We start from the raw sequence: 57,671 nt of genomic DNA on the forward strand, positions 1-57,671 counted from the left end.
AAAATCCGTCCTCCATTTTTTGATTTATCATTTCTCTGGTTTTTTTATAGTTATCTTATGGTTTTTTTATGGTTATCTTACAACTGGCATTATCGCAATCAATCTCAGAGGTATATGTATACCCCAGCCCCTCGGCAATGGGTTTATACAGTGCCGGGCAATGGTCGCAATAAGAATGATAGGGGGTCATATGTTTTAGCTCCAGAAGCATCCCTTTGGAAGGGCACTTGTGCAAATCAATACTGAATTCCCCTTTGTCTTCATCCAGTATCATGGTAAAATCGGCTGCTTCTTCATTCAGCGAATGGGACCAGTAATCATAACATCCGGCCAGCCCTTTTTCCTGCATCAGCCGTTGAAGCGAATCCGTTAAATACAAATCGGATAACTCGCTCCAGAATTTTTCCAGCTCTTTTCTTCCCCCCAGGTTTTCAATAAATTTAAAGCCCTCGCTGTAGGCCGGGATAAACTCCGTGCATGAAATCATTTCTTTTTCCTTTTGATTTGGTGAATACTTTTACTTCCTCCTGAATACCTGTTTGCAGGCCCCTGTTTCTTCATCGAAATATTCCAGCTCGTATTTAAACGGGGTATTCCTGCACACCCTTTCATAGATGGTACGATACGTTTCAACGTAATGCGGACAGGGCGTATCCCCTTTCTCCTTAATCCGGGTGATTCCGGGACAGGCATCCTGCTCTATCTCCAGGATGTTCTCGCCGCAGTGCATTTTTACCGGCCACTCTTCTTTGGCATAGATATCCGTAAAGTAGTTGCTAAGCGCACGGATGCTGCCCAACATCAATTCATCGTTGACAGGCTTATAGTAAGCATCAGCATACTGGGTTAAGTAGTTGACCATCTCCTCCCTGCCAAAATTGTTGTAAATGTATTTTAACAATATATTCATTGACACGTGAAAGTCCTTGTGCAAATACTTGTTATCCGAGGCTTTGCGTGTCATCACCTTTCTGCCTTGTGAATTCATATTTTTATTGTCTTGTTAAAAGAGCACGAATATATAATTATCTTTTCTTGATAAATGTATTTTCAAACCCTGTTTATTTAGTGTTCTCCTTCATAATAGGGTGCGCCACATTAACCCGGCATCATCCGGATAGGAAAACAAGCCCAACACTCTTTTCCCCATATTTCTGTCATTCTGATTATTTATTATGCTCTGCAGATTTATCCGCGGCAAAAATCAATTCATGGGTCCGAAGCGCATCTTCCAGACCGGTTAAAGGCATCTCTTTCCCTTCTTCAATGGATTTAAAAAACGCCTCGAACTGAACATGGTAAGGATGATCCGAAACATCTCCGGAATCAAGCATCTTCATGGAAAGTTCGCTCCATCTGCTTTTGTCCAGGCTACCGTATTGGGTTGAATAAAACTTATTATCTAAAAGTGTCCCTTCACTTCCCACTAAATGAAAGTGGAAATAATAAGGTTGCAAACAATCTATAACCGAGGCGACTTTTCCAACAGAACCATTTTTAAACTTAACAATGGAAACCGAACTTGTGGGATATTCATACTTGTCAAAATCTTTGTTTGAAGAATAGGTCGAATACCCCTGCACTGACTCAAATTCACTGCCCATACATAACAACAAAGCGTCCATTGCATGACAACCCGCCGACAAAAGGCTACTCCCTCCTGATTCCTTTTTGGTATTCCACCGGTATTGACCATACCATGGGCCTATTCCATGATAATAGTCGACTTCTCCATAATGTATCCTGCCCAGTAAGCCCTGGTCAATTATTGCCTTTATAGTAAGCAGCTGGCTGGAAAAACGGCATTCAAAGCAGACACATACTGTCACCCCGGCTGCTTTTACTGCTTTTTCTACAGCAAGGCAGTCTTCCCAATTCATGGCTAAAGGCTTTTCTATAATTATATGTTTCCCTGCACCTGCCGCCATAATGGCCTGTTGGGCATGGAGGGCAGGATAGCTGCAAATAGATACGGCATCCAGCTCAGGGTCAGCCAGCATTTCTTCCAGTTCAGTATAACAACGAATTATCCCGCCATGCTTCGCACTGACTTCGGAAGAACTCAGCTTACGGGAAGAGAAAACCGAAGTAACCTGCCCAAGTGAAGTACTGTTTATCGCATCAATGTGAGCCTCGGAAGCCCAGCCGTAACCGATGATTCCAACATTGTATTTTTTCATCATATTTCAACTCTAAAAATTTCAAACACTGAATATTAATCATTTGCCAGTTTGGAATCAAACCATACTTTGAAAACAACTGTTGCCCAGCCAAAAACAAGACCTAAAACAGCAGCAATCAGCAAGGGGACTGCAACCTGAAAATACCAGGGGTAAACGCCAATGGAATCCGGACGCCGGACATAGGTAATAATTGCAAAATACGCACCTGAACCAATAAAGTAAGAAGGGAGAAAATTAATACTGGGCACCCTGTCTGTTGAGATAATAAGAAAGGCAACAAAAAAAACTGCCAAAACCGTTCCCCACGGAACGGTTGAGCCATTCAAGCCTCCGAATACTCCGCCCAACTCAATCAATATGACGGAAGCAATAATTCCACCAACATAACCTGCGAAGGTTTTAAATGCCATATTAATTGTCGCTCCCCCCAAAAAATACATTGCCCATGCCTGGAAAGCAGCCCACACAAGCAATCCCTTTCCCATGACCTCGGGAGTAAATGGGATAAAAGGTGTTATTACTAACAAAATCATAGCCTGAAGGCCTACAAAAGCAGGAAATCCCATAAATTTATGAAATGGGACGGTGTTCGATTTCTTATTCATAATAGTTTTATTTGATTAATTTATTTCTGAGATTTAGGCATTATGTATTTACCTCACATATAATATGCCTGATGAGGTTAGTAAACAGGTGGATACCACATTATCATAGGATCAGGCCCCAAACCTGTCTTAATAACAGTTTCCACCTCAAGTGTTTCCAGGTTAACAACATGAACCCCATCTGATTCTTTTTCTGATACGGTAATAAGTTCTTCCCCATCTTTATTTGTCTCCACTTTCCCGGCATCTTCGCATCCTACAAATGCATACTTTTCATCTGGTGAAAGTTCTGTACCAATGGCATAATCACCAACCCTTATCCGCTTTATCTCTTTTCGGGTTGCCACATCAATTACCGTTAATGTACCTTCTTTTGTCCAGCCGGGGATCAACGCCCTTTTCCCATCTGCGGTAAACCGAATGCGGACCGGCATGCCCGGGCAATCAAAAGTCTCAACTGGTTCCAGCGTTTGCATATCTATAATGGTGATACTCCCTCCAGATTGATTTAAAGCCCATAAATGCTTCCTGTCCGGGGTAAAGGCCATACCTTCAACTCCCTTGCCTGCCGGAATTTTTTTATATAACTCCCCGGTAAACCGATTAATGACCGAAATATCTTCTGAAACGATATTCGATGTTAGTAAATATTTACCGTCCGGGGAAACATAAACCATATGGGATATCTTTCCATGCGTTGGAATTGTCCGGCGAACTTCATGGGTTTGCGTGTCTATTTCAATCACATAACCTGATTGGCCTGCGGTAAAATATGCATACCTCCCATCCGGTGACATTGCCGTTCCATGTATCCGGCCATATTCTCCGGTGTGAATTTGTTTTATATGCTTGCGGGCAACCAGATCTATCACCGAAATGGTATTACCGGGAGGCGCATAATTAGATAAATAGGCATACCGATGATCCGGTGTAACTATGATTTCGTGGGGGTTTGGCCCTGTCGGAATAGTAGTTTCTACCTCAAATGTCTTTGGGTTTATATAAGACAATGTGTTGGAATGTTTATTGGCAACCAACAATACAGTATCCTTCGCTATCACAGGATAACCCATCTCTCTTATTGACTTGTAAGGAGGTGTCTTCCCCCCCTCTCTGCTTGTAAAAAAATTAAACAAATAAATTCCGGAAACATTTTTCTGCCACAGCGGATAGGCAATATTGCGGTACTGTTCAATCGTAGGCTCCACCTCAACCGAAGCATATACCGGAACATCTCCGGGCAGAAGCTGACGGTATTCATCTACCGGTAACTGAAAATTATTGTGAAGATAATGAGCCGCAATGACAACATCCAAAATTCCATCACGGGCCCAGGATACCGGGTCTAAACCAATCGCCCTGTTTTGTTCCGGCAATGCCAGTATCCGTGCCGCCAGTAAAAGAGACCTTCCCCGTTTTTTTCCGACCTCCTCAACCATCGACCGCACTTCCCGCATCCAACCTGTCATTATCCCAATGCCCTGCTTTTCTTCGCCTGGCTTAAAATACATGGGGAAACGCTGAAAGTCAAGCTCCAATCCTTCAATATCGTAACGTTCGCAAACCTCCCTCAACTGTGCCAGACGGTATTCCCGAACTTCCGGAGCCGCAAAATTGAGCCCTCCCGGTAACCATCCATTCACAACAGGGTTTGTGCGTGGCCCCAATATATCAATATATATCTGACTCAAAGGATCACCTGGTTTCCCGATACGCCATTCGGGATGCTCCCTCCAAAACCGGTCAAATATTACATTATCTTCCTGTTCTACCGCATGTACCTCATTCAAACGGAACGAAACAAAGGTTTCCATCCGGTGGGCCCGGGCCCTGTCAAGAATAAGCCCCAAGGGGTCGTGTCCTTCAGCTACTAAAGTCCGCACGTTTAAAATTGGCTGCGATAATTTCTCTTCCAGCTCCTCACTGATGTACTCTCCTATCATATCCCCAACTTTCGTAGGATAATTCATAGGCATACCCCAATTCGGGCTCATAAAAAAACTGGTTACACCGGCCGCTGCCACTTCATCTACATAAGGATAAAAATCTTCGGGGCTGTCTGCAGAAGGTACAAACATATTATTCGCATCTGAATTATAGGAAAACCGGAAATCACGCGGAAGGGAGACTAAATCTATTCGCCTGAAAAACATCTCAGCCCCTTCCGACTGAAGCTGTATGCGTCCTTTACTTGGCGTAGAATTCCAAACATGGTTGACCATCCGGTTATTCAAAAAAACCTTGATGTCTCCTCCGTTGGCAATTATTTCCAGGGTATTCCATTCCCCTAAAGCATGCTCCACATCTTCAACACCCCGGAATCCCAGAACGTCTTTCCAGGACGGATCACGTCCGGGCCAGTCTATCCTCCCCCCGGTTATGGTTATTGGATTACTTCCTGCCGGTTCAAAAACTTTTGGGCCCTTGCCGGATTTAATGGTGCTTGTAACAGAGAAGTTATCGGACCCATCGCCTACTACCAAAATATCACCCGTGCCCCCTTCTATAATCTGACATTCGATGGAATGCATCCATTTCCCATCATAAGCGCCGTCAGCACCCTGACTGTGAATTAAAACGCCCCCGTCACGCGCATTATCCTTCCGGGGGGCAAAGGTCTTATCCCCCCACTTAAATTCCAGCGTCAGGTGATAATTGGCATATTCCTTCCCGGTGGTGAGGCTGCCCCACTCTTCTCCCGATATCCGGATTATGCCATCAGATACCGTAAATACCCCTTTCGGATCTGAATCCCGGCCACGGCCCTCTAAATATGTATACCAGCCCGATAAATCCTTGCCGTTGAAAAGTGGGGTAAGGGAAGCCTGAGGAGTTCGATCTGCTCCATTTGCATTCCACTGATGCCCTAGCGAATAACCAAAAACAGAATAAAATATACCTGCTAGTCCAATTAGAATTATTTTCATTTCTCTTGTCATTTTTAAAGTTTCATTCATCGTTTATTCCTGATCCATTTTTTAACCTCCAATACATGTTGTTCAGAATAACAATAACCCCTTTTATTATCCGAAAACAGGAAAGTCTTCTACAGAGCATTTTAATTTTTACCCGGATATTCGAAAGATCTATCGTTCGAAAAAAAGTACTCCAACATCATTTTAAAATTATGGATGGGTCAGCTTACGTTATACTGTTCCTTAACCAAATCCAGGAAGCCTGCATTCTCAAGGTTTTTTAATGGTGCAAGGAATGTAACCTGCACTACTCCCGGTAGACGCCCAATTTCGATGGCACCATTAATTGTTGCGCGATTTCTTACCTCAGCGATGCTCATATCCAGAAGTCTGGCAGCCCGACCCAACCCGTTTTCTGTGGCTATATTCAAATTAGCTCCTGTTCCAACGATTGAAATTGGAGCTGAGTTTTCGATCTCATTCACTCCCCATTGTTTTGCCAGTGCCCGGGCTTTTGTTTTTTCTTCCTCTGTAAGGGGCTTAGCCAAAAACGGGAGGTCTTCAACCAAAGGGAATATTACAGGTCCCTCCAGCTTTCTGCCCTTCATCAATTGTATCTGCAATTCAACTGTTCCTGCTACATCCATAGTGTGCCCTGCAATTTCCCCGTCTCCCTGCAACGCATGCATATCTCCCACATATACACCTCCTCCAGGCACCTTGACCGGCGCGACGACAATCGCTCCCGGCCTGACAATATCAATATCCATGTGACCATCCGTTCTAAATTCAAGCTGATCTTCAGTTAAAGCATATTGGTGGGGTGCACCAACGAGAAAAGTTCCAAAATCACCGGCATTGTGGGAGTCTGGTATCTTAATAGCCGGCATCGTACCAAGCTGACCAAGAAATGGTCTCAGCCTTGAAACTGTTCCCACAAGATTATGGGGTGCAAACAAAAGAATTGAATGCTGCGTACTGTGTTCCGGAATCATGGAATACTGTCTGGATTTTCGGGCTATTTCTTCTGCCTGTTTTTTATCCATTGTTACACCAATGCTCTTGTCTTTTTCAAATACCACAGTGTAACCATGCTCCATTTTAAATGGCACAATAGGGGTTCCGCAATGAATACATCTCACTGAATCCTGACCTATACCTTCTTCTCTGGTTTTTGGATTAAGAATGTTGCATTTGGGACAATGCTTTGCCACATAGGGGTCTCCGTTAAAACACCCCTGATTAAAACTATCGTGCCCCGAGGCAGTTGCTACTGATGTAACTTCCAATGTATTAATCCTGATAACAACAGCATCCCCGGGTTCCGAATTTTCGATATAAACCGGCCGCGTAACTTCATGCCCTCCTTTTAAAGATGGCGTAATCATTGGCCCCCAGCATCCGGGGGCTGTATCCGCTTTAATAATCCCTCCGTCCTTGAGTGGCCCCAGCATAGGAGCTTCCGGATCAAGTATCCCATTGGTAAACGTATTTACAACAATACTTTCCTTCCCTGTAACGCTATTTTTTATTATTTCTTCCATATAAATTGATTGTTTAATTACTAACTGGATACCACATTATCATAGACTCAGGTCCTAAGCCTGTCTTAATAACAGCTTCCACCTCAAATGTTTCCAGGTTAACTACGTGAACCCCATCTGATTCTTTTTCTGATACGGTAATAGGTTCTTCTCCATCTTCCTTTACCTCTGCTTTCCCGGCATCTTCGCATCCTACAAATGCATACTTTTCATCTGGGGAAAGCGCTATACCCATGGCATAATCACCAACCCTTACCCGCTTTATCTCTTTTCGGGTTGCCACATCAATTACCGCTAATGTACCTTCTTTTGTCCGGCCGGAAATCAATGCCCTTTTCCCATCTGCTGTAAACCGAATGCGGACCGGCATGCCCGGGCAATCAAAAGTCTCAACTGGCTCCAACGTTTGCATATTTATAATGGTGATACTTCCTCCGGTTTCATTTAAAACCCATAAATACTTTCTGTCCGGGGTAAAGGCCATCCCTTCAACTCCCTTACCCACCGGAATCTTTTTATATAAACAACCTGTTGAGCGCTTAACTACTGATATATCATCTGTGGCTTTATTTGATGTCAATAAATATTTACCGTCCGGAGAAATATAAACCTTTTGGGATGTTCTACCATGTGTTGGAATTGTCCGGCTAATCTTATTGGTTTGCGTATCTATTTCGATTATATAACCTAAATATTCCGAAGTAAAATAGGCCTTCCTCCCATCCGGAGACATTGCAGCTCCATGGATGCGCCCATAGTATCCGGTAGAAATCTCACTGATTTTTTTTCTGGTCAATAAATCGATCACTGAAATACTATTTCCTGGTGGAGCATTAACAATATTATAATTACTCAAATAAGCTATTCTTTGATCATGTGTGACCGTTATATCATAGGGGTTCTTACCTGTAGGAATAGATTCAATCACCTCAAATGATTTTGGATTTACAAACGACAATTTATTCGAATGTTTGTTTACAACCAGCAATACAGTATCCTCTGCTATCATAGGATAACCAATCTCTCGTAACCAACCATACGGAGATTTGAATTGGTTAAAAAGATAAACCCCATTAACATTTTTCTGCCACAGCGGATAGGCAATATTGCGGTACTGTTCAATCGTAGGCTCCACCTCAACCGAAGCATATACCGGGACATCTCCGGGCAGAAGCTGACGGTATTCATCTACCGGTAACTGAAAATTATTGTGAAGATAATGAGCCGCAATGACAACATCCAAAATTCCATCACGGGCCCAGGATACCGGGTCTAAACCAATAGCCCTGTTTTGTTCCGGCAATGCCAGTATCCGTGCCGCCAGTAAAAGAGACCTTCCCCGTTTTTTTCCGACCTCCTCAACCATCGACCGCACTTCCTGCATCCAACCTGTCATTATCTCAATGCCCTGCTTTTCTTCGCCTGGCTTAAAATACATGGGGAAACGCTGAAAGTCAAGCTCCAATCCATCAATATCGTAACGTTCGCAAACCTCCCTCAACTGTGCCAGACGGTATTCCCGAACTTCCGGAATCGCAAAATTGAGCCCTCCCGGCAACCATCCGTAAACTACGGGATGACAACGTGGCCCCATTATATCCATATAGACTTCGCTCATAGGGTCACCAGCCTTCCCGATACGCCATTCGGGATGCTCCCTCCAAAACCGGTCAAATATTACATTATCTTCCTGTTCCACCGCATGTACCTCATTCAAACGGAACGAAACAAAGGTTTCCATCCGGTGGGCCCGGGCCCTGTCAAGAATAAGCCCCAGGGGGTCATGTCCTTCAGCTACTAAAGTCCGCACGTTTAAAATTGGCTGCGATAATTTCTCTTCCAGCTCCTCACTGATGTACTCTCCTATCATATCCCCAACTTTCGTAGGATAATTCATAGGCATACCCCAATTCGGGCTCATAAAAAAACTGGTTACACCGGCCGCTGCCACCTCATCTACATAAGGATAAAAATCTTCGGGGCTGTCTGCAGAAGGTACAAACATATTATTCGCATCTGAATTATAGCAAAACCGAAAATTTCGGGGAAGCGATACCAAATCTATCCGCCTGAAAAACATCTCAGCCCCTTCCGACTGAAGCTGTATGCGTCCTTTGCTTGGGGTAGAATTCCAAACATGGTTGACCATCTGGTTATTCAAAAAAACCTTGATGTCTCCTCCGTTGGCAATTATTTCCAGGGTATTCCATTCCCCTAAAGCATGCTCCACATCTTCAACACCGCGGAACCCCAGAACGTCTTTCCAGGACGGATCACGTCCGGGCCAGTCTATCCTCCCCCCGGTTATGGTTATTGGATTACTTCCTGCCGGTTCAAAAACTTTTGGGCCCTTGCCGGATTTAATGGTGCTTGTAACAGAGAAGTTATCGGACCCATCGCCTACTACCAAAATATCACCCGTGCCCCCTTCTATAATCTGACATTCGATGGAATGCATCCATTTCCCATCATAAGCGCCGTCAGCACCCTGACTGTGAATTAAAACGCCCCCGTCACGCGCATTATCCTTCCGGGGGGCAAAGGTCTTCTCCCCCCACTTAAATTCCAGCGTCAGGTGATAATTGGCATATTCCTTCCCGGTGGTGAGGCTGCCCCACTCTTCTCCCGATATCCGGATTATGCCATCAGATACAGTAAATACCCCTTTCGGATCTGAATCCCGGCCACGGCCCTCTAAATAGGTGTACCAGCCCGATAAATCCTTGCCGTTGAAAAGTGAAATAATCTCTTGTCTGGCCTCCTCTTCTTCATCCGTATTAAATGGGAACAAATTTCCTGCAGTAACTTTTAGATAAAAACCAAACACAAAAACACAACCCACCAACGAATAACCAATTAACTTACTCATTACTATTTCTTTTAATTAAAAACGACCAACCTGAACTGGAATTTCAATGCACTGAACAAATCATACCTCCCACACTAAAAAAAAACAATATTCCTTATATCTTTCCTTTATATTCGATACTCCCACACACGAACCAAAAAGGTTCTTTAATTTGTGTGCTATCATTTTTTTGAGTTATATAACATGCTAACCCAGTCAACTAAATTAGTTTAAGTTACAATCAGTAAAGTATATTATTAAGCTTTGCTACAAAACATAGTACTATCCTTAAATCTTTTTAATGGGATACCCTCATATTCTCCAATAGGAGAACTCTGGATATCCCATTTATTTTTTATTCTAATTTAATTTTCAGACGAGTCTCACATTAAAATCCAGGATTATTATCACTAGCACTAATGCCATCATTAAAATTTATTTCTGCATTCGGAATAGGCCACAACAAATGCCTTTCTTGTACATCTATGTCGTATGATTCTTTTATTATCTCCTGAAATTTTCCTGATCTCAGTAAATCAAACCAACGTTTCCCTTCAGCATAGGTTTCTTTCCCTCTTTCGTATAAAACCAAGTCAAGAAATTGTTCTTTATCGTAATCAGTCAATAGAAAATCAACCGGAGATGCACTTTGTGTTTCATAGCCATAAGCTCTCCTGCGCACCATATTCAAAGCTTCCATTCCTTCTGCTGTTGGACCATTCTGCACTAAACAATCTGCCTCAGCAAAAAGCAATAAAATGTCAGCATAACGATACAACGGATAATCCATTCTACCATTCGAATATTCCAGATCTCTAAATTTAGAAACTAGAACCTGAGTTCCCCTTGCAGGAATATCAACAACCCTTGTGTTCCATGCCTTACGCAAATCATTTTCATCCCAGTTGGTATAAAAAGGCATCCATGGTCTTCCTGCTGCAATCCAATATCCTCCATCCTTCAGGGATCCCCCTTCTTCAGCTTTATTACGCACTAAATATCGTGGCCAGCTCCAGCTACCTTGCTGAGAATACTTGATATAGAAAATTTCTTCCTGCGTTTTACCACTTGCATCCTTACCAAAAACATTATAAAAATCCATAGAATCACGTACCTCAACCAAAGCGAATTCTCCGGATTGAATAATCTCTTCTGCTTTATTTCTCGCTGACGTATTATCATGTAACATGAAATAAACATCAGCCAATACTGCTTTTGCTGTCCATTTAGATCCTCTTCCGGCAACCGGGGGAGAGTCAGGTAAATTATTTTCTGCAAAAAGTAAATCATCTATAATCAACTGATACACATCCTGAGCAGAACTTCTTGGTATATGAATAGCATCCATATTATCTTCAACTCTCAGGGGCACTCCTCCCCAACACCGAACAAGATGAAAATAAGCAAATGCACGTAAAAACCTTGCTTCTGCAATATATCGGTTTTTTTCATCTTCACTTAATCCACTTGCCTCGGGCAAAGAATGAATCATAATATTTGCATTGCGAATACTTCTGTAAAAATGCTTCCAAAAGCCTTCGGTTGCACTTCGGTTTCCACCATCTAAACCCTCAAACAAACTAATTTGTCCCCAGGAATCTCTGGCTATAAATACATCTGTCGATGCTTCAGTTGTTAATAAATACACATTGCTAAAAGCACTTCTCAAATTTGGAAAGATGGCCGCAATACCTGCCTCAGCCTCAATCTTTGTATTATAAAAATTCTCTTGGGTAATAATATAAGGTTTTTCAAGTAATTCATCCTTACAAGAGACAAGACTTATCATTACTAAAATAAAACAAACAATATAAGCTTTCATAATATTTTATTTTAAAGAATAATTAAAATGACAATCTAACACCTATGGTATAAGATTTTGCCAATGGATATGTATTATGATCTACTCCCTGGACAATATCATCTCCACCTCTTGAATTGACCTCAGGATCCCACCATGAATAATTTGTTAATGTGAAAATATTTTGTCCACTAACAAAGAAATAAGCACTTCTTTTAGTATCCTGTAGGGTATACCCCAGTTCGAGATGCTGAAGTCTCAAGTAAGAACCATCCTCAATAAATCTATCAGAAAACTTCATCTCAAGATTTGTTTGTTCAGGCGCAGGATATTTAGCATTTGGATTTTCAGGTGTGGCATAATTAGTTAACCAATCTTTACGGGTATTAACCTGGTAGGGCAACTCATATATACCTATACTACTAACATTTGCGATTTCATTGCCATAGGCCCCTTGAAAATAAGCACTTAAAGAGAACGATTTATATTCTATAAACGTGTTAAATCCGAATATAAAATCAGGATTTGGATCCCCTACCACCACCTTGTCGTCAACATTAATAAGGCCGTCATTATTCAAGTCCTTATACTTAATTGTTGAAAGGGCTCCCGATGCACCTGGGTTATACCCATCTTCTACGTATCCAAAGAAGGTACCTAATGGTTCTCCTTCCCTTAATATAACTATATCGTCTTTAAATTGCGCACTAAAATTATAGTTACCCGTTATAATATCTTCTCCTTTATAAAGCTCTACTACTTCATTTTTGTTAAATGCGATATTTCCGGAAAAGGTCCAACTAAACATATTTCTTTTTAGTATATCCGCATCCACAGAAAGCTCTAATCCCTGGTTTCGGACAGATCCAATATTTTGCATCGAAGAAGTAAAGCCCGTAGACGATGGAAGAGATACTATACTCAGCAGATCTTTGGTATCCTTTTTATAATAATCAGCCATAAATCTGAACTTCCCATTTCCAAACATTGCATCAAAACCAAAGTCCAGCTGATCCGTAGTTTCCCATTTTAAGTTGTAGGGTAATGTAGTGCCGGGTGCAAGGGTTACTGTACGAATATCGCCACCAAATATGGTATACCCAGGATTAAGTACATTTAACGTAGAGTACTCGTCAATCGCTTGGCTTCCTGTCCTTCCCCAGCTAGCTCTCACCTTTAAATCAGAAATAAAATCCACATCCTTTAGTGTCTTTTCTTTCATTCTCCAGGCAATAGCTCCCGAGGGGAAATACCCCCATTTATTTCCAGGACTGTATTTCGATGCCCCATCAGCCCTAAAACTAGCCGTTAACAATAGTATATTATCATAATTATAATTAATCCTTCCCAGGTAGGACATAATGACTGACTTTCTGTAACTGGATGATGGAATACCAGGAGTTCCGGAAGTTCCCAAGTTATAGGTACTGGTAATATCACTCAGCATATCCTTGCCACCTCCACCTAAACCTTTATTGATAAAATTTTGATAGGTCTGTCCTATCAGAAAATCAAAAGTATGTTTTTCACCAAACTTCCGATTATAATTAAGTGTATTTTCATTAAGGACACTGGTATAATTCACTACTGAAACAGATGCACTTCCCCCGTCGGTATATTCAATCGACTGATACGTATCGGTTCTGCTATCCCGGGAAATGAAACCGCCGTGAACTTTTAGGACTAGACCATCAATAAATTCGTATGATAAAATACCGCTGGTATTAATATCATTTTTTACCGTTCCCCCTTGCGTCAGTTTTGTATAAAGCAACGGGTTTCCCATAGCCGGACTATTTATTGGGTATACTTCATAAAATATAGTTGGTTCGCCATTCTCATCATAAGGTTTGATAAATGGTGGGGCTGTAACAATTGCCGCAATTAATGACCCACCTAAGCGACCACCTCCCGAACTTTGTAATGTCTGATCAGTTCTTGAGAGTATCGTTGAAAAATCGACATTAAATCGCTCATTTATTTTATGATGAAAATTTATACGGGTTGAATACCGTGAATATGAACTATATTCAATAATCCCTTGCTGATCAAATATGCTACCCGATAAACTAAACTGAGTTTTTTCGTTTCCTCCATTAAATGATAAAGTATGGTTTTGCATGGGGGCAGTTCTAAACATTAAGTCTTGCCAGTCTGTCCCCTCGCCGTAACTTGCAATCATTTCATCTGTGAAACGCCAATCAGAATTCGGAGAATTATCAACCAATACATTATATAGCTGAGCATATTCTTTAACATTAAGTAAATCTATCTTCTTCCGAAGTTGCTGAAAGGAATACCTTGATTCTATATTTACTTTTGTACGTCCTGCCTGGCCACTCTTTGTTTTAATCAATATTACTCCATTTGCTCCCCGAGAACCGTAAATTGCAGTGGATGACGCATCTTTTAGTATTTCCATACTCTCAATATCAGAATTGTTTAATAGGTATGGGTCAGATGGGACACCATCAATAACATACAAAGGTTCATTACTTCCCCGTATTGAATTGGATCCCCTAATTCTAACATGTACATTTTCACCCGGATGCCCGGTACTTTGCTTAACATAAACACCAGCAGCCCTTCCGGATAAAGTGAGCATCGGATTAGATGCCACAAAAGCATCTAATTCAGTTCCTTTAATTTGAGTTACTGAACCTGTAAGGTCTGACTTTCTTACACTCCCATACCCCACAGCAACCACCTCTTCAATTCCAATTGACCCTTCTTCCATCACAACTGTAATCGTATTTCTTCCCTCAGTAGCAACCTCCTGCGTCTCCATTCCCACAAAAGAAAACACCAGGGTTGCATTATCCGGGATGTTGGTCAGGGAGTATTCTCCGTCGGCATTGGTTACCGTTCCCTGGGTGGTGCCTTTTACAAGCACCGTTACACCAGGAAGAGCTAATCCACCTTCATCCACAACCTGGCCTTTAACTATTGAACCGGGTTGTTGTGCATTCACTTTCAGAACAATTAAATTGCCTCCAAGTATTTCATACGAAATATTTGAATCGACAAATAATCTGTCCAACACCGATTCGATGTTTGAATTTTTTGTAGAGAAATCAATGGTTCTGTTGACATCTTTAAGATCGGTATTATAAAAAAACCGGAATCTACTGTTGACTTCTATTAGCTCAAAAGCATCACGAATTGTTTTGCCTTTAAGTTCAAGTTCCAGTTTCAACTGTGTATCCTGAGAATAAACTGAGGCATTTAAGCCCATTATAAAAGAAAAACATAAAAAGACAGTTAATCTCATAACCAATAAAATTTTTCTCAACCCTCCGTGTACAGGCAAGGCATCATTAATTAATTTTTTTTTCATAAATTTGAACTGTTAATGGTTTGACATTTAATGCCATAATTTTTTGACAGACTGGCATTAATAAAGTTGAATCACATCACAGGGGAAACAGACCGGCAGATTTGTTTCCCTTTTTTGTTTTTTTACATAGGCTTCAATTTTTTAGTTAGACTTTTACTCTCATTTTCGTAATTGTTTTTCGTATTCTTTCATTCTTTCCACATTGACGGAAAGTGTCACCTCGGTTCCTTTAAAACTGTAATCAAAAGGGGCAGATATTTTTATGGCATCCAATACCTGTTGCAGCGTTTCATCCTCCAGTGTTCCGGTAAATTTGTAATTCCGAATCTTAGTTGATTCACAATGAAACCTTACATTATACTTTCGTTCTAATTTTATCAATATTTCTGAAAGTTCTTCTGCAACAAAAACCAACTTGTTATTCTTCCATGAAATATCAGGCAACGGATCAATTTTTTCCTGTATTATTAATTTGGCAGAGGGGGTTATCTCTTCTTTCTTTTTATTATCCACCATAGGTTTATCAGAAGTATCTTCCACCCTCAGTTCTTTTCCTCCCTTAATCAGCACGGCCTTTTGATTGGGGGTCAGATAAATATTTTCAGAATATTTATACCTACTGGCTTCGCTTTCCAACATCACTTTTCCCTCGACCAAAGTGGTTTCTATCGTTTCATCATCTTCGTAAGCTTTCACATTAAACTGTGTCCCCAAGGCCGTTATTTTCATGTCCAGGGCATTTACCACAAAAGGCATTTTCACATTCTTACTTACATCAAAGAAACCTTCGCCGGAAAGAGTCAGGTCTCGGTTTGAAACATTAAAATCAGTCGAATAGCGTAACTTACTGCCCGCGTTTAACCAAACTTTGGTCCCATCAGGTAAAACAATCTCCGATCGGGCACCATACGGAGCTACCACCTCACAATATTGTTTTATGGGTTCTTTTTCCGGGGGCTGTCTGAAAATAAAAAAAGAGGCCAATCCTCCGAATAAGAAAACAACAACCAATACCGCAGCAACCCGTAACAATTTTCTAAAAGGCATTATACTTTGTGGTGAGTTGCTACTACTTCGGGTGTTGATCTTATTTCGGATCTTATCATACAATTCTTCATATTGAATATTCAGGGAGTCGCTATCAGATAAACCGTTTAATTCCCCGGTCATCCATTCTGTCACCTGCTTCTTATCTTTTAACTTCCCATCCAGTTTCCTTAAATCAGACAGGGTGTATTGATTTTTTTCAATCTTTTCTACTAAATATTTAAACTCCTGAAATGTCATATATCATTTCTTTATAGTGGTAATACAACAAACCCGGACAAACTACTCACAAAAAATATAAAAAAATTCGCCTCTCACTATCAAAACACTCACTCACAATACTTTAACCAAGGGAATAGATTGTAAAGAATACGTCATTTCAGATATGACATGCATGAAGAATAAAATGGATCTTTATTGTTTAACAGTCGTATAAACGATAAAAAAAAGGATAAGAGAATCACCGTTCAGTTTACTCTTCACAAATTTACCAGCCCTGTATATTTGATTTTCTACTGTCCGCACAGAAATGTTGAACTTTTTTGCAATTTCGTCATGCGACATGCCTTCCAACCTACTCAAACGAAAAATTCTACGCTGCTGCACAGGAAGCTGGCCAAGGATTTGATCGATTGTTTCTTTCAGTTCACTAAAATAGATTTTATCCTCAATATTGTTTTCAGAAGTATGTTCATTATTCGAGAGGTAATACTGATACTTACGCTCAACCACTCTCCTTTTCAGATGGTTATAAACTTTATTTACCGCTATCCGGAAAAGATAACTTTTTACCGATTTATCCACTTGCAGACTTTTACGGCTTTCCCAAACGCTCAAAAAAACATCCTGAAGAATCTCTTCGGCCTCACCTGTCTCTTTCAGGTATTGTAATATAAAATTCAAAAGTTGCCGGCTATATAAATCATAAAGACTTTTAAAAGCACCGATATCATCTGATTTTATCCGTTCAGTTAATTGATTATTATCGTATTTTGATTGTTCTGCCAAGGTAAATTAAACGGTTTTAGCGTAAACAAAAGTAGAATTTTTATATTATACTTGTCTAAAGTTGAACTTAAATTTAGATTTCGCAAAGTCTGACATTTTGGAGAAATTTTGTGTAAGTTTGAAAAAAATTAGTCATGAAAATAAAAGTTAAGAAACTTGTTCACGGAGTTTTCATCATCTTGTTAATACTTGGTTTTTCGTCTTGCCACAATCTTTTTAATGACGACGACGACCAGCCCGAAACGATATATCTTACTGACTATGAACTTGTCAAAACATATACCCCTATTGTAATAGAGGCAAGTTTAAACGCTTTTATTTCAAAATATCCGGATTTGGAATTCCTGAAGGAGAGAGCAAAATATGGATTCAAGGTTTATAAAATACAGTATAAAACGTCTTTTAAGGGGGAGCCGGTTTTAGCTTCCGGTATTGTTTCTGTTCCTATCGGGGAAGAATTCTTTCCCAGTATCAGTTATCAAAATGGCACCAATACCCTGCATGCAAATGCCCCATCTGTAAATCCAAACAATAATGAATTGTACCTGTTACTTGAATTTGTCGCCTCCACCGGCTTTGTTGTTTCCATGCCCGATTATCTGGGGTTTGGCTCGTCCGACAACATGTTTCATCCTTACCTTCACAAAGAATCAACCGTTCAGGTAGTACTCGATATGTTAAGGGCTGTAGAGGAACTGGCCACACTGAAGGGTTTTTCACTGAACGAAGAGCTGTATCTTACCGGCTACTCACAGGGTGGATGGGCTACCATGCAGGTGCAAAAAGCCATTGAGAATGAATTTTCAGGAGAATTTAACCTGAAGGCAAGCGCCCCCGCCGGAGGCCCTTACGATTTAAATTTTATAAACGAATACATCCTGAACAGGGAAACCTACCCGATGCCTTACTTCTTTGGTTATATGTTTGATAGTTACACCAACCTGGAAGCCATAACCACGCCCATTGATGAGGTTTTTAACTCACCCTACAATACTTTAATCCCGGTTTTATACGATGGCACAAAAAGTGGTGAAGAGATAAATGCAGAACTCACCACCAGCGTTAGTGAACTTTTCACCGCAAATTACCGTCAGAATTATAAAACCGATACGTCTTACTCCTCCATTCTGTCTACTCTCTCAGACAATAGTATAGAAGCCTGGAATACAAGCATCCCAACGCGTATTATACATGGTACTGCCGATAGTTTTGTACCGATGGATGTGGCGACTAATATTTACCAGAGCTTTTTAACAAAAGGAGTTAGTACGGACCGGGTACAACTGGTACCGATTCCTGAAACGGATCATATTGATGGAATTATTCCCGCAGGGTTGTTTTCAATCCAGTGGTTTTTGGAGCTAACTCAGTCTTCTGAATAACTATTCATTTGCTTCCTCGAAATCATCTACAATCTTTCGCAGACGTTTATTCTTCAAGGCTTTGGGATACACGTCAAACAAATATTTTATTTGGGTAAACTCTTGCTCCATGGCAACTTCCAGCATTGCAAAGGCTTCTTTTTCACGCTTACTTTCCAACAGAAGACTCACCATACGGTATTTAAGAAGGGAATCGTCACTTTTTTCCAGCCCTGATTCCAATACCCTGAGGGCATTCTCCAGTTCTCCAAACTTCAGAAAAATATCTACCCAGGTTAGCCATACTTCAGTATTCCCTGCTTCCAAATCAGCGGCTTTTACCAATGCCTTTTCCGCTTCTATCGGTCGGTTATTGTCATTGTAAACTTTAGCCAGCGTGATCCAGTATTCAGTATTGGAGTCATCAATATCCAGGGCTTTTTTTATAAAACCAATACTTTCTTTCCATTTCTTTTCCACCCACTTAATCAATCCCACACCAAACCAGGCAGTATCGTTTTCTTCGTTCAGCTTTATTGCTTTCTGATAATAGTGTTCTGCCTGATCATGGTCATCCAGGTTGAGATAACACTCTCCAATGTAACACCAGGCATCATCATTTTCAGGATCGAATTCCAGGTACTCTGTATATTTTTTTATCGCCTCCTCATACTTTCCTGCATTGGCATAGGCATTCCCAATGTTAAAAAGCGACTGGTCAAAATCCTCGTTTAAAGCCATCGCAAATTCATACGCCTCAACAGCCTTTTCAAATTCCCCGGCTTTATTGTACGAAATCCCCAGATTGAACCAAATGGAAAAGTTAAATGGGTCAATATCGAGGTAACGATTATAATAATCAATACTCTTTTGATATTCTCCTTCCTGATCGCTAAAGAAGCCTAAATCATACAATGCCATCTCATTCTCAGGATTCAGCTTCAGAGAACGTTCGAAATATTGAATGGCCTTTTTAATGTCGCCAGACTGCACATAGGCGGCGCCAATATGATAAAGAATATCATCCTTCTCCACGCCGGAATATTTCAATGCTTTTCTGAATGATCTTTCTGCCTCCCGCTCTTCACCCAGCACCAGCCAGGCCGAACCTTTCATCAGGTGAACATCCGGATTAGTCAACTCAACCTGCTCGGCCAAATCAAGATATTTGAGTGCATTCTGGTATTTTCCTTTGCTCAGTAAAACCTGGGCATATTTAAGTTGAAGCGGAACAGCTCCGGGGTGAATCTGAATTCCCTGCCGGGCTGCAATCTCCGAAGTATTAATATCTCCTTCGTCCAGCAGGTATTCCACAATACCTTCAAATTCAGAAACATCAAAATAACTCTTCCGGCCCGAGGCAAGCGACCGTTTGAAACGGCTAAGCGCTTCATTAATGTTCTCTTCACCGAAATAATGTCGTTCTTCTTTATTCATTCAATCTCAAAAATGAAACTGCGAAATTAACAATTCACACCGAATAAAGAAACCTCTCCTTTTTAAAGGTGTTGTTCCCTTAACAAATCGTTCACGGTCTTCACCGGATTGAACGTTTCAACAGGAACCTCCACAAAAAGGGTGTTCCAGTTGCTCATGGCTCCATTCCAAAGGCCAGGTAATTCCTGTGCCTTCAACTCCTTTCCGTCTTTCGATTTTTTGGAAATAAAACCGGTTGCAGGATCGGTAAATTCTGTCAGGTTATATTTTTCACCCTTGTAATTTTTAACACCACAAACCAAATCGACCGGATTAAAATGGGTGGCATTCTGCAAAATGTTCTGCTGCTGCACACTTTCCGGGTCAATCTGTGAACTTTCCACTATTTGCAGGGAAGTGGTGCCATCAGGGTTTTGGGAAAAAAACGGACCGCCGCCGGCTTCTCCCTCATTTTTGACCATTCCACACACCCGTAGCGGGCGATTATATTTTTCTTTCAGGTAATAATACAATTCCTCTTTTTCAGTATAATACTGATTCTCCGGAGGCTTTACATTCAATGTATTTTCCAAAAAGTTGGCAGCCTCTGCCAAAAAAGCACTTTCGAGAGCCACCGCATCCCTTTCGTTCAGTCGTTTTTGATACCTGAAAATTATTTCCTGAAACTTCAGCAACACACCTGCCAATGCTTTTTTGTAAACAATAGTGGGTTCCTTTAAATGGTCGGGAACCACGTTATCAATATTTTTGATAAAAATAATGTCGGCATCCAAATCATTCAGGTTCTCAATAAGGGCGCCATGCCCGCCCGGACGAAACAGCAAGCTGCCATCGGGTTCACGAAACGGTTCATTATTCAGGTCTACCGCAATGGTATCAGTAGAAGGCTTCTGCTGGCTGAACGACACATCGAAAGTGACGTTCAACTCCTTTTCATACGTTTCTTTTACTCGCTCCAGAATCTCTTGAAATGCCTGTAAATGTTCCGGTGAAACGGTAAAATGAAGCCTCACCACATTTTGATTGTCTTTCGCATAATGCGCTCCTTCAACCAGATGTTCTTCAAACGGGGTGCGTTCTCCTTCAGCGTACTTATGAAATTTAAGTAACCCTTTGGGCAGGGAGCCGTAATTCAATCCTTTTTCATTCAATAAATATTCAATCCAGCTTCTGCAGTTTTTCTTCTCATCATTTTTACCGGCAACTTTCTCTAAGTCAGAAAAAAATGCAAATTTTTCCTTGTTCACGAGAAACTGCCTTGCAGAAGCGTTTTTTATGAGTGTTTCATCGGGGTTATCTGTTTTTTTACAATCTTCCAGCGCTTCGAACAATGCTTTGAACATACGGCTGGCGGCACCCGATGCCGGAACGAATTTGAGTGGTTCGATTCCAGCAGCCATCCCCTGCTCAAATCGTTCACCGCTTTCAGCGATCCCTTTTTCATCAAGTTGTATTATCCCGTTCCCGGTAGTTGCAGCGTCATCAATCTTCAGAAAAGGAAATCCCTTTCTGAAATTTTCAATCTGACCTTCCACCACCTCAAGCCGGCTACCACGTTGTTGTATTTGAACTTTATCTTTTTGAGAAAACATATTTTTCTGTTTTGAATCCATTTTTAAAAATAAAAATAAGATTTAGTATAAAAAACTTTAACGGACATTGTTTCGACACAAACTCGTAATATTTTTCAACATATACGAAAATGACAAGAAACGAAGGCTTTTAAATTTTTAATATATACGCGGGCAAACCGTATGGTTTAGGAAAAGTAAATGACGACCGCCGAATTTTCAGTAATTTTGTTTTTCAATATTGAGATAATGAAGCAACAAACATATACTTGGGGCCACACAAAACGATACAATGATTTCCCAACGTACTTTCGAAGTCTGTTTTCGGAACGGGTACAAAAGGTGTCGGTGGATGCCGGTTTTACGTGTCCCAACCGCGATGGGACAAAAGGACGCGGAGGCTGCACTTACTGTAACAATAAAACCTTTAAACCCACCTACTGCAATCTTGAAAATTCTGTAAGCCACCAGGTACAGCAAGGTATCCGGTTTTTCGAAAAAAAGTACAAATCGATGCGTTTTCTTGCTTATTTCCAGGCCTACACCAGTACCTGGGCCCCGTTGGAAAACCTGATTCCTCTTTACGAAGAAGCACTACAACATCCCAAAATAGTGGGACTGGTAATTTCTACGCGACCCGATGCAGTAGACGAAGCCCTGCTGGATTACCTGGCAGAATTAAGCCAGAAGGTTTATGTAATGGTAGAGTTTGGTCTGGAGTCTCACCTCAACCAGTCGCTGGAAAAAATAAACCGCGGACACACCTTTGCCGATTCGGTTTGGGCACTGGAACAAACGTCCCAAAGAAGCATTAACAACTGCGCACACCTCATTTTAGGATTACCTGGCGAGACCCGCTCCGACTGGCTGGATCAGGCCCGGGTTATTTCACAGCTTCCCGTCAAAAATCTGAAGCTTCATCAGTTACAAATCCACAAAGAAACGGTTTTGGAAAAACAGTACCTCCAGACCCCGGAACAGTTCCAACTTTTCACTGCAGATGAATATATTGAACTGGTGGTGGATTACCTCGAACTGCTCAATCCTAAAATTATAGTAGAACGGTTCATCAGCCAGGCTCCTCCCGGAATGCTCATCGCCCCCAAATGGGGTTTAAAAAATTTTGAGTTTGTGGCCAAAGTAGAAAAACGGCTAAAAGAACGGGATACCTGGCAGGGCAAAAAAATCAGCAAACGCGCCAAACCGGACTGAAAAACATCATTTTAAAACGTTCACAAATTCATCGGGAGATATTTCAGCCAGTGTATTTTTAATAAGGGTAATCAGATAATCACTCCAGTTTAAATTTGGGATAACATTTAAAGCGTTTAAAAAACGTGTCCTGTTATTCTGTAACTCTTTAACAATAAACAAAAAAATCTCCTGATGCTCTTTAATATTGTTTTGGAGTAACAACTCAGCGATACTGCTTACTACCTGTCCATAAAGCTTATCTTTTGACCTGAAATAGTAATGAATGGTCCCTTTATTTACTTCTGCATCAAAAGCAATCTCACGAATAGTTGTTCCATAATATCCGTATAACACAAATTTTTTTCGTGCAACATTTAATATCTTCTCTTCAGTTGTCATTCAAAAGCATTTGTTCCTTTTCTGTTGTCATCCTAAAACGAATAATACTTAACTGGTAGCTGAAGTACAGTTGCTACAATTTAGCATCATTTTGAAATATCTTAAAAAAACGATAAGTATAGAACTCGAATAAGGTGGGTTGCAAAATCACCATGCCAAGAATCTGATTCACCATTTTTATAGAAAAACACTTTCTCGTTTATGGGAATTACATATAAATAACATTTACCCGAATTGTCGTATCTGATTTCAAAATAATTCCGGCATCAGTGAAATTGGGATTATTAAATATCCCAATGGATTCATAGTTGGAAAACCCAACACCTTCTTTGGGTAACATTAAGCCCTTCTTTATTTTTCCATTCTCATCTTCGTCGTGCAAAATATGAACCGCATATTTTCCGGAGGGCAGGTTTTCAAAAGTTACGAAAGAAAATCCGTCCTCAATTTTTGCTGTCAGTTTTCGGTAATAATTCTTATAATTTTCATCAGGAAATGAGTTTGGACTATTATACAATGCAAATTGCACAATACCTTTCGAGTTTCGCAAATTGTCTGCTTCAATGGTCAGCGAATATTTTCCTTTTTCCGGGAGGGAGAACGAAGAAAAAAGAAAAACACCCCACAGTAACCCAACAATCAAAATTATGTTTCTCATTTTTAATATACTTTTTTAATAAATCCTAATAGATAATTACATGTATTTTCTCTTATTCGTTACTATTCAGCATTTTCAGGTTAAGTTTATAACCATTGAATGGCACCTTAAAGAAGAGACGATAAAGAACCGGCACAAAAAGCAGGGTAATCATGGTTGCAAAGAATAGCCCGAAGATAATGGCCAGCGTAAGTGGCTCCCACAGTAAATCACCTGAAAACCACAACGGCAACATTCCCATAGAAGTGGTAAGCGTGGTGAGTATTACCGGTCTGAACCGATTGTTGGCCGCTTTTAAAATAGCATCGCGTCTGTCCACATCAGGTTTTTCTGTAATTTCCACATCAATCCTATCGATAAGAATAATGGAGTTGTTCACCACTATCCCGGCGAGGGCAATCACTCCCAGCACCCCGAAAAAACTCACAAAAGAACCGCCGATAAACCACCCGGCCACCACTCCAATCATTCCCAACGGAATGGAAAGTACAATGATGGTAGCTTTACGAATGGAATTAAACTGAAGCACCAACAGCAGCACAATAATAAAAAACGCCAGAGGCAGATTGGCAAAAATAGCCCCCAGGTTCTCGGCTTTGTCTTCATCTTCACCTCCCAGTTCATACTCGTAACCCAAGTCCCATGTCGTTTTCTGCTCATCCATCCACGGTCCAATGGCCTCAAAAATGTCAGAAGCATTGTAGCCGGGTTCCAGATAAGCTCCCACGGTCATGGTTCTTTTTAAGTCTTTCCTTATCACTTTACCAAATTGCCAGTCAACTTCTACATTGGCCACCTGCGAAAGCGGCACATTCTGATTTCTGGCCGGGGAATAGATATTGAATGCCTGCACTGTTTCAATGTCGTGCTCGTCGCTGTTTTCATTTTTCAGAAAAATGGGAATCTGTTCATCAGCCTCAAAGAAATCGCCTATTTTCATGCCCGACAATCCGGCGTTCAGCGCCAAAGCAATTTCCATGTTGGTTAAGCCGGAGCGTTGTGCTTTATCGGGATCGATACTCACCACCAGCTTTTTAATTTTCGGTCCCCAGTTATCGGTAATATTTTTGGCCCCTTCGATGGTTACCAGCTTCTCTTTCACTTTTTCAGAAATTGCTGCCAGCGTTTCAGGATTGCTTCCTGATATCCGGATCTCCACAGGCGTTCCGGAGGCACCGGCACCTGTTAGCCGGTTCACGCGAATATCGGCATCGGGGATATGGTAAAAGCAAAAACTATCCACTTTGGCAATAATGTAATCGTTGTCTCTGTCACCGGTGGTATTGAGCAACATGTGGGCGTAGCTGGAGTTGGCCTCATTTTTAAAATAACCCAGATCGTAAGGTTCAGGCCCTTCGCCAATAAATGAAGAGAAATCCAGCACACCAGGATTTTGTTTTCCTGTTTCAGAGTTGACAATAAGGTTTTCCAGAATATAATCACCAATACTGTTCACCGCTTGTTCGGTATATTCCATCTGCGTACCTGAAGGAAACTTGATATCCACGGTAACCAGGTTCCGATCGCTGTCAGGAACCAGCTTAAAAGGCAGAAACTGCACCAGGGACACCGCTACAACAAACAATACCAAAATGAACCCCAGAAAAAGAAATGGTTTCTTCAAAACCCGGAAAAGTAATCTGTTGTACCACAAATTCAGTTTCTGCATATTCCGGTCGATAAAATTCTCCTTCTTCTCCTCATTTCGGACTTTTATTTTAACAATAAGCACAGCAAGTAGTGGAATAAAGGTAAAGGCAAGGAACCAGGAAGCCAGTAAAGTTGTACTTACCACCCAGAACAATTGTGAAGAGATTTCACCCATTGGGGTACGAGCCAGGGCAAAAGGCAAAAAGGCCGCGGAAGTGGTAAGGGAAGAAATAAGTAATGGAATAAGTAAAATTTTCCCGGAATAGACACTTGCTTCAAATGCCGAAAGCCCCCGTTTCATACTAACCATTATAGATTCGGAAATCACAATACCGTTATCCACCAGCAGCCCCAATGAAATGATAAGTGCTGCCAGCGAAACCTTGTTAAACCCAAGATGGAGAATTTCAAGAAAGAAAAAAGAAGTAAGAATGACCATTGGGATAAGAAGTGCTACCAGTGAACCCGTGCGAAACCCCAGGAACAGAAGCATTACTGCCAAAACAATGAGGATACTTTGCGCCAGGTTTACCAGAAAGTCGTTCACCTGCCCGTGCACCACCTGATCCTGCGAAGCCGATCGCACCACTTCTACCCCCAGTGGCAGGTTGCTGTTTATCCGGACCAACGCCTCGTCAACCTCTTCACCCAACCGCACAATATTGGCCCCGTCCTTTAGTGAAATGAACAGGGCAACAGCCGGCTTACCGTTAATTTTTACCAGTTTTTGACGAGGAGTGATGTAATCGCGGTAAATACGGCTGGTAATATCTTCCAGATAAACCGAAGTCCCGGCAGAAGTTGGGATCAATATCTTTTGAAGGTCTGCAATGGTTTCAAAACTCCCCGATGGCTCCAGCACAATACGCTGGCGGCCCATGTTAATTTCACCCCCCGGATAAAGGATGTTTGTAGCCGAAACAATATTCCGAAGTTTCATAGCATCCAGTCCGTAATGAGCCAATTGTTTATCGTCAAACTCAATAAAAATACGCTCTTCCTGTACACCCCCGTATTTAATTTTGGCCGCATCCGGAAGCAGCAAAAGCTCATCGCGCACATCTTTTGCATAGTCTTCCAGTTTGTTATATGAAACACCATCACCTGTGACACCAAGGATTATTCCAAATACGGTTCCAATGTCCTCGTCTTTCACTACCGGGCCAAAAATACCCTGCGGAAGAACCGGTTTTAAATCTTCCACCTTGTTGCGCAGGGTAGTCCATACAGACTGCAACTCTTTTCCATCTACAGTAGTAACCAGTTCAACCGTAATTACCGACAACCCGGGCCGTGATTCACTGGTAATGGTCTTCACCTCCGCCACTTCGCGAATAATCTCTTCCAGCGGCTCTGTAACCAACGCTTCCACCTTTTGCGGGTCGGCACCGGGGAATTGCGTAACTACGCTGGCTATCCGAACCGTATAGGGAGGCATGCTGTCGCGTTCCAACTCAAAGTAGTTGCCGATTCCGATAATGGCCACCACCAGAATGGCGATGAGGGTTATCCGGCTGTTATTTAATGTAACTTTTGTAAGATTCATAATAAACTAATCAAAAAATGACGGTTCTATTTTTCCTCACCAAGTAGTTTCACCTTCCGGCCATCATATAAAAAGCTCAGGCCTGCAGTTATCACTATCTCCCTGCTTCTCAACCCATCTAATACTTCGTACCCACCGGCTTGCAATTCCCCCAGTCTAACCTTTCGTTTTTCAGCAACATAAATCTCTTCCTCATTGATTTTGGTTGCCACATACACAAAATCGCCCGTTTGGTCATGACCAACGGCGTCGGAGGCAATGACTATCCCATACCCTGATTGCTTCTCTTCATGCAGGGAAATCTCCACGGTACCGGTCATTCCCGGGAATAAACGGACACTGGGTTCAGCTAAACGAACAATAACCGGATAGGCTGAGGCATTGGGGATACCGGGACTTACTTCAGTAATAATCCCCTGAAAAACTTTTTCAGGAAATGCCCCAAACTGTACTGTTACCTCCTGGCCTCGCTTGATTTGGCTGATGAGGTTTTCCGGCACAGCTGTTTTTACCTCCAGGCTGTTTACTGCAGCCAGCACCACAACAGGATGCCCCGAACCGGTCATTTCGTTTTCTTTTGCCATTACGGAAGAAATCACCCCATCAAAAGGCGCTCTCAAAAACGTATACTCCAGTTGATTTCGTGCAGCGTCGAGTTGAGACCGGGCAGTTTTCACCATACTTTCAGCCGACTCAAACTGCGTTTTTGCTTTTTCATAATCGCTCAGGGAAACATTATTGTTCACATACAGATTTTCAACCCGCAAAAAAGCCGACCTGGCAGCGGCCAACTGGGCTTTTGCGCTTTTAAGGGAAGCCTCTGCTTTATTGTAACTGATGCGATAGTCGGTAGTATCCAGACGGGCCAGCAAAGTTCCGCGTTTCACCGTATCGCCCATGTCAACAGTTACCTGCTTGATCAAACCGCCCACCTTGAAACTCAGTTTTGCCTCTGTAGCTGCCCGGGTTACCCCCGAAAACGATCGTACGTTTTGGTTAATATCCTTCCCTGCTTCCTGGTAAAAAACCGGACGAATAGCTTCTTTCTTTTCTTCTTTCCTTCCGCAACCGGACAGCAGCAGGGCACCTAAAACGAATATTTGTATCTTTATTTTCATAGTTCTTTTTTTATTCTTGAGTTAAATAATTTAATAGTCGATTGGCATACTGTACCCTTTCGGAGTCATCCTCCAAAAAGGAAAAATTACCTTGAAGCCGTTCTGTATTAACATAATCCAGAACGTACTGGTAACGTGCCCCCAACGCCATCTGCCGGGTTTGTATCATCACACTTTGCGCATCGGTAAGCTGCGCTACATTGGCCATTCCCTGTGCATAGGCGTCCTGAGTGGCATGAAAGTTTTCTTTGGCAGCACGGGCTGCGTTTTCGGCCAGTTCCATTTCACGGTATGAGGTCTGAAGGAATTGCACATTGGAGCGGATCCCCATTTCCAGCTTATTCAGCAAATCTTCTTTTTGCCATGCAATCTTCTCCTGCTCAATAGCTGCCTTTTGTATTTCATTTTTTTTTCTGCCCCCCTCAAAAATGGGAATACTCACGCGAAGGCCCAGATTCCAGGTAATATCGTCTGGTGGCGGAGGAACGGGTAGTTGGGGATTACGAATAACCCCTTCCCGGACAAATGCCTGATCGGCGCTCCCTACAAGTGCCACTTCCGGCAAATACATTTGCCGGATCTTCATTAGTTTTTGCCGGTCAACTATCTCTCCGGCAGTTGCCAGTTGTTCCAATTCAGGAGAATAAGCCATCATTTCGTTCATGAGAAAATCCGCATATTTTTCGGACAATAACGGATTGCTGAAATAAAAATCCAGAATATGCTGATGTTGTAAAATGGTTTTACTGACATCCACCGAATCAGGGGTGGCAATGCTATTCCCCACAGGCTGATCAAGCTGTTCGTTTAACCGATACATGGCTGCCTTATACCGTGCTTCAGCATCATTTAAATCCATCTTACCAATGTTCAGTTCACTGATCCATCGATTGACATCCGAAACACTGCCCTCACCGCTTTTCTCTTTTGCTTTGGACAGTTCCAGATTTTGGAGTGTGGCACCTATGTTTTCATTTTTTATTTGAAGGTTGTTTTTGGCAAACAACAATGAAATATAGGCCTCCGAAACATTGAGTACAATATCAAGTATTGTTTGCCTGTTGCTCTGTTTTGCATTTTCGGCCATCAATTTCTTCAGGGCAATGTTTGCATAGGCCGCTTCAGAATAAATTATCTGCTTCAACGACACAGAGCCAGTAATGGTAAACTCCCCTTTCTGTCCCATAGCAGATTCCACCAAATTCTCACTCAATTGAACAGCGGTTCCTGAAGCTTCTATCTGCGGCAAAATATTGGCTTGGGCAATACGAATGTCCTTTTCAGCTATCCGCAAGTCCTGGTCGGTTATTTTTCCCTGAAGGTTGTTTTCCAATGCCAGGGCAATGGCCTTGTGCAAGGTTAATTCTTCCCCCGGTATTTTAGACACATTCAGCAAAATGGCATTGTCAAGTTCATCCCATTGGGGGAAATGGCCCGTTAACCGCAAACCTTCCATGTTTATAATTGGATTCCGCTCTGGTTTATCTGTCACGGCCAAAACATCATACAGGCTGTTTTCTTCAGTGGCCTTTACAACCCTTACGGCCACCTGCCGGGCTACCTGCTGAAAAGCACGCGAAGGAGTGAAAGTTATGGTGGCGCCACGTTCGAGGTAAGTTGATCCGGTTACTGATAAAGAAGGAATACCCTGTTCATTCAAACCGGAAAAAATCTCCGTTATGGCCGTATCAGAATGCTGAATTAAAGGAAAAACCATGGCCGCATCGGTTCCAACCGGTAATTGCTCCAGCGGGTTCTCATTTTTCTCAACCGGTATAAATGAAACAGTAAATGAATTTTCATTACCCGTTAAATAAGTATCTATAACACGAAATTCGGAATAGAGGGCGTGGGGAATAATAACTGCAAGGTTACTGAATTCAAAAATACGGGCAAAAGAATGCATGTCTTTTTTCAGCTGGATAAACGATTCAATCCACGAAAAATGCAGCATATCCGAATTTTTACCGGATTGCGCCGGCAGCTCTTGCAACTCCGGGTCTAAAACAGTAGCGGCAATTACCGGCTTGGAATAAACGGGAAGCCTGGCCGCCGCTTCGGAAGAAAGAAATCCCAGTGTAACCACTACATCCACCTCCGGATCTTGTAAAAAGTCCTGCAGGCTTTCTGTGGCTCTTGATGGCTGCCAGTTCGCACTCAGTTCTTTAAAAATAGCCCCTTCCCCTGCATTGGCAAGGGCTTCAATTTCGGTTTTTACCTGTCGGGATAGTAATTCAAATTCTTTCCCCCATGCATCGGCAACAATACCCACATTAACCGGCTGAGAATAAAGCACCAACGGATAAACAAACAAGATAAAAACAGTACTTAAAATAATAGATATTCGACTCATATTAAATAAATTAATCTGCGATTGATTGGTATTTCCGGAGATCGCGAATCATCTTTTCGGCCAGTTGCATATCATTCATTAATACCTGAAAACTGTTAAGGATTTTTCGAACCAGAATTTTGGTTTCCGCATGGATTATAAAAATATTTTGTGCTTTCCCCCGATCGATTAACCTGGTAAGATAACCTTTGGCCACTCCTTTAATGCGCGATATAATTTTTTCAGCGCCGTTGTATTTCCGATGCAAATCTTTATCGAAAATCACGGTAAGGTAATACGGTTTTTGTTTAAATAACTGATACAAATGCCTGAAAAGCATTTCAAACTCTGCAGCAGGAGCGTCCTGTGCGGAGGCAGTTTCATCCACAATTTCTTTCAACTCTTTTTCCAGCTGCAATAAAAGCTGTTCTAAAATTTGCTCCTCATTCCTGGCCAGGGTGAAAATATCGAACCCCAGCGCCCCTGATTGGTCTGAAAGCTTTCTGAAGCTGAATGCCGGTGGTCGGTTTTCAGCGGGAAATCTTCCACTTGATTCAATTGCCCGTTTTTCTGTTTTTATATCCATGTCTTTCAATGTTAATTAATACTCACTAACTTCTTTTATACAAAAAATACATTTCATTCGTTTTCAAGAAACACACAAAGTTAGTTAATGTTTACTAACAAACAATTAAATTAATAATTTTTACCGTTATTTTTTAGAAATTAAGAGTTTAACTGCCTGAACTAATTGGGTTCCTTCCTTTTCCAGGTTGAATGCAAAACCGGCAAACTGCCATTTTTTTACAAAAAGCCGCAGGGTACCCATTATGAAAACAACCAGGTGGCCTGCATCAATATCAGTCCTGATCTCATCTTTCTGCTGCCCTTCTTTTAAAATGGCGAGCAATGTCTGGTTGTTGTGCTCAATTACTTCTGAAATTTTACTTATAAGCTTTTCTTCATTCCGGAAAATTTCTTCTGAAAATATTACCGAGGCCAGCGACGGTTTTTGGGCAAACGAGTGAAAATGTTTCTCAAACAAACGTCCTATTTTATCCACGGCTGGTTCACTTGAATTCCTTTCTGATTCAAATATCTTGCTGGTATTACTTTTCAGCATGTCGAGCACAGCAATTAAAATCTGTATTTTATTTTCGAAATGCCGGTAAATGGCCGGCTCGGTAATGCCCAGTTTTTTCGACAGGTTTTTAATGGTTAATCCCTGAATACCCTTTTCATTGATTAATTCGAGGGCCGTTTCAATTATTTCCTGTTGCCGTTCAGTATGCATAATCTCCTATTTTACGATTCAAAATTAGTTTATAATTACTAACTGCCAATAGTTTTAAAATTTTTCCAAACAATTCACAGAAAGGTTTCCCAACCCTTCTTTTCCTTTCCTACAATATTTCCATCCGCGCACTTTCAATATTCTTATCAGTTCGCGGTTTAATACCCCATGGGCTACCACCACAGCCAAATCATTTTGGAGGGCAAATTTTACCAGTTCATCCGTAAAAACATTCAGCTCTTTCAAACGTTCCCTGTAGCCATTTTTTTCTCCCGGATTTATACCAGCCATCCAGGAAATTCGAGAAACAAAAAGCCACCCTTTTACGGGAAATTGCAAAACAGGTACCGGTATCACCGGGTAATCAAGTTCGGTCAATACACTGTCAGCTTTTAATACTGCATGTTGGCCAAAAAGTATTTCACCCGTTTTCAACGCCCGGGACTGCGGGCTGCAAAATACCGTATCCAAACTTTCATGATTCTTTATTCTCCGCAGCACCTTGTCCGGATCAAATGCCTTTATACCAGCAACATTGTATGTTTCTTTGTATTCCATCGTTTTTTTTGAGGTTCCCCAGCCCGGTTTTTTCAAATCAACTGCAGCATGTCGGATAAGATAAATTTTAGGATTTCCCCGGAGGGTTGTTCCTGTAAGTAATAATAGGGCAAAAATAATTTTCGTCATTATATTTAAAACTGGTAATTCACAGAAAAAACAAACAGCCTGTCATCGGAACTGGCGGCATACGAAACACTTCCTACGGCCATATCGAAGGGAGAAAACCATAACCCCAGGCCGGTTCCGTTGTGCCATTTTTTTGAATTCTCCCCTTCAAGCCAAACCCTGCCCACATCGTTAAAAAGCAGTACCCCCGCCGTGCCGTTGAGCAGGTAGGTTTGAAAATGCTTCATCCGGATGCGCACTTCCGCATTCAGGTAAAGCGATGCATCCCCATAAAAACGATTTTCCCTATACCCGCGCAAATTATCCGTTCGCCCCAATGTGGCTGCTTCATGGAAAGTATAATCCCCAAACAATTTTTCACCACCAACCCGGATGGCATATACCACACGTGGCCGCTGTGAGAAGCTGAAGTAATTCATCCAGTCGCCGGAAAGTTTCACAAAATTTTTTGCGCTTTTATTGAGTCCGGAAAAATAACTTCCCCTGGTTTTCAGGTACATTCCCCGGGAAGGAAAGATGTTGCTGCCCGCAAACTCCTCCTCGGTTTTCCGTTCCATGTCCGCCAATGTATTCCATTCATAGTTGAAATGAGCACCGAGGTATGCATGGGCTGCCAGGTCTTCTGCCGCCAATCCACTTTCGGGCCGGGCAATAAAACGTCCGGTGGTTTGCTCTGGATCGATAAAATGGTAAAACACTCCCGGACCTGCTTTATGACGCTGGTCTTCATCCAGCTTCTTCACAAAATCAATCTCCGCTAATAAACGACGCATACGTAGGCGATAATACTCTTTATCAGAGCGCGAAACCTCCCATTCCGTTTCGTTTCCCATACCAAAGTAGTTTCCGGCATATTCCGGAGAATTATAATATGTACTCAAATTTATTTCCACGCGCCGTAACGGAAAGTTTTGCTGCGTGCGGAAATGAATATTAAAGGCGCTGCTTGCCAAGGCATAATTTCCCAAAAATTCGTACCGTTGCTGCCGGTACCTTGAGTATTTGGTAAAAACCGGGCCGCCTCCCATAAAAATGCCGTCATCGGGGTTGTAGCCGGAAAATATCCCCGGATAAACCATATTGTATTCAAAATGTTCCCTGTCGTATTCCAATGCTTTGGGAGCGTACTGGTTTTTCAGTCTTCTATGAAGTATGGGTGAAATCCTGGTACTCTTTTTATCGTAAACTGAAATTTTCTTAGAATTTAGCACTTCCCCTGAAATGATCTGGTCTTTATCCTTCCCGCCAATGATATTTATTTCCGTTTTTAAAGAATAATTTCCATTCATTTCAAACTGGTCATCTCCGCCCAACCCATAAAGGTGAATTTTTCCGGTCTCAGCCCCATAAAATTTACGGTGATAAAATCTACGGCCTTTCTGCCCGTTCTCTTTACGCGTATATCCTGAAATCTGAAAAAGCGTGTCTGAAAGCGTCAGGATTTCGAAATAATCAGACTCCGATGTTCCGGTAATGCTGACTTCCTTTGCCAGCGACAGGTAAAGCTTGCGGGCCATGGATTCCAGGTTTTCAATCCGGGCTCTCAGGATACGGGCCGTTTCAGCCCCACATAATGGATAAACTTCGCGGGGAAAAGAGTGCATGGCCTCATTTATTTTTTGAGGAGACAACAAAACCTGCAGCGAATCGATTTGCCGAAGCCAGGCTTCCCAACTACTTTGTGTAAGAAAGAAACGATCAAAATAACGGGCGTTGAATGATTGTCCGTCCATATTCTCCGTATATTCAGTAAACCCCTGTATTTTAGGAATCAGCCACCGTCGCGCAGCAATCCATGGAATAACACCATCATTGACAAAAAATGCCTGGTCACGGTCACGCGGAACGGGTTTATAAACCGTTTGTCCATTTGTTTCAAAACCGGCCCATCGCCACTGATCTTCGTGACGATCCCAGTCATTTATTACCATGTCAAACAGACGGGCGCGCAGCACCGCATCTTCATCAACCAAATGAATGGAGGAAGCAGTGATTTTTTCCATCACTTTTGCAGTGGAAATAATGTTATCCGAATACCCGAAACTTACCACATCGCTGAGGTCTCCATCGGGGCGTTCCTCGAACAAAAACAATTTCCCGGCCACATCATGCCGGTAAATACCAAACCGTGTGTCATCGGGCACGTATACCAGTTCCGGATTCGTATGAAAGACTCCCGCATATTCTGCCAGCGAAGCCACCACCGGAGCTGCGTAAGGATTAGACGCCGAAATCTGATCCTGCACTAAATCCAGGGCAAAGGTTTTATTCAGCTCCTCAGGAACAGCACCTTCCACATTTTTTTCGATGGATCGGAGTACATACTCCCTACCACCTTTGTCTTCCAACCGCAATGAAAAGGTTTGCTGTCCTCCACCCCGTTTTACAATTTTCAGTCCTCCTTTTTTTTCACCGATATCAAATACCGGTACCTTCACCGGAGTAGCCCACACATCCCGGTAATTTTCACCCAACCAGGTGTACCTCCGCTTCGAAATATTATATTTTTCACTGGCAACCGCAATCACGCTGTCTCGCAACTGCACTTTAACAGCAGAACCATGTATGCTTCCGGTAAAATCTTTTTCATAAATAACTTTACTAAAAATCGCTTTGTTAGAATTAAAAAAAGTAAGAGAACATGCACCTTCCGGAGAGAAAGAGAGTTGCGCAAAACCTTTTTCCGCTGAACCAAACCCGGGTAAATTCTTTCGCACATGCTCCCCTTTTTGCCAGGAACCTGAAATTATAAAATGGGAATTGTCCTGCAGAAAATACTGCATATTGGCTTCTCCTGCAGAAACATAGGCTACATCCGGGTATTTCCTCAAAATTGAAAGTAACCCATTCCTAAAATCCTTAAAGTCGGGATGCTGGTTGTCGTAACGGGTACCTGGAAATTTTCGGTAAAAAGTGTAAGGCAAATGCGCGAACCACTGCCCAACCGAAAAATAACCACTGGTATTTCCATAACTTTTCAGGGAATGGTGGCCGGCTATTACTACATGCTTACCGGAATAATGCCGGCGGATGGCATCCTCTATCAGAACAAGCACATCACGATGGGTTTCGATTCCACATTTACTAAAGCGACGGTCGTATTTATGCACCCACCACCAGGTGTCAATCAGAATAATGACAAGGTGATTGGAAAGCACTACTTCAAATGGGCCGGGACAAGCTACTTCTGGTGAAAAAACCGGATTGTCCCATTCTTCAGGTAATAATTCATTCCATTTTTTAATAAAGTCCTTGCCTTCACGGGAGCCACCTGCCCATTCTGCTTTACCGGGAGCAATCAGTAAGGGTTGATTCTTATCGGGCAATAATTCATGGGAAATTTGACCGGTTTGGGGATCTACGGCATTGCCTGCCAGCAAAACGGCATAACCTTCCTGCATTCCAATCTGCCTTTTCCACTGTTTTAAAAGGTCATTTTCTGTATTTACCCCGAAAGTATTTCCGGAAACAAAAACGTTGAATACTTTTTCTTCCTGAGCATAAATGAAACTCCCCTGGTACAGCAAAAGCAAAAGAAACCAATATTTTTTACCCCCTCTCATTTGACTATTCAGATAAACACATACAAAAATGCACTCACAGTAATTACAAGCCCCACCATAAATACACTATACGCCCAGCTCAGCAACCGGTATTTTCTTGCCAGCACCTTTCCCAGCGAATATTGATCCTTGGTAAGGGTAGCATAGAGGTAGGGATCATCGTTAATCATCTCGCCAATCGCCCATTCGTACTCTGGCAAATCCATGTTGTAGAAATTCCCGAAAAAAAGTAGGTTCACCTTCTGTTGCCTGATATCTTCCCGTGTAAACTTCCCTGATGAAATATTGGGACGGGTGGAAAGGATAGCCAGAACAATGGTAGACAAACTGAACAGGATAAAAATAATAGTAGGGGCAACAATTGCCGGTTCCTGTTTAAACCTGCTCACCAGAGTTGCCAGGGCCAGCGAAATGATGATGCCGTTCAGCGAAATAAGAATGTTGGATTTATTATCGGCAATGTGGCTAAGATTTATCTGGTTTCGGGCAGTTAGTTTAAACATGGAATCCACCCCACGTGAGTAACTTTTTGACTTTGCAGCTTTCATTTTTGCCCTGGTATTCCGCCTGGCAATACGTTCTTTAAGCAATTCAAGATTCTTTTGCTTTGGTTCATCCAGGTTCTCTTTACAAAAAATGGTGTTCCAGTCATGCGCTTCAAATAACTGAACCGATTCCATGTCAAAATCGGCTTTTTTAATATTGCGAATACCTGCATTCTTTTGTTCCTGCCGGAGTTTTTCTGCCTGCTCTAAATAATTCTCCCGGGACAGATGCATAAAGTCGGCATCACAAAGCACTTTAGCCACCCGACTTTCAGGCTTCTGGGGAAAAGCTGTGGCCAGAATACTTTCCACAACGACTGAACAAATATTCTCATCCACATTATGGCGTTCAAGAAATTTAGCCGCTATTTTTGCGCTTTCCTTTTCATGACCCTTGTATCTTTTCAAATAACCCACATCGTGAAACCATGCCGCTACCTGTAAAATGTTCATTTCCTCTACCGGAAGTTTTTCCTGTGTACCGATAAAAACGGCATTTTTTACTACATCCTGCGTATGGTTCAGCATATGGTAAGCATACCCGTCAGGAGTCTCTCTTTCCAGGAGGCTGGTGATAAGCTTTTCGGCATCACCAATCATTGTTTCATTAATTTTCATCCGTTTTATTTTTTATGGAGACAAATACCTGCCTGGCACAGACAGGGAATTCACATGAGTTCTGATTATTCTCAATTCATTAAGATCTCACATCCTGTTCTTTTCTTGTTCCTGGTTTTTACATTTTTCATTAAAAACATACAATAAAACCGGTAGGCGGATTCCTTTCACCCGAACCGGTTCCCGGGGCATAAACACAGCTTTTATTCCCTCTTCAAGCTCCCTGAAAATTTCACCGGAAATGATTAGCTGCGAATGCCAGCGCTTGTTCAATTGTTCAATACGCGAAGCCATTATTACCACATTTCCGGTAATGGAGTACTGTTTGCGTACCGCTGAACCAATATTTCCGATAACTGCTTCGCCATAGTGCAGGCCAATTCCAATTTTAGTATCCGGAATGTTTCCAGCCTTGTTTTCCTGCCTGACTTTTTGCAGTATATCAATGGATGCCAACACGGCATTTTGTGCCACATTACCCTCCGAAACCGGAGCTCCGAAAGTGGCCATAAATCCATCACCCAAAAACTGGTTGATAACACCATTGTTACGCTGCACGCTGTCGATCATAAAATGAAACAGGCTGTTCAGGTAGGCTACCACCTCCTCGGGTGAATGCCCTTCCACAAAAGGTGTAAAGTTTCGGATGTCAAGAAACATCACACATACATTTTTCCGGGTACCCGAGAGTTCGTCTTTCTTTTGAAGAATACTGCCGGCAATTTGCGGTGAAATTTGCTGTCCAAAAAGGTCGATAACTTCATTCTTCTCTTTGATATGTTCCCAGGAAACCCTGATTTTCTTTTTAATTACATCGGCCACAAACCCTGCGGCAATTCCCGAAATAAGCAGGATTATTCCCTGTCCGAGGTATTGCATCCCGGTTAAATCAGGATGAAAATAGTCGGTAGGCTGAGTACTAAAAACCGTGGAGTAATAAACCGAAACCGCTACAAATTCAAACGCTGCCAGCGCCCCGGTAAAAAATGAAAGTCGAAAATCAAGCCGCAAGGTGGAAAGTACGATGAACAAAAAGTAGGTAAGCGTGGCCGGAGCCTGAAGTATAACAATTTGTCCTGAATGTTCGACAATAAAAATGAACAGCAACGTAAGCAGGGTTATTTCCGAAAAAGCGTTGAGGTAACCAAACACATTACGGTGGTGAAAAAACACCCGCACTTTTTTCCTGATGAAATAGTGCACTACCGATTCGTAAATAATAATCAGCACCGCAAAAATAAGGATGGCATAAATGGCAATATGGGAGTTGAAAAGTGAAAGATACCGGTTGCTGTAAAAGAAATAAATTACCATCAACAAAATGGCCTCAAGCCCCAGCATTCCAATTAAAATAAGCGCACGAAGACGTTCGCTGCCCGCAATCTCTGCATTGAAAAGCTCATTGGAATTTTCAGGCGGAGGGAAAAAACTCATTTTGCTACCCACTTTCATTTTTATTCAATACTAATAACGAAACAAAGTTAGTTAATGTTTACTAACTTCCAAATTTTTGAATATTTTTTATCCAAATCCTTCCGGTAAAATTATCCTTACTGCCTATAGCAACAAGGATAATTCAGTATACTTTTCATTTATCTAATGTGCTCCGTGCAAATCGTTTCCATGCTCAACAATGCTGTGAACAGCCTCAAGAGTATGGGTATAATCAACATAAGCGGCAACATAATCCCGCCCTGCTTTAACCGACTCATTTTTCTGCTGATTTAATGCAACAACTTTATCATATTTTTCGCGAATAACATTAGCAACATGGCTGTTTAATCGGGTAATCAAGTCATCAACATCCCCTTTGAGTACAGCATTATCACTCATTTGAATAATCTTTTTTGTGGTTCCAGGCGCCTTTAGACCGGTGTAAGGAGCCCCTTCCGTTTCGCGATGAAGACGAACAAGCGTCTCAAAAAAGTAATTCTCTACAACCTCATAAATTTCCTGATCCCCGCTTTTTAAAGCAATTGTTTTTTTGAAGAGCGAGGCTATCTCACTTTCCTGTTCCCTGGAAATCCATTTAAAAACAAGTTTTGGATTGTTCGCTTCCAGTGCTTCTTTTGCATCCGTAATTACCGGTCCATCGTACGAATCGCAATGTCCCAAAGCCGTGTTGCCAGCCAATATGGCAAGCATAAACAATGAGGCAAACGCAACTGAAAATTTTGCTCTTTTCACGCATTCTACCATCTCAGTTTTTTTCCCTTCTCCTTTAGTTTTCATCTTTAAAATTTTTAATGTTGAATACTCAAAATTGTCAGAACAAACATAGAAGAAGCGGGCAATGTGTGCGACCTACTTTATAAACCAGTACTCTTTTTTCAAAAAAAAAATGTGGTGTTTACCGGGAATGCTGCTTTTTATATGAGGAAGGAGTTTGTCCGGTAATATTTTTAAAAACCCTGTTAAAAGCCGATTTTGAATTGAACCCGGCTTCGTAAGCAATTCCCAGAACAGAATATTTCTGGTACTCCGGATCGATAATTTTGGCTTTCACCTCTTCAACCCGGTACCGATTAATAAAATCAAAAAAGTTTTGTCCAATATTTTTATTTATCACCTGCGATACATAATGCGAAGGAATGTTCAATTCATTTGCCAGTTCTGGTAAATTTAAATTGGGATCCAGGAATGGCTTTTTTTCTACCATGAAAGTTTTCAGCTTTTGAGCATATATTTCAGCATCGGTCTCTTTCAGCATTGACCCTGCATACTTACTGTACGAACGCCCCTCCGTTACAAACTGGTCTTTCCCATAACCGGAAAAAATCTCTTTCTGCTTCAACCCGAAATAGCCAATCAGAATAATAAAAACCGACAGTGACAGAGATAATCCGTCGGTACAAAAAACCCAGGAAAACAAGTGAAAAATATGATGGATTGCAGCAGCAGCCATCAAAATTGTCCATACTACCCCAAAAGTGTAAACAAGCTTTCGTAACCAGTCAAGATTAATGTGCTCAATGGATGAAAAGTTATTGGCTATATTCACATCCAGCTTCTTAAACAAAAAAAGTGAAAGACCAAAATATACCGGACCTGACAAAGCAGTCGCTATCAGAAATAAATGAAACAAACCGGAAGCTCCATATTCTCCTGAAACATGATCAAGTCTTATTGTTACCGCGATTTCAGGTAAAAATGAGACAACAATCAAAAAAAAAATTAAACAGGACAAACGGCACAAAATGCCAAAGGTCCATGTATGAAAATTTAGGTGTTTGGTTAATTAACGACCGAATATACAAATAAAGAAATGGCCCGTGCAGCATGAGCAAAGAGATAAATGCTGCCGACAACAGCGGATATGCTGTGAACAACAGAGTTGAAAAAAGGGCATAAACTCCGGTGTAGAAACCTAAATACAACAACCAGAAAAAAAGGATCTTATCGTGAAAAGATTTCGATTTTTTCTGAATCAGCAATGCTGCAAAAAACAGCGCGTTAAATGCCGCAATTACAAAAATATACTTCACCCTCTTGACGATTTATTGTCATCAGACAGGGAAAAAACAACTCAATCCTGACTTGTACAAAATAATTATTCGAACTTAATAACTTCGACGGGGCAATTTTCGGCTGCCTCCTGAATTGCTTCCTCGTAATCAGAGTAGTTTACTCCTTCAATAACCGTTGCTTCATCTTCCATTTTGAAAACTTCAGGACAAATTTCCTCGCAAAGTCCACAGGCGGTGCATCCTTCTTCAATCCAAACTTTTGTTATTGCCATAATCAGATTATTTAAAATTTGAAACTATCTTTTTTATTGATTTGACTCACTTAATCCCATTCTATTCAAAAGTAAAAAGCAGTAAATGCGTAATGAAAATAACCTCGTTGTAAATATCCGGGCAAATACTGCCATCACTTCGTACTAAATTATTTTAACCGACTCAAATGTAGTTTATAATCCACAAACTGTCAATACCTTTTTATACATTTCAGGACAATCCATTAAAAGGTTTTCGCACCCACTTTTTGCAGCAAAAAAACCAATTAGCCTGTAAATAAAAACTCCGTGCAATGAAAACAAGTATGCATAAATGACAATACATATCGACAAAGTCACCTTGTTTCATACACCATCATTCAACCAGAATAGTTCGTTTTGTGTCGGCAAAATTACCTGCCTGAATCCGGTACAGATAAATCCCGGCAGGCAATCCGGTTGCATTCCATTCTGCCCGATGAGTCCCGGATTCAACCACCTTATCTACCAACGTTTCTATTTCCTTCCCATACAAATCATATATCTTAAGGGTCACCTTTTCTGCTCGGGACAAAGAGTATTCAATTACGGTTGAATTTTCAAACGGATTTGGGAAACTTTGCCCCAGCTCACAATCCTGATTTGAAAGAGAATGTGCATTTGTAGGATCTTTTTCCGTAATACAAATTGTTCCGATTTGACCGTACGACGTGGAATCGGGGTGTATTGCTGAAGATTGGTTCGTTGGCCCTACGGTAAGCATGGTGTAGATGCCCGACACATGGTTTGAAGCGGGTGCAACCCACTCGGGCAGGGAGAGAGTAACCCACTGTCCGGGAGTCGTTATCGGATCAGAGATTCCAATAAGTGTCCCATCGCCGGGGCTTGTGAGCGGAGCGGTGGATGCTTTAAATTCAAACTGTACGGGATAGGGCCTGTTAAAAGAGGGCATCCAGCGTGCAGTAAATGAAACAGCGTATGCTTTGCCCGGGCTGAAGGGAACACTGAGCACCTGCTCCATGGATTCACCAATGGCATGATTCCCCCACATACCAATACTTACAGTATCAGTGGCATCACAAGTTGAAGCGCTAACATCGGGAGATTCCCCGTGGTACCCATTTATAAACATGGTTTTCGACCATGAACGCACCCAGTCTGCCGTGGCGCCAATTGGCATGGGGCCGTATGTTGCATCAACATTAAAATTGTGGTTTTGAACAAGGTTGTTTTCACATTCCGTGATGCACCCCGGTTGGTTGGGACAGCTCTTTATCGTAAAAACATCACCATAAGCCCATGTAATATAGTTTACTTCCTGAACGTAAGCCTGATATAGCCCCGGAGCGAAATTGGGGGGAATATTCCAGGTTTCATTCCCGTCGTTCAGGGTATTTGGGTTTACAACGGCAGCCACTGCCCAGGAATTGACATCAATAATCGAAACAACTACATTCCATGTCGGGTCTCCGCCATTCCAACTGATTGTGATCTCAGTTCCGGCACAAAGCGAATCGGTTTTGGTTGGGGCAACCAACTCAAACTCCGGTGTCTGTGATGCAACTATGGTTCCTGCATTTCCTGCTGCATAAAAACCCCTCCTGATATCCGATTTTTCAATTCCACGTGCCGTGGCTGCAAACAAGTCTTCATTTGTACGGCTGTTTTCTTCAACCCAAACCGTAGGAAGTCCGTCTCCGTCGTCATCGGGATCAGTGCTGCGCAAAACAACTCCGTTATTTCCAACAGTAATCCAGCTGTCATTGTTAAAAGCCAGGTCGTTTAATACAACTGATTCCGGACTAATAATTCGCAGAGGAAGAGTAGATTCATCGCACTCTTCCATAGGCTCCAGAGTTGTGTCGAAGTCGAATGGCAAAGTCCGGGGGCACCAATCTTGATCCCAGGCTTGCCTGGCAACAACCTCCACATCTCCGCTTACCGATGCCGGAATGTCCAAATCAAATCTGCCGTTACTCTCTGTAAGGGTTTCTGCAATTATTGTCTTGTCATCCATCCGGCGCATCACCATCAAAATACCTTCCAGCTCAACATTCTCCCATTTGGGTTGTAACACGCCCTGAAATGTACTTCCGGAAAGCATAAACAGCATGTTTCCTTTTTCACCAACACCTCCTGACACAAGCATTCCTTTATGCAGGTTTTCGCATTGCTCCTTGTCAAAAATAACACCGCCGGTTGCCAGCAGGGCACATGAATTTTCAATGCTGTCTTTAGCCCAGGTGGCGCCATAATTTGTGGAAGTTTGTATGCCTCCGCCATCATTCCCAACCAACTTTACCTCATCGGCCAACGCTTTGCCTGCTTTAAATTTCCTTTTGGATTTTACGGCACTAATACTGTCTCCTGTTGCTACCAAGTCCCAGGTCTGGCCTCCGTCAAAAGTTCTGAGCATTCCTTTAACACTGGCAACAAATCCGGTGTCGGGATTCAGGAAGGTAACAAATTTAAAACTCTGGGTAACTCCTGCATCCATTTCAATTTTTTCCCATTCAATGCCATCATTCGAGGATTTTAGAATGGTTGCGTTTTGACCCACTGCAAAAACGATATTTTCATCGTAATTTGCTCCGTCCCCGGTTATGGCATAAAACGAAACCGGAGCATCTGCGGAGCCGGCATAGGTTGACTCCCAGCTTTCCCCCATGTTTGTACTCCGAAAAACGGCATTGGTATCTCCCACTGCAATAATGGTCCGGGCACTACTGTTTATGCGCAATGCATTAATTTTTATCTCTTTCCCCGTCTGGGGGTTACGCGTTTTCCAGGCGTTTCCACCATCGAAAGTAGAAAGAATATTCCCCTCTTCATCAAGGGCAAACAATGTATCAGGGGAGAAAGCCACCACATCCCGGAGTGATTTCCCAGTCCCTCCGGGAAGTTTTGTCCAGTTAGACGGCAACTGCGATACAGCAGGTATTGTTAGAATAAAAAAAGCCACAAATAGGCCGGATTGTAAAATTCTTTTCATCGTTTAAATTTTGGGTGATTTATTATAAAGCCGGTGATTCCAATCTTCTATTTCTCCTGTTTCCAGTCTTTGACGAACTGTCTTTTTCCATGCTTCGCTTAGCGGACCAATATGAGTCATTTCTTCCAGCAACCGTTCGTTTTTCATATCGATATACAAAAGGTGCAGCAGCCTTTTTAAAGGCCATTCAGGACAGGTTCGATCCAACAGGGTAAAATGATCCCCTGCCTGTATCCAGCCTTCTTCCAGCACACGGTAGTACCAGCCTGTCCGAAGACTGTCCTGTACCATGCGCGACATATTCGGATGACCAAACCGGAGGTTCAGTTTCCAGCACGGTTGCCGGGCCTGGCTGACTTCCAGCACAACAGATCCCACCCTGTATTTATCGCCAATACAAATGGTAGATTCATCCATTCCCATGGTAGATATATTTTCGCCAAACCCGCCCTCTCGCAACATACCCGGCAAGGAGATATCCGGAACATTTTTCCAGTAATTGTAGTGTTCGAATGCATAATGATGAATGGCCTTATCCCGGCCTCCATGATGTTTTTTATCGGCTTGCTCGTCGTTAACCAGCCCTAAAACCGATACTTTTTCTTTTTTTAGCGTTGCCTTCTTTTTAATACCGCTGGGCACACCTTCCTGTCCCAGCAGGCCAATTTTTCCCGTTAAAAGCGTAGTAATCTTCATATTTCAGGTATTCTTTTTCCAAACATGTTTATCATTACCGAGCAACTCACGGCCCCAAACCGGAACTTCAGCTTTTATCCTTTCCACAATTTCGTTGCAGGCATCAATGGCCTCCCGGCGATGCGGCGCCGAGGTAAAAACAAAAAAGCATATTTCGCCCGCATCCACCTGTCCCAGGCTATGGTAAATATGCACACATGTAACCGGGTATTTTGCAAAAACGGCCTCCCTGATGTCAAATACTTTTTCCAAAGCCATCTCTTCATAAGCAGTGTACTCAATGGCAGTTACCACACCTTCGTCTTTTGTATCGGCCCGCACCTGTCCCAGAAAAATGGCATGGGCGCCAATATCTGTCTGGGTGGCATGTTTTTGAACCGATTCAGTTATTTTCTCCGCAGGAATTGCTCCCTGTATAAAAATATTTTTGGGCTTCCTTTCCATATAAACCATTATTTAACAGGTGAATCAGGATGTTTCACACCACCCGTTACTGAATACACATTGTCTCTTTTTAACACTTTCCGTAATTCCACCGCTGCCGGCTGACTGCGAATTCCATGCTGGCAAAACAAAAAGATCGACTTACTATCGAATACTGAATTTTTCTTTTGTATTAATTGAGAAAAAGGAATCTCCAGGCATTCGGTATTTGTCCACCGGGGCATTTCATACAATTCACGGATATCGATAAAAACCGATGGCTTTTGTTCTGCCATTAACATGGCCGCATTCCACCCAATATCAATTCCTGAAACACATTCAAACGCATAATCTGTTTTTAAAAATGCTTCTGTTGTGGCGGGCCGTCTCTTTTGTGCCTCATCACTGGAAGTCAGTCCAATGTCATAAAAAGACTGCTCCGCAAGGTTATAAAAAAGTACTTTGTTGACCAGAGTTTTACCAATTCCTGTTATCCATTTAACGGCCTCGGCAGCCTGCATGGTTCCAATAATTCCGGATAAAACCCCAATCACCCCCGCCTCGGCACAACCCGGAACTTCACCGGGCTCCGGCATAAGCGGGTACAAATCCCGGTAATTGGCACTTCCCTCGCCGGCACAAAACAGGGCAACCTGCCCCTCGTACTTGTAAACGGCGCCATAAACAAGTGGTTTTTCGAACAGCGCTGCAGCATCATTCAGCATATACCGGGTAGCAAAATTATCGGAGGCGTCAATCAGAAGGTCATAACCGGGCAGTATCTCAACCAGGTCTTTTGCCAAAAAGTAACGATCATACGCTTCAACCTGTATATCCGGATAACGTTCATTGATGTAATGTTTGGCAACAGATGCTTTGGGATTTCCAACATCGTTCAGGCCAAAGAGTACCTGCCTGTTAAGATTGGAAATGGCCACACGGTCGCCGTCGGCAATGCCAATACTTCCAACACCAGCCGCCGCCAGGTAAAGGAGAGCCGGGCATCCCAAACCTCCGGCCCCCACCACAAGCACTCTGGCCGATTGCAGTTTTTGCTGCCCTTCCCTGCCCAGTTCAGGTAAAATTATCTGTCGTTCGAAGCGTCCCATTTCTATTTTTTTACCCGCCGGAGTAAGGAGGAAGCAAAGCTACTTCTACTCCTTCATCCAAAGGTGTATTATTATGAATGAGCTGTTTATTAACAGCTAATGTAAATTTTATTCCTTCCAGTTGCGGATATCTCTCAAACAGCCAGGCAGTGAGCTGGTCCGTATCAGCCATGAGCGGAACAGTCAAAACATGCTGCCCGGTTTTTTCTGCTAGTATTCCGAACATTTTTATTGTGTGAAATCCGGTCTTCATTTTTTTATCCTCCAATTCGAATCATACTTCGGTTTTTAATGGTTTCAGGATCAACTTTTTTGTATCCGTTCATAAATTGACCTCCCATTATTTTGTGCTTCCCGCGAATCGACTCCCGTATAAGTGGCTCAATTGGCCGTCCGGCACGATACTCTTTCAGAATATCAACTTCTTCTTTTCCGAAAATGCAATTTTTCACTTTCCCGTCGGCCGTCAGCCTGATGCGGTTGCATTCCCCGCAAAAATGCTTACTCATTGTCGTAATAAAGGCAATGGTGCCTTCAAAACCAATTACCTTGTATTTTTTTGCCGTAGCATGCGGTTCATCTTTCAGCTTCACCAAATCATAATGCTGTTCTGCCATTTTCAGCATTTGCCCGGCAGTAATCACCTTTCCGCTGTTCCAATGGTTACCGGCGAAAGGCATAAATTCAATGAACCTGACGTGTAGTGGCAGCCTACGGGTCAAATCAATAAAATTGAACAATTCCTTTTCGATAACACCGGATATTGCCACTGTGTTCAATTTTACCCGGATGTTGTTCTCAAGCAGGAGCAGAATGTTTTCCCACACCTGCCGGAAGGTGTCCCGTTGTGCAATGCGTATAAAAGTATCCGGGTTTAGTGAATCCAGACTGACATTTACGGAACGGATACCCGCCTCCTTAAAAAGTCCGATAAAATTGCGCACTCTTGCGCCGTTGGTGGTAAGCGTCAGCTCCACGGGCAGGGGTGCAAGCAGCCGGATGATCTCCTCCACTCCATTCCTGACCAGAGGTTCTCCTCCGGTCAGGCGTATTTTTGTTACCCCAAGCCGGACAAAAACTTTTGCAATATTCTCTATTTCATGCGGCTGCATCAATTTTTCGCCCGAAAGAAAATCTATTTTCCCCAGGGGCATACAATAGCTGCACCTGAAATTACAGTTATCGGTGAGTGAAATACGCAAATAGTTATGGATTCTTCCAAATTGATCGAGCAGCATGAGCAATTCCCTGTTTAATTTTTGGTATTTCGGTAGTTCCAGATTACCTGCTGGTATGGCCTCCAAAGGTAGGTAAACGGATAAACCAGAAAGTGCATAAAACGGGTAAACGGAATCATTCCGATTAAAATAAAGGCCGAAATAATGTGAATCTGAACCGCCACCGGAAGTTGGGATACAGCCGCTATTTCAGGATTGAGTTTAAAAACAGACCGCAGGTAAGGAGTTAACACCAGGGCAAACCACGACGACCCCCACCTGAAAAAGAAGGCAGTCCAAAGCCCTGTAACCACCTGAGTCAAAAGGATAATATAAACAAAAATATCCATCCAGGTTGTTACAACGCGGAGCCTTTTTGTTTTGATGCGCCTTAAAATCAACAAAATGAGTCCGGCCAAAACAATAAACCCAAAAGCAAAAGCGGTAAATTCCAGAATATACAGGCGCAGGGGTACCTGGTTCCAGGCTAACACAGCGCGTGGCGTAAGAAATGCTGCCAGGTGGCCGAAAAAAAGAAAAATCAGTCCCCAGTGAAACGGCCTGCTCCCGAAATACAGTTGTTTACTTTCAAGAAACTGGCTGGAAAGAGAGGAAACCTGGTATCCGGAAAAACGGTACCTGTAAATACTGCCTAAAAGCAAGGAAAGCGTTGCAAGGTAAGGCAATACAATAAAAAAGAAAACTCCGTTCATAACATCGTTCTTTATAACTATTAACTACAAAGGCTATTTAATATTCCTCCATTGTGGCAGGCATTCAAAACTCCTGGCCTTTTCCTGCGAACTGAAATTAAACCGTTCAAATTCAGAAGCAGGATAGTCATTTTTCATCACATTCAGAAGTACTTCCAGCATTCCTTTATACACATTATCGGTAGCCTGAAACGACTCAATCATCTTTTCAAGCGCCGGAATCATTATTGAAACGACTAGTTCTTCAGCCAGGTTTTGATCCCCGAGTTTGGGCAACAAAGTGAGCATATTGGGCAGGTGATCCGGAAGTTCACTTCCGCAGTCATTCCCTGCGTTCTCCTGTTCTTTTTTCATGTTGGCCAGAAATATACCCCGGTTATAATCTTCTCCGTAAAGTACGTAGCCGATATCCAGATAACAAACTGCCTGTACGTCAAAGGTGCTGATGTAATATTCCTGCTGGGCGGCGATGGTTTTCTCCTGAACATGCGTAATAAACATTTCAAGTTTAGGTCCCTGTTCAGTCAGCCCATTCCAGATAATTTTCCGCCACACTCCAATGAAGGATTCCCTTTTCGGAGTGGGATACCTGAAAATGGCAGCCAGGTCTGTATAATGTGTTAAATCCTTCATTTTACAATCCTCGTTTTGGTTTTTTCATAAATCCGAACCCTGTACTCCCCTTATGAATATGGGTTTCTTCCATCATTTCAATGGCTTCTTCACGATGCGCCGGAGGAATAACAAAACGTTCTTCCAGCCTGGCCAAAGAGGTTAACCGGTAAATATCTTCTGCCACATCAGGCGTCAAACCCGATTCCAGCATAATTTTATCCACATCATCCCAACTGATATCCCCTACGGTAACTGCCCGGCGGTACTGCCGAACGCTCATCAGCTTTTTCAGAATATTTCCAATGATAGTGGTATCTCCCGCACTGAAAAGGCTGGCAAGGTATTTTAACGGAAGGCGCGGGTTGTCCATGTCATCCCAAAGTGCCGATCCCACATTGTGGTAATTATTGTCATCGTTGATTTGCGCCATGGCCGGCAACAATGGCATTACGTAAAACAAACTGGGCAACGTGCGAAACTCAGGGTGAAGGGGCAAAGCCACCCCCCACTCTTTCACATACTTCCAAACCGGGGATTTTTGCGCCGCTTCAATGGTAGAATCCGGAATTCCGCATGTTTTTGCAGCGGCAATCACTTCGGGATCGTTCGGATCGAGATACAAATCAAGCTGTTTTTTTACGAGATCTTTTTCATCGCAGGAAGCCACCTCTTTCAGGCGGTCGGCGTCATAAAGCATGACACCAAGGTACCGGATACGTCCCACACACGAGTGCATGCAGGCCGGTGCCTGCCCGGTTTCGAGCCGTGGATAACAGAGAATGCACTTTTCTGATTTACCGGTGTGCCAGTTAAAATAAACCTTCTTGTAAGGACATGCTGTAACACACATTCTCCAGGCCCTGCAGCGCTCCTGATTAACAAGTACAATCCCGTCTTCCCCCCTTTTGTAAATAGCGCCGGAAGGACATGCGGCAACACAGGCCGGATTTAGGCAGTGGTTGCAAATACGCGGCAGGTAAAACATTACCATCCGTTCCAACTGGAACATGGTTTCCCTTTCTGCCGGTGACAAATCTTTCAGGTTTACATCGTTTCGGGCATATTCTGGCGATCCTCCCAAATCGTCGTCCCAGTTGGGCCCTGCTTTCGGCGTCATTTTTTCACCGGTTACCAGTGAAACCGGCTCTGCTGTTGGCTGGTCGTCTCCTTCCGGAGAATCAAACAATTTTTCATACTGATAAGTCCATGGCTCATAGTAATTATCCATGGTAGGCATGTGGGTATTATGAAACATTTTTTTTAATCCTTTCACTTTCCCCACTCCTTTCAATTTTAACGAATCTCCATTTTTTTCCCATCCGCCTTTGTAAGCTTCCTGATCTTCCCATTTCCCCGGATAGCCGGTCCCCGGTTTGGTTTCCACATTGTTCCACCACATGTATTCGGCTCCTTTTCTGTCGGTCCATGTATTTTTACAGGCAATGGAACAGGTGTGGCACCCAATACACTTATCGAGGTGAAAGACCATTGAAATCTGCGATCGTATATCCATAATTGTCGTTTTATCGATTTAAAAATTCACCTGATTCATTTTCTGCACAAAAACAAAAGTATCCCGGTTAACCCCCACAGGCCCCCAGTAATTCATGTGGAAGGTGAACTGACCGTAACCACCCACCAACAGGTTGGGTTTCAGGTGCACCCTTGTAAGGCTGTTATGACCGCCAGCCCTTCTGTTTCCGCGGCTGGGCGATTTAGGTACCGAATAAGTCCGTTCGGGCGAATGGTAAACGATACATATTCCCGAAGGAATGCGGGAACTTACACAGGCGCGTGTACAATACACGCCATTGTCGTTCAGCACTTCCACCCAGTCGTTGTCCTTTATCCCAAGCTCTTTTGCATCTTTTTCGCTGAGCCAGCAGGGTTCCATTCCCCGCGAAAGGGTAAGCATGCGCAATGTGTCTCCGTAAGTGGAGTGAATGTGCCATTTCCCGTGAGGGGTCAGCACATTCAGCAGTTTGGCCCTGCCTTCATTCACCGATTTGCGTAAATCGCCATACAATTCAGGGCGCGGCGAAGGTTTGTATGTTGGCAGGTTTTCACCAAAATGAATGTACCCCTCGTGGTCAAGGTAAAAATGTTGCCGCCCGGTAAGGGTTCTCCACGGAACAAGGTATTCCACATTCAGAGTAAAGGCCGAATAAGCCCTGCCATTATCCATTAAACCCGACCAAATAGGAGAATTGAGCAGCCTTCGCGGTTGAGAAAGTAAGTCTTTGTACCGTACCGAAGACTCATTATTTTTCGGACGAAGGTTACTCAAATCAACGCCCGTATTTTGTTCTGCACTCACAAACGCTCGTTCGCTCAGCTTTCCGTTCGTTAAGGATGAAAGTTGCAACAACGCATCAATGGCTTCCACATCCTCTTTGATGGAAGGGTAAGATTTGCCGTCAACCGTATGAGTATGTTTTTTATCGGAGAGCAGCCCCTCATAAAAATCGTCGCACTGAAAAGAAGTGCCGTGTGCACCCACTCCGTTTTTTACGTTGTCACCCAAACTTATAAACCGGTCGTAAAGCTTTGTATAATCTCTTTCAACTGTCACCATATTGTGCATGGTTTTTCCGGGTTCCGGCTCGCACTCCCCGGCGAACCAGTCTTTTATTTCCCTCTGCGAAATTTCCCCCTTCGAATCGTGCGCAATGGGTAAATTCACCACATCCAGTTGTGGTTCCGGCAAATGCACTTTAGCCAGTTCACTGGTTACCCGCGCAATTTCCCGAAAAATAACCCAGTCGGGTTTAGATTCCCAGACTGGCGGAATAGCCGCAGAAAGAGGATGAATAAAGGAGTGCATGTCGGTACTGTTCAGGTCTGCTTTTTCATACCAGGAAGCAGCCGGCAGGACGATATCGGAATATAATGCAGACGTATCCATTCTGAAATTTAAATCCACCACCAAATCCATTTTTCCCTCCGGGGCATCCTCTTTCCATTCAATCTCCTTCACAAACTCTTTTGCTACTTCGTCGGCAATTTCATTATGGTGGGTTCCCAGGTAATGTTTCAAAAAATATTCATGCCCTTTTGCACTTGACATCAGGGCATTTCCCCTCCAGATATACCATACCCTTGGAAAATTCACCTCTTCATCCGGATGATTGACCGAATACTTTAAATCTCCTGATTTCAGTTTTTCAATTATATACTGCTGAATTTCTTTGCTCCCCGAAGCGCCTGCCTTTTTTGCCTCCTTTACAATGTCAAACGGATTTTTATTGTATTGGGGGAAAAACGGCATCCATCCGTTTCTTACCGATTTGGCAATAAGATCGGCAGAATGCTGCGAAGAAAATTCATTTTTGGGGACTGCATTGTAGTCGGCCTGGTTGCCATCGTACCGCCACTGATCGGAATGGATGTAATGCCAGATGGGAGCCTGCTGAAACCGGGCCGGAATCTTCCAGTCTTTACCCGACATGATGGTACCCCACGAATCAACAGGTGCCAGCTTTTCCTGCCCCACATAGTGGTTCATTCCGCCACCATTTACCCCGATACAGCCGGTAAGAATCAGCGACATGGTAGCCGACCGGTAAATCAAATTACTGTGATACCAGTGATTGATCCCTGCGCCAATGATAACCATACATTTTCCGTTGGTAGCCTGCGCGGTGCGGTACCACTCACGGGCAAACCGGATTACCGTTCCTGCACTGATTCCCGAATATATTTCCTGCCATGCCGGCGTATAAACCGAACCGGAATCTTCGTAATCTGCCGGATAATCACCCTCAAGCCCCCTGCTGACCCCGTACTGGGCCATCATCAGATCATAAACGGTGGTAAATGCCACCTTCCCGGCTGCCGTTGTTACGTAACGCACGGGAACCCCTCTTTTTATTTTTTCATTCTTATCAAAACGGGTAATATCCACCTGCAAGATTTCATCGTTTTGTTCTATCAGACTGAGCAGCGGATTGTATTCATCCCCGGTTTCACCATCCCTGAACCGGATGTTCCATTTTCCCTTTTTTTCCTGCCAGCGGTGCCCCGAACTTCCCGACGGGCAAACAAACTCCCCGCTCTTTTCATCGATATTCAGAAACTTCCAGTCTCCATTTTCTGCCGTTTCATATTTCTCTAAAATATTCGCCCGCAACAGCTTTCCCGGAACATAATTTTCCCCTTCCCTGTTCAGCTCCACCAAAAACGGAGCGTCAGTATATTTTTTTGTGTATTCGATAAAGTAAGGAACCTTCTGCTCAAAATGTGCTTCTTTCAGAATAACGTGTGTTACGGCCATCCAAAAAGAACCGTCCTGCCCGGCGTGTACCGGAACCCATTGATCGGCATATTTTGCGACCATATTAAAATCCGGAGAAAATACCACTGTTTTGGTACCGTTGTGCCTTGATTCGGAAAAAAAGTGAACGTCGGGCGTACGCGTCATCCCCAGGTTGGCCCCCATCACCGCAATAAATTTGGAATTGTACCAATCAGCGCTTTCGCAAACGTCGGTTTGTTCACCCCAGGTTTCAGGAAACGAGTTAGGCAGGTCACAATACCAGTCGTAAAAGCTCAGGTTTACGCCACCAAACAGTTGCAAAAAACGGGAACCGGCTGCAAAACTCATCATTGACATGGCTGGTATGGGTGAAAAGCCCACCACCCTGTCGGGTCCATATTTTTTAGCAGTATAAATGTTTGCCGCGCCAATAATTTCCAACGCTTCGTCCCATGAGATACGACGAAAACCGCCTTTTCCACGGGCTTTCTGGTAGCGCTTTCTTTTCTGCGGATCCTGTTGAATATTTTGCCAGGCAAGCAAGGCATCTCCTGTCTTTTCTTTTTCTTCCCTGAAAATATCAATTAAGGCGCCCCTTATCATCGGGTATTTCACGCGTACCGGACTGTACAGATACCATGAAAAAGAGATACCCCGCTGGCAACCCCGTGGTTCGTAGTGAGGCAGGGAATTTTCGAGCAACGGATAGTCCAGTGCCTGCGACTCCCAAACCACTATGCCGTCTTTTACATGAATATTCCAACTGCAACCGCCCGTACAATTTACGCCGTGGGTACTTCGAACTACTTTATCGTGCTGCCAGCGGTTACGGTAAAACTCCTCCCATTTCCGCGCTTTGGGAGAAATCATATCTTTTATCCAACTCATATATTTTGTTTTTTTTGATTTTACAATGGATTACTACCCGATATTACGAAGGCACTTTCCGGTTGTCGTAAAGAATATAGATATGAATGAGTAAAAACAGGGCGATTACCAAACTTATAATGGCATAGATTACTCCTCCAGCAGAACGAGACGGATCATCCGCATAACGTTCGTTTACAAAATGGAGCATGGCTGTTACTGCCTCCATTTCTTCGTCAGTCAGGTTTTTATTCTGCAAGGCCACATTCATGGCGGGGAAAGGCGGGTTTTTAAGAATTGCCAGAACTCCGGCCTCCCCCAACCTGCCATAGGAACCGGTAAGGTCGAAACTTAACTTTCCTCCGCCAATAATGGACTCATCCTGTATATTGTGGCAGGCGATACAGGAAGGCGCTCCATTCGCAAAGCTTTCATGACCATAAAAAAGCGCGTTTCCTTTTTTCAGCATATCAGCAGAAAAAGTCACGGTGGCTGTCTTTTTAGTTGTATCCAGGTCAGGCTTTGCAACTGATTCCTCTGTAACATCAGAAGTTCCCAGACCAGTTTCTTTTATATAATCAAGAATACTGATAATTTCAGCATCGTTTAAATCATTATCGGGCATTGGAATCCCGCTGTATTCCTTGAAGAGTTCCACAGCTACCAGGTCATTTTCCTTAATAAGTTTTTGGGAAGAACGAATAAACCGGAACAGCCATTCCTGCTCCCTTTTGTCATTCACTCCGCTTAAATCAGGGCCGATCAGGCGCCCGCCTCCAATAGTATGACAGGTAACACATGTCGCTTTAAACAAGTCTTCTCCACTTTCCTGAGCATACAATGAAGCATGGATAGAAAAAAGCATCAACAGGGCTAGTGTAGCATATTGGTTTTTCATAGCACTCAAAAAATCTTGTTAGTTGAATATTGTAAAAATACAACTTTAAAGCGGACAAAAAAATCCTTTTGTCAATATTAGCAAAATTTTTTATACTTTTTACCCGTTATCGGAATTAAGCAGCTAAAAATGCCTGATGCTGTCAATAGGCTGATTCAATGCAAATTTGTTTCAATGAATACGAAATGATTATATTTAGCTGACGAAAGAAGTAACTATAAAATAATATCTATATGCTAAGGAGAGGTTTTTTAAAGACTACCGGAGCTGTAGCTTCTGGCATAACCATAGTTCCGGGAGATTTCCTTGCGATGCATCGGGCTGATAGCCATTTACGCAAATCCACAGAGATGCAAGCAAATGATTACCAGCAGTTAGTACGTACTGCATTAGATACCCTTATTGAATATGGTCGTGATCGTTATGGGGATAAGCATTCCCCCATGTTTGCCGCCATTTTAACCCAGGATACGCTGGAATGCCCCCAGGAACCGCCCACAGCACCTTCTGTTTCTGTACGTGTTGATGCAGGGCGTATGTCCCGTCGAGCTCCGGGGTCTTCCAATCATTTCTACGATCAATATACTTTCCGTGCGATGGATCTGATGACCCAATTTACAGGAGATCCGAAATACCGCAACGCTGTACTTGATGCACTTCGTTTCAACCTAAATTACGCCGTCGACCGACGCGGCTTCCCGGCTCTTGGGGGACACATTTCATGGAATTTTTATACAGACAGAGCAAATGATCAGGATGGCGACCACCATGAACTGTGGTTTTGGCCTATGGATTGGGAATTATGGTGGGCTGCCGATCCCGATAAGGCGCGTGCTTATGCTGACCGAATATGGGAATGTCATGTAGTTGACAAAACTACCGGGGAAACTAATCGGCATTCCGACAAACAACATGGATGGTCCTTTTCATGGTGTGACGGCACCCTTATGAGTGCCTGGGCATATGCTGCCATACAAACAGGTGAGCAGAAATACCATGACTGGTGCAAGAAAGTAGCCGGATACCATTGGCAACGACTCAATCCGCAAACGGGTCTGATTTCCGGTTCAGGAGGGCAATACGGGCAAGGAGTTGATCGGTACGACACTAGGGATTTTACAACGACGGTTATGCCATTTGTCAGGAACCTTATCGAAATCGGGCAACAACTCGGTGACAAGGAGATGATCTCCATGGGGCGCACAATACTTGACGGTTATGCACAATATGGCTATGATTCCGATAAGGAACTATTCTATGCGCATCTTACTCTTGATGGCAAGCCAGTGCGTGCCGATGCATTACGCGACTTTGTCGATGGCAAAGACGAACCGGAAGGGTATCTGGCCTCCTGGTTACCCGATGCCGGCTGGCATGAGATGCCCCTTTTTACTGCACAGCTTTATGCCTGGGCTGCAGAGCATGTGGATCGCGATGCTTATCTGCCAACTGCACAACGATTCGGCATTGTCCTAACCCGGGCATGGGAGGGACGCTATGCAGGATTCGAAGACTGGTTTGCCCTCCGCGATGCCATTCAACCCTTTTCCAGAGAAACCTATAAAAACGAACGTGGTATAAGCCACACACGCTATGTTCCCCAGGGGAATTTTAATAAACAATTCGTTGAGGATTACAGGAAGGGTGGTTACGTCTATCAGGCTCCCTACGGCCTTTTCGCCGATCATTACGGTCGTATGATTAAGTTTTGTTCTGCTATGTACAGACTGACTCGTGAGAATGCTTGGAATAGATTGGCGATTGAAGTGGCAGATGAAGCTGTTCGATACCTCTGGAGAGGCAAACTTTTTGTCGGTCACCCTGACAAAACTACTTACGAAAACTCCGATCAAATAGGCATCCTCCTTCAGGCGCTCCTGCAACTTCAGAAAGATGATTGAAGTAAAAACCAAATTATTAATCCAACTTAAATTCAGTTCAAAAAAACATGGCAATCATAAGCGGATTCCTGTAATATGGTATATCTTATATGAAAGTACTGTAGAGTTATTATAAATTGTACACGATAGTGGAATTAAACAACTAAAAATGCTTGATGCTTTCAATAGGCTGATTCAATACAAAAGAATGTTATGTAACACTGGTACAGTATCTGAATAAACCATCATCCGGGACAATCACAAACCATTCAGCTCACTGTCCTTCTGCCATTTGTAACAGCTGAATATACTCCTGCCTTCCCGGGAATAACCGGACCAGTTCCCGGGCATATCTTTTTGCCTGTTCCCTCTTTTGTTCCTGCACATAAAAATGGGAAATGGCGTACAACAACCTTTCGTTGCCCGGATTATTTTTTAATCCTTCAAGGAAGGTATTTTCAGCCTTCTGCTTTTCACTTTGCTGTTGGTACAAAAGCCCCAAATTGTAATAGGCCGCCGCATTTTGATGGTTCACCTGCGTACATTCCTTCAAATAGAAAACGGCAGAATCTGCTTTGTTCATTTCTGCATATAACAACCCCAGGGAATAATAAGCGTGATCATAATCCGGCTCCTGTTCCACTACTTTTTTAAGCAAAGCAGCAGCCCGCTGATTTTGATTTTGGGAATTGTAGATAATGGCCAGATTCATCCGGGCCATATTCTGATAATTATCCTTTTTCAGGGTTTCCTCATAATATTGCTGCGCCAGCCCGGTTTGCCCCGAACGGTGATAATACTGTGCCATGTGCATTTTCTCCCCCGGAAAATCGGCATTGTTCCGGTGGTTACTAAAAAACTCTTCGTTTACTTTATTGTACTGGGTAATAATTTCTGCAGGCGAAGAAGAAATATCCATTCCAGCCAAGGCATTAAATGCTGCCAGGCGCACCACCCGTGCCGTATCGGATAGCATATGGATAAAATGCTCTTTGTTTTCCTCCGGGTTGTACATGCCCAATCCTTC

At 42.7% G+C, this 57,671-nt stretch carries 42 protein-coding genes (1 of these 42 running past the window's edge); 3 read left to right on the top strand and 39 right to left on the bottom strand.

What is annotated here, in order from left to right:
• Nucleotides 1-55 precede the first annotated feature (55 nt).
• The 11 genes from D1164_RS15265 to D1164_RS15315 form a co-directional block, all read right to left on the bottom strand.
• A complete protein-coding gene (locus D1164_RS15265; protein WP_119350879.1) occupies nucleotides 56-487 on the bottom strand; it encodes a hypothetical protein in 432 nt (143 codons plus the stop codon).
• A 30-nt stretch (nucleotides 488-517) separates the two neighbouring features.
• Complete coding sequence (locus D1164_RS15270; RefSeq protein ID WP_119350880.1) at nucleotides 518-988, bottom strand: hypothetical protein; 471 nt, start codon at nucleotides 986-988, stop codon at nucleotides 518-520.
• A 178-nt stretch (nucleotides 989-1,166) separates the two neighbouring features.
• Nucleotides 1,167-2,183 carry a Gfo/Idh/MocA family protein gene (locus D1164_RS15275; protein ID WP_206611028.1) on the bottom strand — a complete coding sequence of 339 codons (1,017 nt, stop codon included), beginning with the start codon at nucleotides 2,181-2,183 and terminating at the stop codon, nucleotides 1,167-1,169.
• Between the two features lie 32 nt (nucleotides 2,184-2,215).
• Nucleotides 2,216-2,788 (bottom strand): DUF1097 domain-containing protein, encoded by a 573-nt coding sequence (locus tag D1164_RS15280; protein WP_119350881.1) that lies wholly within the window; start codon nucleotides 2,786-2,788, stop codon nucleotides 2,216-2,218.
• Between the two features lie 77 nt (nucleotides 2,789-2,865).
• Nucleotides 2,866-5,715, bottom strand: a complete 2,850-nt coding sequence (locus D1164_RS15285) for a family 16 glycoside hydrolase (protein ID WP_147372202.1) — start codon at nucleotides 5,713-5,715, stop codon at nucleotides 2,866-2,868.
• Between the two features lie 209 nt (nucleotides 5,716-5,924).
• Complete coding sequence (locus D1164_RS15290) at nucleotides 5,925-7,247, bottom strand: acetamidase/formamidase family protein (protein WP_119350883.1); 1,323 nt, start codon at nucleotides 7,245-7,247, stop codon at nucleotides 5,925-5,927.
• A gap of 13 nt (nucleotides 7,248-7,260) precedes the next feature.
• On the bottom strand, nucleotides 7,261-10,116 hold the full coding sequence (locus tag D1164_RS15295; RefSeq protein WP_119350884.1) for a family 16 glycoside hydrolase: 2,856 nt from the start codon (nucleotides 10,114-10,116) through the stop codon (nucleotides 7,261-7,263).
• A 367-nt stretch (nucleotides 10,117-10,483) separates the two neighbouring features.
• A complete protein-coding gene (locus D1164_RS15300) occupies nucleotides 10,484-11,917 on the bottom strand; it encodes a RagB/SusD family nutrient uptake outer membrane protein (RefSeq protein ID WP_119348349.1) in 1,434 nt (477 codons plus the stop codon).
• A gap of 22 nt (nucleotides 11,918-11,939) precedes the next feature.
• Nucleotides 11,940-15,233, bottom strand: a complete 3,294-nt coding sequence (locus tag D1164_RS15305) for a TonB-dependent receptor (protein ID WP_119348350.1) — start codon at nucleotides 15,231-15,233, stop codon at nucleotides 11,940-11,942.
• A 159-nt stretch (nucleotides 15,234-15,392) separates the two neighbouring features.
• Complete coding sequence (locus tag D1164_RS15310; RefSeq protein ID WP_119348351.1) at nucleotides 15,393-16,520, bottom strand: FecR family protein; 1,128 nt, start codon at nucleotides 16,518-16,520, stop codon at nucleotides 15,393-15,395.
• 174 nt (nucleotides 16,521-16,694) lie between these two features.
• The gene (locus D1164_RS15315) at nucleotides 16,695-17,288 is read right to left on the bottom strand and encodes an RNA polymerase sigma-70 factor (RefSeq protein WP_119348352.1); all 594 of its coding nucleotides are present in this window, start codon (nucleotides 17,286-17,288) and stop codon (nucleotides 16,695-16,697) included.
• A 134-nt stretch (nucleotides 17,289-17,422) separates the two neighbouring features.
• Between D1164_RS15315 and D1164_RS15320 the strand changes: the two genes are divergently transcribed.
• Entirely contained in the window at nucleotides 17,423-18,670 is a 1,248-nt protein-coding gene (locus tag D1164_RS15320) for an alpha/beta hydrolase family protein (protein WP_119348353.1), read from the top strand.
• On the opposite strand, the gene D1164_RS15325 is transcribed toward D1164_RS15320, so the two are convergent.
• Together D1164_RS15325 and D1164_RS15330 are read right to left on the bottom strand one after the other, a co-directional pair.
• Nucleotides 18,671-20,086, bottom strand: coding sequence for a tetratricopeptide repeat protein (locus D1164_RS15325; protein ID WP_119348354.1), 1,416 nt, complete (start codon nucleotides 20,084-20,086; stop codon nucleotides 18,671-18,673).
• Between the two features lie 62 nt (nucleotides 20,087-20,148).
• Nucleotides 20,149-21,699, bottom strand: coding sequence for a DUF4301 family protein (locus D1164_RS15330; RefSeq protein WP_241558242.1), 1,551 nt, complete (start codon nucleotides 21,697-21,699; stop codon nucleotides 20,149-20,151).
• A 207-nt stretch (nucleotides 21,700-21,906) separates the two neighbouring features.
• Between D1164_RS15330 and D1164_RS15335 the strand changes: the two genes are divergently transcribed.
• On the top strand, nucleotides 21,907-22,869 hold the full coding sequence (locus D1164_RS15335; protein WP_119348355.1) for a TIGR01212 family radical SAM protein: 963 nt from the start codon (nucleotides 21,907-21,909) through the stop codon (nucleotides 22,867-22,869).
• Nucleotides 22,870-22,875: 6 nt separating this feature from the next.
• On the opposite strand, the gene D1164_RS15340 is transcribed toward D1164_RS15335, so the two are convergent.
• From D1164_RS15340 to D1164_RS15460, 25 genes are all read right to left on the bottom strand, one after another.
• Nucleotides 22,876-23,250: a TetR/AcrR family transcriptional regulator gene (locus D1164_RS15340; RefSeq protein ID WP_119348356.1), complete on the bottom strand. Its 375-nt coding sequence runs from the start codon at nucleotides 23,248-23,250 to the stop codon at nucleotides 22,876-22,878.
• Between the two features lie 208 nt (nucleotides 23,251-23,458).
• Nucleotides 23,459-23,908, bottom strand: coding sequence for a DUF2141 domain-containing protein (locus tag D1164_RS15345; RefSeq protein ID WP_206610900.1), 450 nt, complete (start codon nucleotides 23,906-23,908; stop codon nucleotides 23,459-23,461).
• Between the two features lie 52 nt (nucleotides 23,909-23,960).
• A complete protein-coding gene (locus tag D1164_RS15350; RefSeq protein ID WP_119348357.1) occupies nucleotides 23,961-27,104 on the bottom strand; it encodes an efflux RND transporter permease subunit in 3,144 nt (1,047 codons plus the stop codon).
• A gap of 26 nt (nucleotides 27,105-27,130) precedes the next feature.
• Nucleotides 27,131-28,222 (bottom strand): efflux RND transporter periplasmic adaptor subunit, encoded by a 1,092-nt coding sequence (locus tag D1164_RS15355; protein ID WP_119348358.1) that lies wholly within the window; start codon nucleotides 28,220-28,222, stop codon nucleotides 27,131-27,133.
• 10 nt (nucleotides 28,223-28,232) lie between these two features.
• Nucleotides 28,233-30,575 carry a TolC family protein gene (locus tag D1164_RS15360; protein WP_119348359.1) on the bottom strand — a complete coding sequence of 781 codons (2,343 nt, stop codon included), beginning with the start codon at nucleotides 30,573-30,575 and terminating at the stop codon, nucleotides 28,233-28,235.
• Nucleotides 30,576-30,585: 10 nt separating this feature from the next.
• Complete coding sequence (locus D1164_RS15365; RefSeq protein WP_147371991.1) at nucleotides 30,586-31,140, bottom strand: hypothetical protein; 555 nt, start codon at nucleotides 31,138-31,140, stop codon at nucleotides 30,586-30,588.
• A 126-nt stretch (nucleotides 31,141-31,266) separates the two neighbouring features.
• Nucleotides 31,267-31,848 (bottom strand): TetR/AcrR family transcriptional regulator, encoded by a 582-nt coding sequence (locus D1164_RS15370; RefSeq protein ID WP_119348361.1) that lies wholly within the window; start codon nucleotides 31,846-31,848, stop codon nucleotides 31,267-31,269.
• A gap of 54 nt (nucleotides 31,849-31,902) precedes the next feature.
• Nucleotides 31,903-32,535, bottom strand: coding sequence for a phosphoglycerate mutase family protein (locus D1164_RS15375; RefSeq protein WP_119348362.1), 633 nt, complete (start codon nucleotides 32,533-32,535; stop codon nucleotides 31,903-31,905).
• A 5-nt stretch (nucleotides 32,536-32,540) separates the two neighbouring features.
• Nucleotides 32,541-36,098 carry a BamA/TamA family outer membrane protein gene (locus tag D1164_RS15380; RefSeq protein ID WP_119348363.1) on the bottom strand — a complete coding sequence of 1,186 codons (3,558 nt, stop codon included), beginning with the start codon at nucleotides 36,096-36,098 and terminating at the stop codon, nucleotides 32,541-32,543.
• A gap of 8 nt (nucleotides 36,099-36,106) precedes the next feature.
• A complete protein-coding gene (locus tag D1164_RS15385; RefSeq protein ID WP_119348364.1) occupies nucleotides 36,107-37,261 on the bottom strand; it encodes a Pycsar system effector family protein in 1,155 nt (384 codons plus the stop codon).
• Between the two features lie 87 nt (nucleotides 37,262-37,348).
• Nucleotides 37,349-38,713, bottom strand: a complete 1,365-nt coding sequence (locus D1164_RS15390; protein WP_119348365.1) for an adenylate/guanylate cyclase domain-containing protein — start codon at nucleotides 38,711-38,713, stop codon at nucleotides 37,349-37,351.
• Nucleotides 38,714-38,857: 144 nt separating this feature from the next.
• Nucleotides 38,858-39,493, bottom strand: coding sequence for a DUF6448 family protein (locus D1164_RS15395; RefSeq protein WP_206610901.1), 636 nt, complete (start codon nucleotides 39,491-39,493; stop codon nucleotides 38,858-38,860).
• 118 nt (nucleotides 39,494-39,611) lie between these two features.
• On the bottom strand, nucleotides 39,612-40,427 hold the full coding sequence (locus D1164_RS15400; RefSeq protein ID WP_241558243.1) for a helix-turn-helix domain-containing protein: 816 nt from the start codon (nucleotides 40,425-40,427) through the stop codon (nucleotides 39,612-39,614).
• Nucleotides 40,428-40,811: 384 nt separating this feature from the next.
• Nucleotides 40,812-41,000 carry a ferredoxin gene (locus D1164_RS15405; protein WP_119348366.1) on the bottom strand — a complete coding sequence of 63 codons (189 nt, stop codon included), beginning with the start codon at nucleotides 40,998-41,000 and terminating at the stop codon, nucleotides 40,812-40,814.
• A 355-nt stretch (nucleotides 41,001-41,355) separates the two neighbouring features.
• Complete coding sequence (locus D1164_RS15410; protein ID WP_119348367.1) at nucleotides 41,356-43,971, bottom strand: YCF48-related protein; 2,616 nt, start codon at nucleotides 43,969-43,971, stop codon at nucleotides 41,356-41,358.
• 3 nt (nucleotides 43,972-43,974) lie between these two features.
• A complete protein-coding gene (locus D1164_RS15415) occupies nucleotides 43,975-44,667 on the bottom strand; it encodes an MOSC domain-containing protein (RefSeq protein ID WP_119348368.1) in 693 nt (230 codons plus the stop codon).
• Between the two features lie 3 nt (nucleotides 44,668-44,670).
• Entirely contained in the window at nucleotides 44,671-45,111 is a 441-nt protein-coding gene (locus D1164_RS15420) for a molybdenum cofactor biosynthesis protein MoaE (protein WP_119348692.1), read from the bottom strand.
• Between the two features lie 8 nt (nucleotides 45,112-45,119).
• A complete protein-coding gene (locus D1164_RS15425) occupies nucleotides 45,120-46,199 on the bottom strand; it encodes a HesA/MoeB/ThiF family protein (protein ID WP_119348369.1) in 1,080 nt (359 codons plus the stop codon).
• A 10-nt stretch (nucleotides 46,200-46,209) separates the two neighbouring features.
• The gene (locus D1164_RS15430) at nucleotides 46,210-46,425 is read right to left on the bottom strand and encodes a MoaD/ThiS family protein (RefSeq protein WP_172594316.1); all 216 of its coding nucleotides are present in this window, start codon (nucleotides 46,423-46,425) and stop codon (nucleotides 46,210-46,212) included.
• 31 nt (nucleotides 46,426-46,456) lie between these two features.
• Nucleotides 46,457-47,437 (bottom strand): GTP 3',8-cyclase MoaA, encoded by a 981-nt coding sequence (gene moaA / locus D1164_RS15435; protein WP_119348371.1) that lies wholly within the window; start codon nucleotides 47,435-47,437, stop codon nucleotides 46,457-46,459.
• A gap of 14 nt (nucleotides 47,438-47,451) precedes the next feature.
• A complete protein-coding gene (gene narI, locus D1164_RS15440) occupies nucleotides 47,452-48,129 on the bottom strand; it encodes a respiratory nitrate reductase subunit gamma (RefSeq protein ID WP_119348372.1) in 678 nt (225 codons plus the stop codon).
• 33 nt (nucleotides 48,130-48,162) lie between these two features.
• Nucleotides 48,163-48,762, bottom strand: coding sequence for a hypothetical protein (locus D1164_RS15445; RefSeq protein ID WP_119348373.1), 600 nt, complete (start codon nucleotides 48,760-48,762; stop codon nucleotides 48,163-48,165).
• A gap of 1 nt (nucleotide 48,763) precedes the next feature.
• On the bottom strand, nucleotides 48,764-50,257 hold the full coding sequence (narH, locus tag D1164_RS15450; RefSeq protein ID WP_119348374.1) for a nitrate reductase subunit beta: 1,494 nt from the start codon (nucleotides 50,255-50,257) through the stop codon (nucleotides 48,764-48,766).
• 18 nt (nucleotides 50,258-50,275) lie between these two features.
• Entirely contained in the window at nucleotides 50,276-53,887 is a 3,612-nt protein-coding gene (locus D1164_RS15455) for a nitrate reductase subunit alpha (RefSeq protein WP_119348375.1), read from the bottom strand.
• Nucleotides 53,888-53,930: 43 nt separating this feature from the next.
• A complete protein-coding gene (locus tag D1164_RS15460) occupies nucleotides 53,931-54,764 on the bottom strand; it encodes a c-type cytochrome (protein WP_119348376.1) in 834 nt (277 codons plus the stop codon).
• A 233-nt stretch (nucleotides 54,765-54,997) separates the two neighbouring features.
• On the opposite strand from D1164_RS15460, the gene D1164_RS15465 reads away from it, so the two are divergent.
• Nucleotides 54,998-56,665, top strand: a complete 1,668-nt coding sequence (locus D1164_RS15465) for a glycoside hydrolase family 88 protein (RefSeq protein WP_119348377.1) — start codon at nucleotides 54,998-55,000, stop codon at nucleotides 56,663-56,665.
• A 253-nt stretch (nucleotides 56,666-56,918) separates the two neighbouring features.
• On the opposite strand, the gene D1164_RS15470 is transcribed toward D1164_RS15465, so the two are convergent.
• Nucleotides 56,919-57,671, bottom strand: the final stretch of a protein-coding gene (locus D1164_RS15470; protein WP_172594317.1) for a multiheme c-type cytochrome. It continues 1,446 nt past the right edge of the window; the window shows 753 of its 2,199 coding nt (coding positions 1,447-2,199); its start codon lies beyond the right edge, outside the window; it ends in the stop codon at nucleotides 56,919-56,921.

Origin of the sequence: Mariniphaga sediminis, from assembly GCF_003573545.1 — a bacterium.
GTDB lineage: Bacteria > Bacteroidota > Bacteroidia > Bacteroidales > Prolixibacteraceae > Mariniphaga > Mariniphaga sediminis.

Excerpts from the sequence above, each read along its gene's own strand:
- D1164_RS15265 (WP_119350879.1), bottom strand. The coding sequence starts at position 487 with ATGATTTCATGCACGGAGTTTATCCCGGCCTACAGCGAGGGCTTTAAA.
- D1164_RS15270 (WP_119350880.1), bottom strand. The coding sequence starts at position 988 with ATGAATTCACAAGGCAGAAAGGTGATGACACGCAAAGCCTCGGATAAC.
- D1164_RS15275 (WP_206611028.1), bottom strand. The coding sequence starts at position 2,183 with ATGATGAAAAAATACAATGTTGGAATCATCGGTTACGGCTGGGCTTCC.
- D1164_RS15280 (WP_119350881.1), bottom strand. The coding sequence starts at position 2,788 with ATGAATAAGAAATCGAACACCGTCCCATTTCATAAATTTATGGGATTT.
- D1164_RS15285 (WP_147372202.1), bottom strand. The coding sequence starts at position 5,715 with ATGAAAATAATTCTAATTGGACTAGCAGGTATATTTTATTCTGTTTTT.
- D1164_RS15290 (WP_119350883.1), bottom strand. The coding sequence starts at position 7,247 with ATGGAAGAAATAATAAAAAATAGCGTTACAGGGAAGGAAAGTATTGTT.
- D1164_RS15295 (WP_119350884.1), bottom strand. The coding sequence starts at position 10,116 with ATGAGTAAGTTAATTGGTTATTCGTTGGTGGGTTGTGTTTTTGTGTTT.
- D1164_RS15300 (WP_119348349.1), bottom strand. The coding sequence starts at position 11,917 with ATGAAAGCTTATATTGTTTGTTTTATTTTAGTAATGATAAGTCTTGTC.
- D1164_RS15305 (WP_119348350.1), bottom strand. The coding sequence starts at position 15,233 with ATGAAAAAAAAATTAATTAATGATGCCTTGCCTGTACACGGAGGGTTG.
- D1164_RS15310 (WP_119348351.1), bottom strand. The coding sequence starts at position 16,520 with ATGACATTTCAGGAGTTTAAATATTTAGTAGAAAAGATTGAAAAAAAT.
- D1164_RS15320 (WP_119348353.1), top strand. The coding sequence starts at position 17,423 with ATGAAAATAAAAGTTAAGAAACTTGTTCACGGAGTTTTCATCATCTTG.
- D1164_RS15325 (WP_119348354.1), bottom strand. The coding sequence starts at position 20,086 with ATGAATAAAGAAGAACGACATTATTTCGGTGAAGAGAACATTAATGAA.
- D1164_RS15330 (WP_241558242.1), bottom strand. The coding sequence starts at position 21,699 with ATGGATTCAAAACAGAAAAATATGTTTTCTCAAAAAGATAAAGTTCAA.
- D1164_RS15335 (WP_119348355.1), top strand. The coding sequence starts at position 21,907 with ATGAAGCAACAAACATATACTTGGGGCCACACAAAACGATACAATGAT.
- D1164_RS15340 (WP_119348356.1), bottom strand. The coding sequence starts at position 23,250 with ATGACAACTGAAGAGAAGATATTAAATGTTGCACGAAAAAAATTTGTG.
- D1164_RS15345 (WP_206610900.1), bottom strand. The coding sequence starts at position 23,908 with ATGAGAAACATAATTTTGATTGTTGGGTTACTGTGGGGTGTTTTTCTT.
- D1164_RS15350 (WP_119348357.1), bottom strand. The coding sequence starts at position 27,104 with ATGAATCTTACAAAAGTTACATTAAATAACAGCCGGATAACCCTCATC.
- D1164_RS15355 (WP_119348358.1), bottom strand. The coding sequence starts at position 28,222 with ATGAAAATAAAGATACAAATATTCGTTTTAGGTGCCCTGCTGCTGTCC.
- D1164_RS15360 (WP_119348359.1), bottom strand. The coding sequence starts at position 30,575 with ATGAGTCGAATATCTATTATTTTAAGTACTGTTTTTATCTTGTTTGTT.
- D1164_RS15365 (WP_147371991.1), bottom strand. The coding sequence starts at position 31,140 with ATGGATATAAAAACAGAAAAACGGGCAATTGAATCAAGTGGAAGATTT.
- D1164_RS15370 (WP_119348361.1), bottom strand. The coding sequence starts at position 31,848 with ATGCATACTGAACGGCAACAGGAAATAATTGAAACGGCCCTCGAATTA.
- D1164_RS15375 (WP_119348362.1), bottom strand. The coding sequence starts at position 32,535 with ATGACGAAAATTATTTTTGCCCTATTATTACTTACAGGAACAACCCTC.
- D1164_RS15380 (WP_119348363.1), bottom strand. The coding sequence starts at position 36,098 with ATGAGAGGGGGTAAAAAATATTGGTTTCTTTTGCTTTTGCTGTACCAG.
- D1164_RS15385 (WP_119348364.1), bottom strand. The coding sequence starts at position 37,261 with ATGAAAATTAATGAAACAATGATTGGTGATGCCGAAAAGCTTATCACC.
- D1164_RS15390 (WP_119348365.1), bottom strand. The coding sequence starts at position 38,713 with ATGAAAGTGGGTAGCAAAATGAGTTTTTTCCCTCCGCCTGAAAATTCC.
- D1164_RS15395 (WP_206610901.1), bottom strand. The coding sequence starts at position 39,493 with ATGAAAACTAAAGGAGAAGGGAAAAAAACTGAGATGGTAGAATGCGTG.
- D1164_RS15405 (WP_119348366.1), bottom strand. The coding sequence starts at position 41,000 with ATGGCAATAACAAAAGTTTGGATTGAAGAAGGATGCACCGCCTGTGGA.
- D1164_RS15410 (WP_119348367.1), bottom strand. The coding sequence starts at position 43,971 with ATGAAAAGAATTTTACAATCCGGCCTATTTGTGGCTTTTTTTATTCTA.
- D1164_RS15415 (WP_119348368.1), bottom strand. The coding sequence starts at position 44,667 with ATGAAGATTACTACGCTTTTAACGGGAAAAATTGGCCTGCTGGGACAG.
- D1164_RS15420 (WP_119348692.1), bottom strand. The coding sequence starts at position 45,111 with ATGGAAAGGAAGCCCAAAAATATTTTTATACAGGGAGCAATTCCTGCG.
- D1164_RS15425 (WP_119348369.1), bottom strand. The coding sequence starts at position 46,199 with ATGGGACGCTTCGAACGACAGATAATTTTACCTGAACTGGGCAGGGAA.
- D1164_RS15430 (WP_172594316.1), bottom strand. The coding sequence starts at position 46,425 with ATGTTCGGAATACTAGCAGAAAAAACCGGGCAGCATGTTTTGACTGTT.
- moaA (WP_119348371.1), bottom strand. The coding sequence starts at position 47,437 with ATGCTGCTCGATCAATTTGGAAGAATCCATAACTATTTGCGTATTTCA.
- narI (WP_119348372.1), bottom strand. The coding sequence starts at position 48,129 with ATGAACGGAGTTTTCTTTTTTATTGTATTGCCTTACCTTGCAACGCTT.
- D1164_RS15445 (WP_119348373.1), bottom strand. The coding sequence starts at position 48,762 with ATGAAGGATTTAACACATTATACAGACCTGGCTGCCATTTTCAGGTAT.
- narH (WP_119348374.1), bottom strand. The coding sequence starts at position 50,257 with ATGGATATACGATCGCAGATTTCAATGGTCTTTCACCTCGATAAGTGT.
- D1164_RS15455 (WP_119348375.1), bottom strand. The coding sequence starts at position 53,887 with ATGAGTTGGATAAAAGATATGATTTCTCCCAAAGCGCGGAAATGGGAG.
- D1164_RS15460 (WP_119348376.1), bottom strand. The coding sequence starts at position 54,764 with ATGAAAAACCAATATGCTACACTAGCCCTGTTGATGCTTTTTTCTATC.
- D1164_RS15465 (WP_119348377.1), top strand. The coding sequence starts at position 54,998 with ATGCTAAGGAGAGGTTTTTTAAAGACTACCGGAGCTGTAGCTTCTGGC.